This is a genomic window from Burkholderia sp. 572 (assembly GCF_040545135.1).
Classification (GTDB): Bacteria; Pseudomonadota; Gammaproteobacteria; order Burkholderiales; family Burkholderiaceae; genus Burkholderia; species Burkholderia cepacia.
In genome coordinates this window covers 56,751-103,270 of the sequence record NZ_JBEPLH010000026.1, presented here as the reverse complement: position 1 = coordinate 103,270, position 46,520 = coordinate 56,751, and the positions used below count along the sequence as shown (strand labels likewise).

General features: G+C 65.5%; 43 protein-coding genes and 1 pseudogene. 13 read left to right on the top strand and 31 right to left on the bottom strand.

Features of this window, described 5'->3' with window-relative positions; translation table 11 throughout:
* Positions 1-93: 93 nt before the first annotated feature.
* The 6 genes and pseudogenes from ABIC51_RS34590 to ABIC51_RS34565 all read right to left on the bottom strand — a co-directional run.
* Positions 94-255: pseudogene (locus ABIC51_RS34590) on the bottom strand (IS256 family transposase); the annotation flags it as partial.
* Between the two features lie 42 nt (positions 256-297).
* Positions 298-2,160 carry a methyl-accepting chemotaxis protein gene (locus ABIC51_RS34585; RefSeq protein ID WP_226129626.1) on the bottom strand — a complete coding sequence of 621 codons (1,863 nt, stop codon included), beginning with the start codon at positions 2,158-2,160 and terminating at the stop codon, positions 298-300.
* Between the two features lie 158 nt (positions 2,161-2,318).
* Positions 2,319-2,987 (bottom strand): OmpA/MotB family protein, encoded by a 669-nt coding sequence (locus ABIC51_RS34580; protein ID WP_175899453.1) that lies wholly within the window; start codon positions 2,985-2,987, stop codon positions 2,319-2,321.
* A gap of 39 nt (positions 2,988-3,026) precedes the next feature.
* Entirely contained in the window at positions 3,027-3,791 is a 765-nt protein-coding gene (locus tag ABIC51_RS34575) for a flagellar motor protein (RefSeq protein ID WP_027790960.1), read from the bottom strand.
* A 14-nt stretch (positions 3,792-3,805) separates the two neighbouring features.
* Positions 3,806-5,050, bottom strand: a complete 1,245-nt coding sequence (locus ABIC51_RS34570) for a Crp/Fnr family transcriptional regulator (protein ID WP_060083367.1) — start codon at positions 5,048-5,050, stop codon at positions 3,806-3,808.
* A 237-nt stretch (positions 5,051-5,287) separates the two neighbouring features.
* Positions 5,288-5,950 carry a glutathione S-transferase family protein gene (locus ABIC51_RS34565; protein ID WP_027790958.1) on the bottom strand — a complete coding sequence of 221 codons (663 nt, stop codon included), beginning with the start codon at positions 5,948-5,950 and terminating at the stop codon, positions 5,288-5,290.
* A 277-nt stretch (positions 5,951-6,227) separates the two neighbouring features.
* Between ABIC51_RS34565 and ABIC51_RS34560 the strand changes: the two genes are divergently transcribed.
* Positions 6,228-7,592, top strand: coding sequence for a polyhydroxyalkanoate depolymerase (locus ABIC51_RS34560; RefSeq protein WP_354006923.1), 1,365 nt, complete (start codon positions 6,228-6,230; stop codon positions 7,590-7,592).
* 106 nt (positions 7,593-7,698) lie between these two features.
* Here the strand turns inward: ABIC51_RS34560 and ABIC51_RS34555 are convergent, their stop codons facing one another.
* From ABIC51_RS34555 to kdpA, 12 genes are all read right to left on the bottom strand, one after another.
* Entirely contained in the window at positions 7,699-8,166 is a 468-nt protein-coding gene (locus tag ABIC51_RS34555; protein ID WP_059693867.1) for a DUF3761 domain-containing protein, read from the bottom strand.
* Between the two features lie 61 nt (positions 8,167-8,227).
* A complete protein-coding gene (locus tag ABIC51_RS34550; protein WP_021157327.1) occupies positions 8,228-8,365 on the bottom strand; it encodes an HHHH-motif protein in 138 nt (45 codons plus the stop codon).
* 334 nt (positions 8,366-8,699) lie between these two features.
* Positions 8,700-9,134, bottom strand: coding sequence for a cupin domain-containing protein (locus ABIC51_RS34545; RefSeq protein ID WP_060083365.1), 435 nt, complete (start codon positions 9,132-9,134; stop codon positions 8,700-8,702).
* Between the two features lie 74 nt (positions 9,135-9,208).
* Positions 9,209-9,976 (bottom strand): ABC transporter ATP-binding protein, encoded by a 768-nt coding sequence (locus ABIC51_RS34540; RefSeq protein WP_027790954.1) that lies wholly within the window; start codon positions 9,974-9,976, stop codon positions 9,209-9,211.
* A 33-nt stretch (positions 9,977-10,009) separates the two neighbouring features.
* On the bottom strand, positions 10,010-10,723 hold the full coding sequence (locus tag ABIC51_RS34535; RefSeq protein WP_011355969.1) for an ABC transporter permease: 714 nt from the start codon (positions 10,721-10,723) through the stop codon (positions 10,010-10,012).
* Positions 10,720-11,409, bottom strand: coding sequence for an ABC transporter permease (locus ABIC51_RS34530; protein ID WP_027790953.1), 690 nt, complete (start codon positions 11,407-11,409; stop codon positions 10,720-10,722). The genes ABIC51_RS34535 and ABIC51_RS34530 overlap by 4 nt, the downstream gene beginning before the upstream one ends.
* 175 nt (positions 11,410-11,584) lie before the next feature.
* Entirely contained in the window at positions 11,585-12,358 is a 774-nt protein-coding gene (locus ABIC51_RS34525) for an ABC transporter substrate-binding protein (RefSeq protein WP_027790952.1), read from the bottom strand.
* 300 nt (positions 12,359-12,658) lie between these two features.
* The gene (locus ABIC51_RS34520) at positions 12,659-13,411 is read right to left on the bottom strand and encodes a response regulator (RefSeq protein ID WP_027790951.1); all 753 of its coding nucleotides are present in this window, start codon (positions 13,409-13,411) and stop codon (positions 12,659-12,661) included.
* The gene (locus ABIC51_RS34515; RefSeq protein ID WP_027790950.1) at positions 13,408-15,114 is read right to left on the bottom strand and encodes a DUF4118 domain-containing protein; all 1,707 of its coding nucleotides are present in this window, start codon (positions 15,112-15,114) and stop codon (positions 13,408-13,410) included. The genes ABIC51_RS34520 and ABIC51_RS34515 overlap by 4 nt, the downstream gene beginning before the upstream one ends.
* 80 nt (positions 15,115-15,194) lie before the next feature.
* Positions 15,195-17,219, bottom strand: coding sequence for a potassium-transporting ATPase subunit KdpB (gene kdpB / locus ABIC51_RS34510; protein WP_060173224.1), 2,025 nt, complete (start codon positions 17,217-17,219; stop codon positions 15,195-15,197).
* Positions 17,220-17,302: 83 nt separating this feature from the next.
* Positions 17,303-18,001 carry a potassium-transporting ATPase subunit KdpC gene (gene kdpC / locus ABIC51_RS34505; RefSeq protein WP_027790948.1) on the bottom strand — a complete coding sequence of 233 codons (699 nt, stop codon included), beginning with the start codon at positions 17,999-18,001 and terminating at the stop codon, positions 17,303-17,305.
* 10 nt (positions 18,002-18,011) lie between these two features.
* Positions 18,012-19,715, bottom strand: coding sequence for a potassium-transporting ATPase subunit KdpA (gene kdpA / locus ABIC51_RS34500; RefSeq protein WP_354006922.1), 1,704 nt, complete (start codon positions 19,713-19,715; stop codon positions 18,012-18,014).
* Between kdpA and ABIC51_RS40940 the strand changes: the two genes are divergently transcribed.
* From ABIC51_RS40940 to hutC, 4 genes are all read left to right on the top strand, one after another.
* Positions 19,714-20,061, top strand: coding sequence for a hypothetical protein (locus ABIC51_RS40940; RefSeq protein WP_230952147.1), 348 nt, complete (start codon positions 19,714-19,716; stop codon positions 20,059-20,061). The two genes, kdpA and ABIC51_RS40940, sit on opposite strands and share 2 nt — an antisense overlap.
* A gap of 207 nt (positions 20,062-20,268) precedes the next feature.
* A complete protein-coding gene (locus ABIC51_RS34490) occupies positions 20,269-20,583 on the top strand; it encodes a hypothetical protein (protein ID WP_080981915.1) in 315 nt (104 codons plus the stop codon).
* Positions 20,584-20,735: 152 nt separating this feature from the next.
* Entirely contained in the window at positions 20,736-21,863 is a 1,128-nt protein-coding gene (locus ABIC51_RS34485) for a porin (RefSeq protein ID WP_146252565.1), read from the top strand.
* 182 nt (positions 21,864-22,045) lie between these two features.
* A complete protein-coding gene (gene hutC / locus ABIC51_RS34480) occupies positions 22,046-22,741 on the top strand; it encodes a histidine utilization transcriptional repressor HutC (protein WP_060065241.1) in 696 nt (231 codons plus the stop codon).
* Between the two features lie 15 nt (positions 22,742-22,756).
* Here hutC and ABIC51_RS34475 read toward each other — a convergent pair whose 3' ends face one another.
* A complete protein-coding gene (locus ABIC51_RS34475; RefSeq protein WP_175899445.1) occupies positions 22,757-23,998 on the bottom strand; it encodes a glycosyltransferase in 1,242 nt (413 codons plus the stop codon).
* Positions 23,999-24,092: 94 nt separating this feature from the next.
* Here ABIC51_RS34475 and ABIC51_RS34470 point away from each other — a divergent pair, with 94 nt between their 5' ends.
* On the top strand, positions 24,093-24,713 hold the full coding sequence (locus tag ABIC51_RS34470) for a TetR/AcrR family transcriptional regulator (RefSeq protein ID WP_027790942.1): 621 nt from the start codon (positions 24,093-24,095) through the stop codon (positions 24,711-24,713).
* Between the two features lie 250 nt (positions 24,714-24,963).
* Positions 24,964-25,317 (top strand): hypothetical protein, encoded by a 354-nt coding sequence (locus ABIC51_RS34465; RefSeq protein ID WP_059684601.1) that lies wholly within the window; start codon positions 24,964-24,966, stop codon positions 25,315-25,317.
* Positions 25,318-25,423: 106 nt separating this feature from the next.
* Here ABIC51_RS34465 and ABIC51_RS34460 read toward each other — a convergent pair whose 3' ends face one another.
* The 9 genes from ABIC51_RS34460 to ABIC51_RS34420 all read right to left on the bottom strand — a co-directional run bounded on the left by ABIC51_RS34460 (position 25,424) and on the right by ABIC51_RS34420 (position 35,942).
* Positions 25,424-26,395 (bottom strand): beta propeller repeat protein, encoded by a 972-nt coding sequence (locus ABIC51_RS34460; protein ID WP_175862967.1) that lies wholly within the window; start codon positions 26,393-26,395, stop codon positions 25,424-25,426.
* Positions 26,382-26,984 (bottom strand): hypothetical protein, encoded by a 603-nt coding sequence (locus tag ABIC51_RS34455; RefSeq protein ID WP_175862966.1) that lies wholly within the window; start codon positions 26,982-26,984, stop codon positions 26,382-26,384. The genes ABIC51_RS34460 and ABIC51_RS34455 overlap by 14 nt, the downstream gene beginning before the upstream one ends.
* Before the next feature lie 72 nt (positions 26,985-27,056).
* Complete coding sequence (locus ABIC51_RS34450) at positions 27,057-27,956, bottom strand: hypothetical protein (protein WP_175862965.1); 900 nt, start codon at positions 27,954-27,956, stop codon at positions 27,057-27,059.
* Positions 27,956-28,516, bottom strand: coding sequence for an NlpC/P60 family protein (locus tag ABIC51_RS34445; RefSeq protein WP_124534974.1), 561 nt, complete (start codon positions 28,514-28,516; stop codon positions 27,956-27,958). The genes ABIC51_RS34450 and ABIC51_RS34445 overlap by 1 nt, the downstream gene beginning before the upstream one ends.
* Entirely contained in the window at positions 28,516-31,410 is a 2,895-nt protein-coding gene (locus ABIC51_RS34440; protein ID WP_124534976.1) for a type VI secretion system Vgr family protein, read from the bottom strand. Before ABIC51_RS34440 ends, ABIC51_RS34445 begins: the two co-directional genes overlap by 1 nt.
* A gap of 443 nt (positions 31,411-31,853) precedes the next feature.
* Positions 31,854-32,684, bottom strand: a complete 831-nt coding sequence (locus tag ABIC51_RS34435) for an alpha/beta fold hydrolase (protein ID WP_175862964.1) — start codon at positions 32,682-32,684, stop codon at positions 31,854-31,856.
* A 109-nt stretch (positions 32,685-32,793) separates the two neighbouring features.
* A complete protein-coding gene (locus tag ABIC51_RS34430) occupies positions 32,794-33,711 on the bottom strand; it encodes a LysR family transcriptional regulator (protein WP_021157347.1) in 918 nt (305 codons plus the stop codon).
* A gap of 185 nt (positions 33,712-33,896) precedes the next feature.
* Positions 33,897-34,142, bottom strand: coding sequence for a DUF3717 domain-containing protein (locus ABIC51_RS34425; protein ID WP_042973317.1), 246 nt, complete (start codon positions 34,140-34,142; stop codon positions 33,897-33,899).
* Positions 34,143-34,406: 264 nt separating this feature from the next.
* Positions 34,407-35,942: an amino acid permease gene (locus ABIC51_RS34420; RefSeq protein WP_027790938.1), complete on the bottom strand. Its 1,536-nt coding sequence runs from the start codon at positions 35,940-35,942 to the stop codon at positions 34,407-34,409.
* A 600-nt stretch (positions 35,943-36,542) separates the two neighbouring features.
* On the opposite strand from ABIC51_RS34420, the gene ABIC51_RS34415 reads away from it, so the two are divergent.
* The 3 genes from ABIC51_RS34415 to argG all read left to right on the top strand — a co-directional run bounded on the left by ABIC51_RS34415 (position 36,543) and on the right by argG (position 40,972).
* A complete protein-coding gene (locus tag ABIC51_RS34415) occupies positions 36,543-38,075 on the top strand; it encodes a sensor domain-containing diguanylate cyclase (protein ID WP_354006921.1) in 1,533 nt (510 codons plus the stop codon).
* A 163-nt stretch (positions 38,076-38,238) separates the two neighbouring features.
* Positions 38,239-39,309: an FUSC family protein gene (locus tag ABIC51_RS34410; protein ID WP_060195005.1), complete on the top strand. Its 1,071-nt coding sequence runs from the start codon at positions 38,239-38,241 to the stop codon at positions 39,307-39,309.
* A 328-nt stretch (positions 39,310-39,637) separates the two neighbouring features.
* A complete protein-coding gene (gene argG, locus ABIC51_RS34405; RefSeq protein WP_021157353.1) occupies positions 39,638-40,972 on the top strand; it encodes an argininosuccinate synthase in 1,335 nt (444 codons plus the stop codon).
* 68 nt (positions 40,973-41,040) lie between these two features.
* On the opposite strand, the gene ABIC51_RS34400 is transcribed toward argG, so the two are convergent.
* Positions 41,041-41,694, bottom strand: a complete 654-nt coding sequence (locus ABIC51_RS34400) for an Imm5 family immunity protein (RefSeq protein ID WP_134257120.1) — start codon at positions 41,692-41,694, stop codon at positions 41,041-41,043.
* 219 nt (positions 41,695-41,913) lie between these two features.
* Here ABIC51_RS34400 and ABIC51_RS34395 point away from each other — a divergent pair, with 219 nt between their 5' ends.
* Positions 41,914-42,411, top strand: coding sequence for a nucleoside/nucleotide kinase family protein (locus ABIC51_RS34395; RefSeq protein WP_060373406.1), 498 nt, complete (start codon positions 41,914-41,916; stop codon positions 42,409-42,411).
* Between the two features lie 24 nt (positions 42,412-42,435).
* Entirely contained in the window at positions 42,436-42,570 is a 135-nt protein-coding gene (locus ABIC51_RS34390; RefSeq protein WP_226129628.1) for a polysaccharide lyase family 7 protein, read from the top strand.
* Between the two features lie 102 nt (positions 42,571-42,672).
* Here ABIC51_RS34390 and ABIC51_RS34385 read toward each other — a convergent pair whose 3' ends face one another.
* The gene (locus tag ABIC51_RS34385; protein WP_175899443.1) at positions 42,673-43,983 is read right to left on the bottom strand and encodes an MFS transporter; all 1,311 of its coding nucleotides are present in this window, start codon (positions 43,981-43,983) and stop codon (positions 42,673-42,675) included.
* Between the two features lie 218 nt (positions 43,984-44,201).
* Positions 44,202-45,284 (bottom strand): tartrate dehydrogenase, encoded by a 1,083-nt coding sequence (locus ABIC51_RS34380; protein WP_027790934.1) that lies wholly within the window; start codon positions 45,282-45,284, stop codon positions 44,202-44,204.
* Between the two features lie 108 nt (positions 45,285-45,392).
* Between ABIC51_RS34380 and ABIC51_RS34375 the strand changes: the two genes are divergently transcribed.
* Entirely contained in the window at positions 45,393-46,325 is a 933-nt protein-coding gene (locus tag ABIC51_RS34375; protein ID WP_027790933.1) for a LysR family transcriptional regulator, read from the top strand.
* Positions 46,326-46,520: the final 195 nt, after the last annotated feature.

Genomic DNA, 46,520 nt, shown 5'->3' with positions numbered 1-46,520 from the left:
CGCCATGACGCAGTTCGCACTGCTTTACCCGGAACGATTCAACATTGGAGTCTGAATCTCAACCCCGCCTCACACACGGAATTCCGGATACCTCCAGCCCAAGTGGTGGATCGCCCCCCCAGCACGCTCGAAGATCGCCTTCTTGAGCGCCGCGAGCTGCTCGTTGATCGTTGCCCGATCCAGCGTTCCGGGCACCAGTTGCTTGATCAGTTCCGAGTCCAGGTTCAAGCCTTTGCCCGGCTCAACCCACGGCAGCCGTCCCTCAGAAACGCTCCATTCTAAATCGCGAATCAGCCTTTACTCATCCACCTTGAAAGCCGACACGAGCCTCGTCAATTCCGCCGCCTGCTGCTTCAAACTCTCCGCCGCCGCTGCGCTTTCCTCGACCAAAGCCGCATTCTGCTGCGTCATCTGATCCAAAGACTGCACCGCCTCGCCGATCTGATCGATCCCCGCGCTCTGCTCCAGGCTGGCTTCGGCGATCTCGCTCATCATCGCGCTCACGCCCTGCACCTGCGACACGACATCGCTCATCACCTTCCCCGCCTCGCTGACCAGCCGCGATCCGGTATTCACCGTGCCCGCGCTATGCTCGATCAGCGCCTTGATCTCCTTGGCCGCCTGCGCGCTGCGCTGCGCCAGATTCCGCACTTCCGAAGCCACCACCGCAAACCCGCGCCCCTGCTCCCCCGCCCGCGCCGCCTCGACGGCCGCATTCAGCGCGAGAATGTTCGTCTGGAACGAAATGCTGTCGATCATCACGATGATCTCGGAGATCCGCTGCGACGCGTCGCTGATCTGTTCCATCGTCGTCACGACCTCCCCCACCACCTGGCCGCCGCGCGCCGCCGTATCCGACGCACCGTTGATCATCTTCGCGGCCGTCGTGGCCGTCTCGGTGTTGTTGCGCACCACGGCCGTGATCTCTTCCATCGACGAAGCCGTCCGCTCCAGGTTGCTCGACTGCCCTTCGGTACGTTCGCTCAGGTCAGCATTCCCCGACGCAATCTGCGCCGAACCCGTAGCAATCGACGCGGACGCCGCGCGAATGCTGTGCACCAGCGTCGACAGCGACGACACGAACCGGTTGAACGCATCCGACAACTGCCCGATTTCGTCCTGGCTCTCGACCGTCATCCGGCGCGTGAGGTCGCCCTGGCCGCTGGCGATCTCCGACAGCAGCGTCGCCGCGCGGCGGATCGGCGCGGCAATCGCGCGGCCCACCAGCCAGATCACGAGCAGCGCAACCGCGAGGCCCACCACCGCCGCGACCAGCGCCGCGCTGCGGATCGCGCGCGTCACCGGCCCGAGCAGTTCGGCCTGCGGCACCTCGACAACGACATACGCGTTCAGTTCCGGAATGAACGACGTCGCGATGAAGCGCGCGCCGCCGTCGCCGTCGTAGCTCAGGTACGCATACGGCTTGCCGGCCAGCAGCGTCGACGACGCATCGCCGGGCAACCCCTGCTGGTCCTTCATGAAATGCTTGCCGTCGATCAGCGACGAATCGCGATGCATCATGATCGCGCCGTCGGGACGCACGAGATACGCGAACCCGGTCTCGCCGATCCGGTAGGCGGCAATCCCCTTCGCGAGCGCATCGACGGACAGGCTCATGCTGGCCGCGCCGATCGGCACGCCGTCGAGCTCGACGCGGCTGTTGATGAACATCATGTAGCCGCCGACCGTCACCTCGCGGTCCATGTTCACGTCGAACGCCTTGCCGGACGACAGGAAGCCGGTCAGCCACTGATCCTTGTCGGTCACCTTCCGCTGCAAGCCGGATTCGTTGTAGTAGTTGCCGCTCTTCACGGACACCCACTGCACCGACGCGGCCTTCTGCTCGTCCTTCACGTTCTTCGCGAGCTGGATCCAGTTGCGCGTGCCGGCGTCGGGTTCGCCGTCGGCTTCCCATTGCAGCAGGAACGCGTCGCGCGCGAGAATCCGCGACGCGGCGATCGGCCCGGCCATCTGCCGCTGCACGTCGGCGCGGATGCCGTTCACGGCCGTCGGCAGCTCCTCGCGGACGACGCGATCGCGCACCGCGTTGCCGATCAGACGGATGCTGAGTCCGCTCGAGATCGCGACGAACACGAGCAGGCAACTCGTCATGCTGAGAATCAGCTTGTTCTGAATGGAAAGCTTGCGCCAGAAGTGCATGGGGAACCCTCGGTAACCGCTCGGTCTGAGCCAGTTTGGGTTATCGGCACGCACGCGCGGAACCGCATCGCGGATTTCAGATGTTCATCATGCGAGATTCGTTATGTTGTTATCAGGCGGACATGGCCGGCCGCCTGTCGACTCGCAATCAGCGCAAATCAGTATGCGACGAAGATCGTGACACGCCGGTTTCGCGCCCGCGAAGCCGCATCGTCGCCCGCCACGAGCGGCTGCGTATCGGCCCGCCCGATCGCCGCCAGGCGATGCGGCGCCACGCCGCGCTCGGTCAGGTAGCGCACGACGCTCCCCGCACGCGCCGACGACAGCTCCCAGTTCGATTCGTATTTCGCGTTCGCGATCGGCACGCTGTCGGTGTGCCCTTCGACGAGGATGTCGCCGGTCGCGTGCTCGCTCAGTGCCTGCGCGATCTGGTTCAGCACCGGCGACGAATCAGGCAGCAAGCGCGCATCGCCGACGTTGAACAGGATCTTCGCGTCGATGCCGATCTCGACACCATGCGGCGCCTTCACCAGCGAAATCCGGCCGTTCGACTTCAACGAATCGAGCAACGCGAGCCACGGCGGCGCATGGTCGGGCGTAGCCGCATCGGCAGCACTCGCGGCACCGCCAGCCTGCCGCGCAAGCGTCTGGTACCGCGCGTCGAGCGCGTTGTATTTCGCGAGCTGGAGCACGTACAACGCGAGAAACAGCACCATCAGCGTCGTGATGAGATCCGCGTACGAAATCAGCCAGCGGCCGGACTGCGCGCCTTCGACTTCGTGGTCGTCGCGATCGGCGGCGGAGGCACCGTCAGTTCGAGCAGTCATGCTGTTGGAAATCCCGGTTGGTCGTCCGACACACGCTCGTCACGCAAGCGATTCCACCGCGCGCCCGCGCACGTCGCCGGTCAGGCGCGTTTCGATCGTATGCGGCGATTCCTTGCGCGATATCGCCAGGAAACCGTCGAGATACAGCTTGCGAAACCGCAGCTCGCTGTCGATCTGCGCACGCAGCTTGCCGTAAAGCGGCAGGAACACGAGGTTCGCGAACGCCAGCCCGTACAGCGTCGCGATGAACGCGACCGCGATGCCCGGCCCGAGCTGCGCCGGTTCGAGCATGTGGCTCGTCACCTGCACGAGCCCGAGCACCGACCCGAGAATGCCGAACGTCGGCGCATATCCGCCCGCCTGCTGCCACACGCGCGCGGCCGCCAGGCGGCTGCGTTCGTAGGCATCGAGTTCGCGCTGCAACGCGTCCTCGAGCACGGCGGTCGACACGCCGTTCGCCAGCAGTTCGAGCCCGCGGCGCGCGAACGGATGGATGCCGCTCACGTCCATCGATTCGAACGCGAGCAGCCCGTCGAGCTTCGCGCGGTCGCCCCATTCGAGCAGGTCGGACAGGTTCTTGCGATCGACCTCGCGCGCCCGCACGAACGCGAGCCGCAACTGTTTCACCGCGTCGAAGAAGCGTGCCCAGGTGTTCTGGATCATCACCGCGCCGAGCGTGCCGCCGAGCACGATGACGAGGGCCTCGAACTGGAACAGCATCGGGAAATGCCCGCCCTCGAGCGCGAAGCCGAACACGATCGCCGCGCCGCCCAACACCACACCGGCCAGGGTCAACAGATCCATGCGCGCCCCCTTGGTCATGCATCCGATGCCGATGCGACGGGCGTGGTGCCCGCCGCCGGCGCCTTCGCCGCGCGAACGGCATCCAGCACGCGCCGCTCGATGTCCTCGATCTCGACCGGATCGAGCTTGAGCTCGCGACGCATCACCCACGACACCTCGTTGCGCCGCGCCTCGGTCATCACGGAGAACAGCTTGTCGGCCACCGCGCGATCGTCGAGATTCGCGATCAGCTTCGCGAGATCGTAGGTGTCGAACGCGCTGATGACGTCGAACAGCGTGCGCTGGTCGATCCACACGAGATCCTCCAGCGCGCGCACGTCGCCGCCGCGACGCGCGTTGCGCCGCGAGAAGTACGCGACGCCCTTCTGCTCGACGTAACTGAGCACCTTCGATTTGCGGAACGCGAACACTTCGTCGGCAATCTCGCCGTTCGACAGCTTGTTGAGCAGCATCGTCTTCTCGACGCCGATCAGCGATTCGAGATCGGCGAGCTCGATGAGCTCGAGTTCGCTGTTGATCGACAGGTCGAGATCGTGATCGGCAACCTGTTGCGCGCGATCGATCACGCGCGCGGCGTCGAACGTGACGACCTGGCGCGCATCCGACGACGCCGCGTAATCGGCCGCCCCGCCGGCGTGGTCCGCCTGCGCCGCCTCGATCGTGACGAGATTGAGCTTCTCCATGCGTCGCAGCATCGCGAGCACGTGCGGCCGCGAGTGGCCGGCGATCGCACGGCATTTGCGGATCACTTCGGCGAGCGGCACCGACGTTTCGGCCGCATGGGCCTGCATCGGCCGGCGCGTCCACGCGTCGCCGGCTTCGCGCGCATCGGCGCCCGCCATCAGCGCCAGCACATGCGCATACGACAGCACGCCCGGCATGAAGTCGGCATGCGTATAGGTCGCGAGCTGGTCGTCCTTGCGCTTCACGCGGCGGATCATCGTGCGCACGATATGACGCAGCAGCGCCGACACACGCTCGATTTCCTCGTCGAGCATGCCGGCCGGCACGACCGTCAGCTGACAGAATGAAAGCGCCTTCGCGGTATGGGCACGCGGCTCGGCCGCGAGCAACGCCGATTCACCGAAGAACTCGCCCCGACCGAGCGTCGCGACGACGACACGCTTGTCGTCGCATCGCGTGGACAGTTCGACCTTGCCGTCGGTGATCAGAAAGATGACGGGCTCGCCCGCAAAACCCTCGGAATAAATGATTTCCCCGGGCGCCGCCGTACGCGTCCACGATTGCTGACGATTCAAGTCGATTCCCCTGCTGCGCTGATTGTTGCGGACTGCGCGTCGCACGTCGGAAGCATGCGATCGCGAGTCGTCCCCGTGACTCGTTTACGTCATCGCGCTCAACATCCTTTAGGGCATTCGTCCTCGCTTCGAACCGAAATCAAGGTAAAACGTTTGCGCGTTACGCTGCCGGATCGAAACGTTCGTTTCGATGCCGGTGCGTGTAGTGCAATTGAAAGCGACGTGCGATCCCGCGCGTCAGAACTCCATGTCGAGTTCGTCGATGTCTTCGTGCTCCGCCTTCGCCGCATCGATCCACTCCGCCACGAACGGATGCGCGAGCACCTGCATGCAGTATTCGGCGATATCGGGCTCCAGCTTCACGTCGTAGGTCAGGAAGCGCGTGACGACCGGCGCATACATCGCGTCGGCGATCCCGATCTCCGCGCCGAACAGCCAGGGGCCGCCGTACGCGGCCAGGCACTCGCGCCAGATCGTCACGATCCGCTCGATGTCGTGCTGCGCGCGCGACCAGATCCGGAAGCCGGGGAAATGCGCGCGCAGGTTCATCGGCAACGCGGATCGCAATGCGCTGAAACCCGAATGCATCTCGCCGCAGATCGACCGGCAATGCGCGCGCGCTCGCCGGTCTTCGGGCAGCAGCCGCGCCTGCGGCCGGATCTCGTTCAGGTATTCGGCGATCGCGAGCGTGTCCCACACCGTGTTGCCGTCGTGCGTCAGGCACGGCACGAGAATCGACGGCGACAGCAGCAGCAACTCCGCGCGCGACGCGGCATCGATCGGCACGCTGACCGTCTCGAACACGAGCCCGCTCAGCTTCGCGAGCAGCCAGCCGCGCATCGACCACGACGAGTAATTGCGGCTGCTGATGGTCAGCGTCGTCTGTCCGGTGACTTCCATGTCGCTCCCCTGTCCAAAACCGTTCGTGCCCCTGCACCGAAAACGGACGCCACGCGGCTCACCCGCACCATGCCGGTGCCGCGGATTCGCCGAACCGGCGCGGCAACGCACGCTGTCGCGGCGCCAGACCGGCGCCGCAACGCATCGCACGCGCCTGCCGGTTCTCGCGTGCCGCCTGCGGCGCCGCGCTTCCGAACCGCGTGCAACGCGCGTGCCAGCCGCGGGCTGGCACATGGCTTGCCTCGTTCGATGCAACGCGGCACAACGAGCAAAGGCCATGAATCTGCTTGCCTATCCGTTCTATCAATGGTCTGCCGAATGCGTGCGCCCCGCGCGCGCATGGGCCGCGGCCGCCCGCGCGACGATGTCGCTGTGGCCGCCCTCCACCTCGACGCCGACCGGCCGCATGCTCGACGCGCTGTGCGAACTGCTCGAATGCTGCGCGTTCTCGCACCGGCGTCCGCCGTTCGGCATCGCGTCGGTCGTCGTCGACGGCAAAACGGTGCCGATCGTCGAGGAAGCCGCCGCAGCCAGCCCGTTCGGCACGCTGCTGCATTTCCGCAAGGCGCTGCCGGTCGCGCCCCAGCCGCGTGTGCTGATCGTCGCGCCGATGTCCGGGCATTTCGCGACGCTGTTGCGCGGCACCGTGCATACGATGCTGGCCGACCACGACGTGTACATCACCGACTGGCAAAACCCGCGCGACATCCCGCTGACGGCCGGACGGTTCGGCTTCGACGAATACGTCATGCACGTGATCGACTTCATCCACCAGATCGGCCCGGACGCGCACGTGCTCGCGGTCTGCCAGCCGACCGTCGCCGCGCTCGCGGCGGTCGCGCTGATGGCCGCCGGCGGCGATCCGGCGCAGCCCGCGAGCCTGACGCTGATGGCGGGGCCGATCGACTGCCGCGTGAACCCGACCAAGGTCAACGCGCTCGCGACGAGCCAGCCGATCGAATGGTTCGCGCGGAACCTGATCAGCGTCGTGCCGGCGGGCTTCGTCGGCGCGCAGCGATGCGTGTATCCGGGTTTCGTGCAGGTCGGCGCGTTCATGTCGATGAATCCCGATCGCCACGCGGCGTCGTTTGCCGACCTGTATTACGAGCGCGCGAAAGGCGACCCGGCGAAAGCCGACACGCTGCGGCACTTCTACGACGAATACTTCGCCACCGCCGATCTCACCGCGGAGTTCTATCTGGAAACGGTCGAGAAGGTGTTCCAGCAATATGCGCTCGCGCGCGGCGAGCTGACGGTCGGCGACCGGCTCGTCGAGCCGGCGGCGATTCATCGCACCGCGCTATTGACGATCGAAGGCGAGAAGGACGATATCTGCGCGGTCGGCCAGACGGTCGCCGCGCAGGAGCTGTGTTCGGGATTGCCGTCGTACCTGAAGACGCACCACGTGCAGACCGGGGCGGGCCACTACGGCGTGTTCAACGGCAGCCGCTGGGAAACGCAGATCTATCCGATCGTGCGCGCGACGATCCATGACAACGAGCCGTACGATCGCACCGCGGGCGCGGAAGGCGACGCGGACGGCACGCACTACGTGACGCTGCGCGCGCTGCTAGACGCGCGCGCAGCGGCGCACGACGGCGCGACCGATACGACCGCCGCGGCGTCGGATCAAGCCCGCTGAAACCGGACGGCGCTGAAAACGAATCGCCCCGCCGAGGTTGGCGGGGCGTGAGTGGCCGCAGCGTGCGGACGACGCGCGAGGAATCAGGCTCGCGCGTCGGCCTGCGTTACGAACAGGCCTTGCCGTGCGACGCGTGGTAGCCCTTCGCCTTGGCATCGGCTTCCGACATGTAGCTGCCGTGCTTCGTCTTGCCGTAATACTTGTCGGTCGAGCAGTGATAGACCTTCGTGCTGTCGTTGACCCACACCTTGCCCGGGCCGCCGCCCGGCGCTGCCGCCGCGGTCGTCGCGGCCGCGCTCTTCGCCGGCGCGGTGCCGGATGCGGCGGCAGCGGAGGCCGCCGTTGCCGGCGCCGCGGCCGGTGCGCTCGCGGCTGCCGCCGACGAGGCGCCGTACCAGGTCTTCACGCCCTTGTGGCCCGCGCATGCGCCCTTCTTCGACGCGCCCGAGTAGAACGAGCCGTCCTTGCACAGACCGGTCGTGCCGGCCGGCGCGCTGGCCGGCACCTGCGCGAACGCACCGATCGACAACCCCATGCCGGCGACCAGCGCGGCGATCAACATCGTTTTTTTCATGGTCCTCTCCTGATTTGCCTGACTGAAGAATGCGTTCCGGGTCGCCCCGGAAAATTCGCGCTTACCGCACCCAGCGGCACACGCGATGGTGGTGATGATCGACGTGGCACACACGATGCGAATGCGCTTCGGCAAGCGCCGGAACAAGAACCGCACATGCCACTGCGGTAGCCGTCAGGATCTTCGCGATGCGCTTCATGAAACTCTCCCGGGTAGGTCAACCGGCGATCCGGCTGGCACCTCCTTAACGCCGGTCGTCGGCAGGCCGTGCACCGCCGCCCCGCGCAATTGACGATCTTTGACATCGCGGCGCGGCCAGCGCGTCGAAGCTGACGAATGCCTTTCTTTTCTTTCCGGATCTTCAGCTTCCCGACCGTTCGGAATTCGAAAGAACGTTGCCGGGGAAGGGGAAACGTGCAGCAGGCGTGATCGGTACGCACGGAAGTTTCCAGGAAGCGCACAACGAAAAAACCGCCCGAAGGCGGTCTGATGCAAGCGTGCGCGTGATGCGCGCCCAGGGGGCAACCGGGCAGCTACGCGCCGGCCTCCCCCCACGGCGTCGGCGGCGGCACGGCGCACGGCCCGTCGACGTCGATCGACTTGAAATCGGCGGGCCCGACGATCTCCAGGTATTCCATGTCAGGCGAGTAGTCGAACAGATAGTGGACGATCCCCGGCGCCTGATGCACGCAGTCGCCGGCCGCCACCAGCGTCTCCCGTTCGCCGTACATGAAGCGCGCCCAGCCCTTCAGCATGATCACGATATGGAACTCGGCCTCGTGACGGTGCCAGCCGGTGCCCGCCTCCGGTGCATGATTCGCCCTGACGAGTTGCGCGACGACCTTGCCGTTCGTCGCGGCCGCGATGCCGAGATCGCGATACAGGAAGAAGTCGCGCAGGCCTTCGCCGCGATACGCGGTGTCCTGCGGCTTCACATGGGAAAAAGCGGTGGTGGTCTGCTCGCTCATCGCGGTGCTCCTTCATCGAAAGGATTCCGCGAGACAAGCATTTAGCGTTCCACCCTGCACCACCGCCCGCCTGCTTACTTCAGCCGCCCCGACAGGAACTGCCCGAGCCGTTCGCTCTTCGGATTCACGAGAATCTCCTGCGGATTCCCTTCCTCCTCGATCTTTCCCTGATGCAGGAAGATCACGTGATTCGACACGTTGCGCGCGAAGCCCATCTCGTGCGTGACGACGACCATCGTGCGGCCTTCCTCGGCGAGCTTCTGCATCACCTTCAGCACTTCGCCCACCAGCTCCGGATCGAGCGCCGACGTCGGCTCGTCGAACAGCATCACTTCCGGCTCCATCGCGAGCGCGCGCGCAATGGCCACGCGCTGCTGCTGGCCGCCCGACAGGTGCGACGGATACATGCCCTCGACGCGCGGCGCGAGGCCGACCTTCTCCAGGTACTTGCGCGCCCGCGCGATCGCCTCGTCCCTGCTCACCCCGAGCACGGCCATCGGCGCTTCGATCACGTTCTCGAGCACCGTCATGTGCGCCCACAGGTTGAAGTGCTGGAACACCATCGACAGCTTGGTGCGCATCCGCTGCAGCTGCTTCTGGTCGGCCACCCGCAGCGAGCCGTTGCGGTCGCGCGTGGTCTCGATCGGCTCGCTGCCGATCGTGATCTGCCCCGAGCACGGCTGCTCGAGGAAGTTGATGCAGCGCAGGAACGTGCTCTTGCCGGAGCCGCTCGAGCCGATGATGCTGATCACGTCGCCGGCCTTCGCCTTCATCGACACGCCCTTCAACACCTCGTTGTCGCCGAACTTCTTGTGCAGGTTGTCAACGGTAAGCTTGTACATGCTGGGTCCTTCCTTGCGAATCTTGCGAATGCGTTAATGGCCGCGCGGCGAGAGGTACGCGAGCCAGCGCGTCTCGAGCTTGCGGAACGCCCAGATGAGCGTGAACACGACGACGGCGTACAGCACGGCCGCGATGCCGTAGGCCTGGAACGACATGTACGTCGCCGAATTGACGTCGCGCGTGACCTTCAGGATGTCGGGCACGGTCGCGGTGAACGCGAGCGTCGTCGCGTGCAGCATCAGGATCACTTCGTTGCTGTAGCTCGGCAGCGAGCGGCGCAGCGCGGACGGCAGGATGATCCGCGTATAGAGCTTGAAGCGCGACATCCCGTAGGCCATGCCGGCCTCGATCTCGCCGGCCGACGTCGCCTTGATCGCGCCCGCGAAGATCTCCGTCGCATACGCGCATTCGTTCAGCACGAACGCGAGCAGCGTGCAGTTCATCGCGTTGCGGAAGAACGTGTCGAGCAGCACGTGGTTGTGCACGACCTGCAGGCTGTAGATGCCCGTGTAGCACATCAGCAGCTGCACGTAGAGCGGCGTGCCGCGGAACACGTACGTATAGAGCCACACCGGGCCCGAGATCCAGCGGTTCGACGACGCGCGCGCGATCGCGAGCGGCACGGCGAGCGCGAAGCCCAGCGCGATCGACACGACCAGCAACCACAGCGTGATCGCGAGGCCGCTGAAGCGGTAGCCGTCGGTGTAGAGATAGCTTTGCCAGTACTGGCTGACGAGTTCGATCACAGTGCGAGCCTCCGGACGCCGACGGAATAACGCTTCTCGAGGTGATGCAGCACGACGTTGGACACCGTCGTGATGGCGAGGTAGATCGCGCCTGCCGCAAGCGTGAAGAAGAAGAAATCGAGCGTGCTCTTGCCCGCGTCCTGCGACGCCTTGACGACGTCGGCGAGGCCGATGATCGACACGAGCGCGGTGGCCTTCACGAGCACCTGCCAGTTGTTGCCGATGCCGGGCAGCGCGAAGCGCATCATCTGCGGGAACAGGATGCGGCGGAACACGCGCCAGCCGCTCATCCCGTATGCGAAGCCCGCTTCGAGCTGGCCGCGCGGCACCGACAGGAACGCACCGCGGAACGTCTCGGTGAAGTACGCGCCGTAGATGAAGCCGAGCGTGATGACGCCCGCCACGAACGGGTCGATGTCGATCTGGTCCCAGCCGAGCATGTCGGTGAAGTTGTTCAGCAGGATCTGGATCCCGTAGAACAGCAGCAGCATCAGCACGAGATCCGGCACCGCGCGGATCAGCGTCGTGTAGAAGGTGCCGATCGACTTGAGCACGCGGTTCGTCGACAGCTTCGCGCTCGCACCGATGAGGCCCAGAACGAGCGACGCGGCCAGCGACAGCACCGCGAGCTTCACGGTCTCGACCGTGCCGGCCCACAGAAGCGGGCCAAATCCTTGGAAGATCATAGAAGGGATCCAGAACGAAGTGGCTGGATTGTCAATAGCCATTAACCGCGCATCAAACGATATCTGCGCACTACCTGATGCGACCCGCTCATCAAGCCGGACGCATCCCGTGAAGCGGATTGCACCCGGCAACGGATGCGGCGCGCGCCGCAAGCGATGCGCGCCGCACGGACGGTCAGCCGCCGTAGACGTCGAATGCGAAGTACTTCTTCTCGAGCTTCTTGTACGTGCCGTCCTTGATGATGTCGGCGATCGCGTGGTCGATCTTCGCCTTCAGGTCGGCGTCGTCCTTGCGCAGCCCGATGCCGGCGCCGTTGCCGAGCGTCTTCGGATCGTCGATGTCCTTGCCGGCGAAGTCGAAGCTCGCGCCGCGCGGCGTCTTCAGGAAACCGATGTCGGCCTGCACCGCGTCCTGCAGCGCCGCGTCGAGGCGGCCCGACATCAGGTCCTGGTAAACGCCGTCCTGGTTCTGGTAAGGCACGACCCGCACGCCCTTCGGCGCCCAGTACGTCTTCGCGTAGGTTTCCTGGATGGTCCCCTGCTCGACGCCGACCGACTTGCCCTTCAGCGATTCGGCCGTCGGCTGCAGGTTCGCGCCCTTCTTCGCGACGAGGCGCGTCGGCGTGTTGAACAGCTTGTCGGAGAACGCGATCTGCTCGGCACGCGCCGGCGTCATCGACATCGACGACAGCACGCCGTCGAACTTCTTCGCCTTCAGCGCGGGAATCATCCCGTCGAAGTCGTTCTCGATCCACACGCACTTCGCCTTCAGGCGGGCGCAGATCTCGTTGCCGAGATCGACGTCGAAGCCGACGACCTTGCCGCTTGCGTCCTTCGATTCGAACGGCGGATAGCTGGCGTCGACGCCGAACCGGATCGTCGACCAATCCTTGGCGTGGGCACCGACCGCGATGCAGGCGAGGGCAATACTGAGCGCGAGTTTCTTCATGACGTTCCTGTCGTGGACGAACTGGGCAAGGGTCCCGTCGGACAGCCCGCACCGGCGCGGCCGGCACGGCGCCCCGCCGTGAACCCTTCCAACCCGGGCATCGCCTCCTCCGGCGACCGCCCAAGTTGTACATACAACTTTGCCCGCGCAGGCGCACCACCAGCAATCCGTGTTTATCTCTAATTGTCGGCGGATTATGGTCGTGGGTCGTAAATTCCCTTCAATTTCAATTAATTACGAATTACATCGAGCTAAACGACAGCTTTCTCCGTGCGCAGGTTCGTGGCCGGGAGCGGGTTTTCACCTGTCTAGACCTGCCGACGCCGCATCACGCTGCCCGTCCGTCATGCCGACCGTTTCCAGACCGACCAGCCGGTAGCCGAACTGCAGTTCCGTCAACAGGTGCCGCGGGCGCGCCGGCACCGGTTCGAGCTTCTGCCGCAGGTTCGTCATGTACACGCGCACGTAGTGCGCGCGTTCCGCGTCGTGGATCCCCCACACCTCGGCCAGCAATTGCCGCGCGGCGACCACGCCGCCGCGCGCGCGAATCAGCGCGGCGAGCAGCCGGAATTCGAGGCGCGTCAGATGAACCGGCTCGCCGCCGCGGGCGACTTCGTGTTTGCCGAGATCGACGGTCACGTCGCCGAAGCGCACGATCGACGACGATTGCCCGTCGGCCGACACGAACGCCGCGCGCCGCAACTGCGCGCGCGCCCGCGCGAGCAGTTCGGGCACGCCGAACGGCTTCGGCAGGTAATCGTCCGCGCCCGCGTCGAGCGCCGCGACCTTCTCCACCTCCTGCTGCCGCGCCGACAGCACGATCACCGGCACCGTCGACCATTCGCGCAGTTCGCGGATGAACGTCTTGCCGTCGTCGTCCGGCAGCCCGAGATCGACGATCACGAGATCGGGCTTGCTGCTCGACGCGTACATCCGCGCCTCGCGGGCCGTCGACGCCTCGCAGGTGTCGAGCCCCTCCTGTTCCAGTGCCATCCGCACGAAACGGCGGATGTCCGATTCGTCCTCGACGATAAGTACGCGCGATCTGATCATGTCCGGCTCTCGTGTTCGATGTCGGGCGGCGCACCCAGTGGCAGGCGAATCTCGAACCGCGCGCCGTGCGGATCGAGCGGCACCGCGCGGATCGAGCCGCCGTGCGCGTTGACGATGCTGCGGCACAGCGCGAGCCCGAGCCCCACGCCGCTGATCGACGATTCCTTGCGCTCGCGCTCGAACGGCTCGAACAGCGGCTCGGTGTTGCGCGCGACGAAGCCGGGCCCGTCGTCCTCGACGAACACGTACAGCGTTTCGCCGAACACGCGTGCGCGCACCGCCACGGCCGCATCCGCGCCCGCGTACTTCGCCGCGTTGTCGAGCAGGTTCATCAGCACGCGCTCGATCAGCAGTGCGTCGACGTCGATCAGCGGCAGATCGGCCGGCAGGTCGGCGCTCACGTCGCGGCCGGCCAGCACGCCGGCCGAATGCGCGAGCGCGCTGCCGACGATCTCGTCGAGCATGTGCCACTCGCGATTCAGCCGCACGCCCTCGCTCTGCATCCGCGCGAGATCGAGCAGGTTCACGACGAGCCCGTGCAGCGCCTCGGCCTGGTTGCGGATGCCGTGCGCGAGCGCGGCCGGCTGCCCGTCGGCCAGCCGCTCGGGCCGCTCCAGCGTCTCGGCGAGCCCGCGGATCGCGGTCAGCGGCGTCTTCAGGTCGTGCGACACGGCGGCGAGCAGCGCGTTGCGCAGCCGCTCGCCTTCGATCCGGACGAGCGTGTGCTGCGCAACGCCGACGTAGTGCACGCGTTCGAGCGCCATCGCGATCGACGAACACAGCGCGTCGATCAGGCGGCGATCGTCGGGGTCCGTGGGTACCGGCTGCGCGTCGCCGAACAGCACGAGCACGCCGCGCACGCGCATCGGCGCCTTCAGCGGCAGGTATTGCGCGGCCGCGCGCTCGAACGGCGGCAGCCCGCACCCGGCGCCGCGCGCATGCTCGTAGGCCCAGCGCGCGATCGGCGCTTCGACGAACGCGGCGTGCGGCGCCGGCATCAGACGGTCGTCCGCATCGGGCAGCACGAGCGCGACGCGCACGCCGAGCAGCGGCGCGATCGTGCCGGTGCAGATCGACGCGATCTGTTCGGTTTCGATCGCCGCCGACAGGTCGTGCGCGACACGCGCGAGCGCGGCCGAGCGCTTCTCGTTCGCGCGCGCGGCCCGCGCCTCCGCGCGCAGGCGTGCCGCGAGCTGGCCGATCGCGAGCGCGACGGCGAGCATCAGAGCGAACGTGAACACGTACTGCGTATCGGACACCGCGAACGACAGCCTCGGCTCGACGAAGAAGAAGTCGAAGCAGCCGACGCAGACGAACGCGGCCCACGCACCGGCTAGCCGGCCGAGCCGCAGCGCGATCAGCACGACGGTCATCAGGAACAGCATCACGACGTTCGACAGGTCGAACACGCGCAGCAGCGCGCTCGCCGCCAGCGTCGCCAGCGCGCACACGAGCGTGGCGAGCAGCAGCGGCACCGCGTACTGCGACACCCACGCATGCGTGCGCGGGTGCGCCTCGCGCACGGCCAGCGCCGGCCGCGTATCGGGCCCCGCGCCCGCGATGCGGTCGGCCAGCGCCGCGCACGCGCGCAGCACGGCTCGCCAGCGGTCGCGGCGCGCGCCGGCCCCGCTGCGGCGGGCAGCGGTGTCCCGCCGCCCCGTTGCCCGTCGATGCGCATCCTTCACGTTCACATTCACATCCATGATCGCTTCCGGCAATTGAAACGCCGAACGGCCCCGCGCACGCCGCGAAGGCGTGAGCGGGGCCGCGACGGCGCGTTCGGTCAGATAAACGGCGTCAACAGCATGTCGATCAGCTTGATGCCGATGAACGGTGCGACGATTCCGCCCACGCCGTAGATCAGCAGGTTGCGCCCCAGCAGCTTCCCGGCCGGCTCCGCGCGATACTTCACGCCCTTCAGCGCGAGCGGGATCAGCGCGACGATGATCAGCGCATTGAAGATCACCGCCGACAGGATCGCCGACGTCGGGCTGTGCAGGCCCATCACGTTCAGCGCGCCGAGCGCCGGATAGGTCGCGACGAACGCGGCCGGGATGATCGCGAAATACTTCGCGAGATCGTTGGCGACGCTGAACGTGGTCAGCGCGCCGCGCGTCATGATCATCTGCTTGCCGACCTCGACCACCTGCATCAGCTTCGTCGGGTTGCTGTCGAGGTCGACCATGTTGGCCGCCTCCTTCGCCGCCTGCGTGCCGCTGTGCATCGCGACGGCCACGTCGGCCTGCGCGAGTGCGGGCGCGTCGTTGGTGCCGTCGCCCGTCATCGCGACGAGATGGCCCTTCGCCTGGTGCTCGCGGATCAGCCGCAGCTTGTCCTCGGGCGTCGCTTCGGCCAGGTAATCGTCGACGCCGGCTTCCGCCGCGATCGCCGCCGCGGTGAGGCGGTTGTCGCCGGTGATCATCACGGTCTTCACGCCGACCTTGCGCAACTCGGCGAAGCGCGCGGCGATCCCGTGCTTGACGATGTCCTTCAGCTCGATCGCGCCGAGCACGCGGGCGCCGTCGGCGACGACGAGCGGCGTGCCGCCGCGCCGCGCGATTTCGTTGACGGCCGTCTCGACCGCCTGCGGAAACGCGCCGCCGAGCGCATCGACGTGCGCGCGGATCGCCGACGCCGCGCCCTTGCGCACCTGCCGCCCGCCGATATCGAGGCCGCTCATCCGCGTGCGCGCGCTGAACGGCACGGCAAAACCGCCGTCGATCGTCTTGCCTTCCAGCGAGAACCGCTGTTTCGCGAGCGCGACGATCGAACGCCCCTCGGGCGTCTCGTCGGCAAGCGACGACAGCTGCGCGGCCTCGGCCAGCGCACGCTCGTCCACGCCCGGCGCCGGCCGGAACTGCACGGCCTCGCGGTTGCCGAGCGTGATCGTGCCGGTCTTGTCGAGCAGCAGCACGTCGACGTCGCCGGCCGCCTCGATCGCGCGGCCCGACGTCGCGAGCACGTTCGCGCGCATCATGCGGCTCATCCCCGCGATGCCGATCGCCGACAGCAGCGCGCCGATCGTCGTCGGGATCAGGCAGACGAGCAGCGCGATCAGCACGGTCAGGCTCACCGCCGAACCCGACGCGTTCAGCAGCACGCTGAACTGCGAGAACGGCAGCAGCGTCGCGCACACGAGCAGGAAGATGATCGTCAGCGCGACGAGCAGGATCGTCAGCGCGACTTCGTTCGGCGTCTTGCCGCGCTTCGCGCCCTCGACCATCGCGATCATCCGGTCGAGAAAGGCCTCGCCCGGCTGCGCGGTGATCTTCACGACGATCCAGTCGGACAGCACGCGCGTGCCGCCCGTCACCGACGAGAAATCGCCGCCCGACTCGCGGATCACGGGCGCGGATTCGCCGGTGATCGCCGATTCGTCGACCGACGCGACGCCGTCGATCACTTCGCCGTCGGCGGGAATCGTGTCGCCGGCCTCGACGAGCACGATGCTGCCGGCGGCGAGTTCGTCGCTCGGCACGCGATGGCTGGTGCTGCCGTACCGCTTCGGCTCGTCGAGCACCTTCGCATACACGCGCTTGCGCGCCGCACGCAGCGCGTCGGCCTGCGCCTTGCCACGCCCTTCGGCCAGCGCCTCGGCCGCGTTCGCGAACAGCACGGTGAACCACAGCCAGCACGCGACCGCGAAGATGAAGCCGGCCGGCGCATCGCCCGCGCCGGTCAGCGCCTGCAGCCACAGCACGGTCGTGACGATGCTGCCGAGATAGACGACGAACATCACGGGATTCTTCAACTGCACGCGCGGCGCGAGCTTGCGGAAGGCCTCGCGCAGCACGGCCGTCCGGCGCATCGGCGGCACGGCGCCGACCGGGAGCGCCGCCGGATTGATCGGGGTTTCGATATGGGACATGAGTGACTCCGTGGTTCCTGCCATTACTTCGCGCCGGCCGCCTGGCCGAATGCGCGATCCAGCGCGAGGTTCAGGTCGAGCACGCGCACGCGCGGTTCGCCGAGCACGCCGAGCTGGCGCGGCGATGCGATGCGTTCGACCAGCGCCGCGACCTGTGCGGCATCGACGCCGCGTGCCTGCGCGACGCGTGCCGCCTGCAGCCGCGCGTTCGCCACCGAGATCTCGGGATCGAGCCCCGATGCCGACGCGGTCACGGCATCCGCCGGTACCGGCGTGCCGGCGGCGAGCGCGTTCTCCTGCCGGTATGCGCGTACCCGCTGCGCGATATCCGCGAGCAGCTTCCTGCTGGTTGCCCCCTGGTTGCTGGCGCCGCTGCCGGCCGCGTTGTACGGCTGTTCGACCGTCTTCGACGGATCGGCCGGATCGGTGCCGGTCGTCGCGCTCGGCCGCCCGTGGAAGTAGCCCGCGCGCGTGAAGGACTGCCCGATCACCGTCGAGCCGATCGTCGTGCCGTTGCGCTCCACGAGACTGCCGCGCGCCTGCGACGGGAACAGCACGTTCGCGACGCCCGTGGTGAGCAGCGGATACGCGATGCCCGTGACGAGCATGAACAGCACCGACGACGCGATCACGGGCCGCACGAGGCCGCGCGTCGCCGCGCCGAACGAAGAACCGGGTGCCGGCGCGGCGGCGGCCGCTGCCTGGCGATTGCCTTGCATCATGATGTTTTCCTCAGAACAGTTGGCCGCCCGACATCAGCAGGTGCTCGACGACCGGGCCGAGCGCGAGCGCGGGCAGGAACGTGAGGCCGCCGACGACCAGGATCACGAAGACCAGCATGCCGGCGAACAGGCCCGTCGACGTCGACAGCGTGCCCGCGCTTTCCGGCACGCTCTTCTTCGCGGCGAGGCTGCCCGCGACCGCGAGCATCGGCAGCAGCGTCAGGTAGCGGCCGATCAGCATCGCGAAGCCGATCGTCGTGTTGAAGAACGGCGTGTTCGCGTTCAGGCCCGCGAACGCGGAGCCGTTGTTGGCGGTGCCCGACGTGTACGCGTACAGCACTTCGCTGAAGCCGTGCGGGCCGAGGTTCGCGAGGCTGTCCATCGTCGAGTGCAGCATCGCGGCCAGCGCGGTGAAGCCGAGGATGCTGAACGGATGCGCGAGCACCGCGAGCATCACGAGCTTCATCTCGCGCGCCTCGATCTTCTTGCCGAGGAATTCCGGCGTGCGCCCGATCATCATCCCGACCAGGAACACCGTGAGGATCGCGAACGTGAACAGGTTGATCAGCCCGACGCCGTCGCCGCCGAACACGTTGTTCAGCATCATCTGCACGATCGGCACGAGGCCGCCGAGCGGCGTCAGCGAGTCGTGCATCGCGTCGACCGAGCCGGTGGTCGCGGCGGTCGTGACGGTGGCGAACAGGCTCGTCTGCGCGATGCCGAAGCGCATCTCCTTGCCTTCCATGTTGCCGCCCGGCTGCGCGGCGCTCATCTGCTGGTCGACGCCGAGCCCGGCCACGAGCGGATTGCCGTGCTGCTCGGCCGAATAGATCACGGCGAGGAAGCCGACGAACATCACGACGAACGCACCGAGGATCACCCAGCCCTGGCGGCGCCGGCCGATCATCGTGCCGAGCGTGTATGTCAGCGCGGACGGAATCAGCAGCATCGACAGCATGTGCAGCGTGTTGGTGAGCGGCGTCGGGTTCTCGAACGGATGCGCGGCGTTCATGCTGAAGAAGCCGCCGCCGTTCGTGCCGATGTGCTTGATCGATTCGAGGCTGGCAACGGGCCCCGTCACGATCTGCTGGCGCGCGCCTTCGAGCGTGGTCGCCCACGCATCGGACGCGAGCGTCTGCGGCATGCCCTGCCACACGTACACGAGCGCCATCGCGAAGCTGAGCGGCAGCAGCACGCGATAGGTCACGCGCGTGAAGTCGACCCAGTAGTTGCCGATGTCCGCCGCGCTCTTGCGGCTCAGCCCGCGGATGAAGCCGCCCGCGGCCGCGATGCCGGTCGCCGCGCTGGCCACCATCAGGAACGTGATGACGGCCATCTGCGAGAAGTTCGACAGGCTGCTCTCGCCCGCGTACGCCTGCCAGTTCGTGTTCGTGATGAACGACGCGGCGGTGTTGAACGCGAGGTCCGGGCTTTGCGCGGCGCGCTGCAGTGCATCGAACGGCAGCGTGTCCTGGATGCGCAGCAGCAGATAACCGAGCAGCATCATCCCGGCATTGCCGAGCAGCAGCACCATGCCGTAGCGCTGCCACGACATCGCTTCGTCGGGATTCACGCCGAGCAGCGCATAGGTACGGCGTTCGACCCACGCGTGGCGCGGGCTCGTAAAGGCGTGCGCGAGCCATTTCCCGACGACGGGCACCAGCGCCAGCATGATCGCGAGAACGATCGCGAATTGAATGAGATTGTTGAACATGTCGACGCTCGCTCAGATCCGGTCAAGGCCGGTGATGAAACCGGCCGTCAAGGCAAAGAACGCGAGCGTGAACAGAATGAAAAGCAGATCGCTCATGACATCCACCGATATTTTTCGAATTCCTGTTGAATCGCGCCGATCAATACCGCTCGGGTTTGATCAATGCATGAAACAGATAGATAAAGAGCGCGAGCGACAGCGCGCCGGTGATCCACAACATGGCTTTCCCCTTTTTTCATATGCGCGGCGACACCGCGCGATCGTCGGCGTGGCGGGCCTTGCCTTGCCGGCGCAGGCCCGCGTGACGCCCCCATGCTCGTCTGGCGAATGGGATGCGACAGTGTAGAAATCCGCGTATCAAAGCGGTGTTCAATTTCTTTACAAGGAATAAAAAAGCTGTAAAGACGAAAGCCGGCCGACGGGCATTTTTATGCGTTCTTTTCAGGGCCCGCGCGAGTCTATACACCGTATCGTCACCGCGATTCCTAGAATGGGCGGCATGTCAAAGACGAGATCTCCGCGGTGCGGAGCACGATGCGACCGGGGTGCCAGCATGAAACCGACCAGAACCGAAACCGCCGCTTCACGCGCTCTGCCGCCCGTTCGTTCGCGGCGCCGGTACCCTGCCGACGAACGCGTGCTGCTGTCGATCCGCGTCGAATCCGACAACCTCGCCGTCGTGCGGCGCCTGCTGCACCAGGCGGTCGGCGCCGCGCTCAATTTCTACACGGCCGCTATCGACAAGCGCACCGGGCGCGCCTGCATCGAGCTCGAGGTCGCACGGTCGCAGGCATCGCCGGCCATCCTGTCGATCCTCCGCCTGCTGCCGGCCGCCGAGTTCGGCACGATCCGCCTGTTGCAGCACTAGCGGCGTTCGCCGCGGCCGCGCGTGACACGCGTCACGCGCCGCCTCCCCTTTTCAACGATTCATCGATTCATCGATTCGAACGCGTGTTCCGGCGCGAACGCGCGACGAATCGTCGTTCCCGTCGCGACGGGCCTTTCCAGGAAGCACTCACAATGAAAAAAGCAGTCGTCGGTACCCTTTCCCTCGCATTCTTCGGCGCCGCCGCGCATGCGCAAAGCAGCGTCACGCTCTACGGGATGCTGGATGCGGGCATCGCCTATACGAACAACCAGTCGGGTAAAAGCGCGTGGCAGCAAGGCAGCGGCCTGCTGTCGAATACGGTCTTCGGCCTGAGCGGCAACGAGGATCTCGGCGGCGGCCTGCATGCGCTGTTCCGCCTCGAGAACGGCTTCAACCTGAACAACGGCACGCAGTCCTACCGGAACACGATGTTCGGCCGCCGCGCGTACGTCGGCCTGCAGAGCGACCGGTACGGTGCGGTGACGCTCGGCCGCCAATACGATGCCGTGGTCGACTACCTCGGCCCGCTCGCGATGGCGAACAACGGCGACGGCAACAATCTCGCGTCGCATCCGTTCGACAACGACAACATCGACGATTCGTTCTACATCGACAACGCGGTGAAATACACGAGCCCGACGCTCGCCGGCTGGCAGTTCGGCGGCCTGTACGGGTTCAGCAACGCGGCCGGCGGCTTCGCGAACAACCGCACGTACAGTGCGGGCGTGTCGTATGCGAACGGGCCGGTCAGCCTCGGCGCCGCGTACCTGCAGCTCAACCGCGGCGGGCTGACGGCCGGCGGCGCGCTGTCGACGAACGACGGCCCGAACTTCCCGGCCGTGCGCCAGCGCGTGATGGGCGCGGGCGGCAGCTACGCCTTCGACCGGCTGACGGTCGGCGCGCTGTGGACGCACTCGATGTTCGACGAAACGGCCGCGTCGTCGCTGCCCGGCGCGCTGAACGCGCTGCGTTTCGACAACTTCGAGGTCAACGCGCGCTACACGCTGACACCGGCCGTCTCGTTCGCGGGCGCCTATACGTTCACCGATGGCCGCTACGACGACGCCACCGGCAGCCACCGGCCGAAATGGCACCAGGTGACGCTGATGGCCGACTACGCGCTCAGCAAGCGCACCGACGTGTATGCGGAGACGGTCTACCAGCACCAGTTCGGCGTGCCGTCGGGCGCGACGCTCGGCTTCGCGAACGTGACGGGGCTCGCGGCTTCGTCGACCAACACGCAGGTGGTCGCGACGGTCGGCATCCGGCATCGGTTCTGACCGCGCGCGGACTGCCGCGGGCCGGCCGCTCTGTGCAATCCCGCATGGACGCGCGCCGGCCGAACAGGGATCATTCGGGAAATCCGGGCCCGCACGCCCGCGAAACCGGTACACTCGGCGCCGGGCGCGCGCCGGATCGGCATTCGGCGGCGGGCCGCCGCCGACTCTGGAACCGTGATCCCATGACCACACCGATCTATCAGGAAATCAAGGACTTCATCCTCGCGCGCATTCATGCCGGCGAATGGGCGGAAGGCGACCAGGTGCCGTCGGAGAACGAACTCGCGCGCGAATTCAACGTCGCGCGGATGACCGTGAACCGCGCACTGCGCGAACTGACCGCCGAGCAGGTGCTCACGCGCACGCGCGGCTCCGGCACGTACGTCGCGTCGCCGAAGTACGAATCGACGCTCGTCGCGATCCGCAGCATCTCGGACGAAGTCGCCGCGCGCGGCCACGGCTATCGCGCGCAGGTGCTGCTGGTCGGCGCGGCCGTTGCCGACGCAAAGCTCGCCGACGAATTGCAGCTCGACACCGGCAGCCCGATCTTCCATTCGCGCGTGCTGCACTTCGAGAACGACACGCCCGTGCAGCTCGAGGAACGCTGGGTCAATCCGGCCTGCGCGCCCGAATACGCATTGCAGGACTTCACGACGACGACGCCGAACCAGTACCTGACGCGCGTCGCGCCGCTGCAGCGCGTCGAATACCGGATCGAGGCCGCGATGCCCGACGCCGAAACACGCCGCCACCTGACGATGGACGACCGCGAGCCGTGCCTGCTGCTGCATCGACGCACGTGGTCGCAAGGGATGGTCGCGTCGGTCGCCAACCTGTGGCACCCGGGCAGCCGCTATCGCTTCACCGGGCATTTCTGACGTCGACGCGCGGGCTCACCGCGCGCCCGGCCGTCCCCGGCGCTCGATCGCACTGACGGCCAGCGTCAGGCCTTCGTCCCGCGCGATGCGTGCGCCGAGTTCCGTTGCGCGCGCCTTCGTGTCGCCGCGCTCCGCGAACGCAATGGCCCGCGCAAGCGCGGCGGCGTCCACGCGCCGCCCCGCGACCGGCGCATCCGCGACGCCGAGCCGCTGCAGCCGGTTCGCCCAGAAGAACTGATCGCCCGCGAACGGCACGACGACGGACGGAATGCCGGCCCGCGCAGCCGAATGCGTGGTGCCCGACCCGCCATGATGGATCGCCATCGACACACGCGGGAACAGCCGGTCATGCGGCGTATCGCCGATCACATGAACGTGCGCGGGCAGCATCGACGCGTCGATACCGCTCCAGCCCGGATGGAACAGCGCACGCCGGCCGGCGAGCGCGCGCACGAGCGCATCGGCCATCCCGGCGCGATCGAAACCGGCCATGCTGCCGAAACCGATGTACACGGGGGGATCGCCCGCGTCGAGAAACGCCGCGAGATCAGGCGGCGGTTCCCATTCATGGGCATCGATTCGCCACTGGCCGCAAGCCAGCGCCTGCGACGGCCAGTCGGCCGGGCCCGACAGCAGTGCCGGCGACACGCCGTACAGCATCGGGTGATCGGTCCACACCCGCCTGCGCGGCGGCAACCCGCACACGCTCGCGCGCGCCGCGTTCGTCGACTGCCTGAACGCCTGCCACAACAGCGCGTTCACGAACCGGTGGCTCGCGCGGTTCAGCCAGCGCGGCACCTTCTGCGGCGGCAGGAACGGCGATGCGAATGCCGCGGTGGGCGTAATCGGGATCATGCCGGCGCCGATCGCCGGCACGCCGCGATACTCGGCAACCGACAAGCCGACGAACGATACGAGCCCCGACACGAGGATCGCATCGCACCCGGCCGACGCATCCGCGACCTGCCGCATCCACGCGGCCGTGTTCGCATTGGCGATCGCCGCGAGCGCCTTCGACGTGTCGTTGAAGCCGCCGCGCCCGCGCACTGCATCGGCCAATGCGCCCTCCGGCGCAATCGCGCGGCGGATATCGCCGGACAACGCCGCCGACGGCACGCCGAGCATGGCGGCCGAGCCGAGCGTTGCCGCGTCGGCCAGCAACCGGACGTCATGGCCGGCATCGATCAGCGCACGACCGAGCGCCGCGAGCGGGCGCGTGTCGCCCTCGGTGCCGTAGGTGGCGATGACGAGTTTCATGCGTGACTCCTTGCACCCGACGGTGGCAGGTGGATTCATAAAAGTGCACGTCGTATACTAATGCAATTCGTACACTTTCATCCGATCCCTCGCCATGCCGACTCCGACCGACGATCCGGGCCGCCGCGCGCGCAAGCGCATCCAGATGCTCGCGCACCTCGCCGCCACCGGCGCACGCCTGTTCGACGCGCACGGTTACGATGCCGTCACGATGGAGCAGATCGCCGCGCAGGCCGATGTCGCGAAGCGCACGCTGTACAACCACTTTGCGACGAAGGAAGCCGTGCTCGCGCACTGGCTCGAAGGTGAACTCGCGCGCGACCTCGCCCATCTGCAGCGCGATGTCGCGCGGCGCAAGACGTTCGTGTCGCGCATCGGCTGCGTGCTCGATGCATCGGCCGCGTGGTGCGAGCAGCATCCCGCGTACCTGCTCGCGTATCTGCGCCATCGCTTCCTGAGCATCGGCGTGGCCGAACCGGAAAGCGGCAACGAGAGCGGCAGCGATATCGCGCTCGTGTGGCAGCAGCTGATCGCAGCCGGGCAGCAATCAGGCGAACTGAACGGCACGCTGCGGGCCGACCAGCTCGCGACGTGGTTCCATCACCTGTATCTCGCGGCGATGCTGCGCTGGCTGACCGTGCCGGGCCTGTCGCTGAAACGGGAGTTCCAGGCGGTCGCGAAGCTGTTTGTCGAAGGCGCGGAAGCGAAACGCTGAACGGTACCGGTAAAGCATCGAGCGACGCAGAACCGGCCAGCGCAGCGCATCCGGTGAATACGGTGCGATAGCCGCGTCGCGCGGCGCATATGCATTTTTACGACGAACGCATGCATCGCATGCCAAATTTCCCGCGCGGCAGTATGCTGGCGACGTACGGCTGCGCACGACGCCTCGGGTAATCCCTGTATCGGCACATCGTCGCGCGGCCGTCGCGACCGCAATCATGCGTTGCAAGGAGGGATTCGTGATGGCAACCACGCATCAGCACTTCCACCTCGAACTACGGCACGCCACCGCGCCGACCTATTTCATCAGCTACCTGTTTCCCGCCTTGCTGTTCGTCTACGAACTGCTGCGCGTCGGCCAATGGATCCGCGATCACGGGATGCAGTTCGGCGCGTTCAAGCAGATGGGTTACGAGTATCTGCTGATGCTGCTGTTCGTCGGGCTGCAGATCCTCGTCGAGGCGATCTTCCTGCTCGGCGCCGCGATGCGCCGCGACAATCGCGACTTCGAGCACCGGCTGCCGAACGTGATCCTCGGGATCGGTCTCTCGATTGCGCTACTGGCGATCGATCTCGCGATCCAGCTCGCGTTCTGAATGCCCGCTGCCCGCTCGGGGGCTCAGGCGCCCGAGCGGTGCAGGAGTTCGCAGACCGCGGCGAGCACGTCGACCGTCCGCCTGCATCGTCGCTCGATGACTTGTGTCAGCGAGTCTTGGACTCGTTAATGACAGGCTTGCTTCTGGAACGCATTTGCCCTTCCAGCCAGTATGGCGGGATACGGGACATCAAGCTGCTCTGCCACGTGAGCGGCATCCATGTCTTGCCACCATCCTCCGAATACACGATCTCGGGATTGTCCTTGTCCGCCATATGCGCATAATTGGCTGCGAGCCAGACATGGTTCGGATCGGCAACGTACGCACTGACAGCCTGGGAAATCGTATCAGGCAATTGGGTCGTGACCCACGTGATGCCATCATCGGAACGGATCAACGTTCCCTCGGTCGTACCCGTTATCCACCAATGTCCGTTCGGTGTCCAACCCAGTTCAAACAGATAATCCGGGTTGCCGAGATCGGTCGATTTTACGGCGCATGTCTCGGGCGAAATACTGACGGCAAGATAACGGGTATCGCCGGCCTGATTGCCGCCCAACGTTACCAGGCCGACCAGCGGCCCGTCCGCATCAACGAAGCGGACGACACCGCGCAGAAACTCGCTGGCACTTCCGTCTGCCGGATCAAGGCCCAGTTTCCTGACATTGACTTCGCACTCGTGCCCACCACGCCGGACCTTCACCGAATGATGAACATCGTCAGCAGACACGGTGTAATGAGCGCCGAGGACGATGGCTCGTCGATCTGCGTCGGTTTTTACCACACGACCATTGGCGCTATCGATGACCCTGTTGCCGATGTAGAAGCGCCCCTGCGCGTCGGCGCTCACCAATGGCCAATAGAAGCCCGCCGTATCGGTCACGGCGATTTGCCTGTCATCAGCCAAGACGAACCGCAGGTACTCCGAGTACTTCTGGAAAATCGTCAGCCGACCGATCTCCAGCTTGTGTACCGGATTGTCTGCGCCTGAATTCGCCGCATCAGCGACGCTTGCCGCGCCCCCGAATGCAAACAAGGCTGCAGCGAGCGTAGTCTTGATCCATTTAGCGCACTGCATCGGATTCTTCCTTACCCAATTCCGAAAGCCAAAACTTTGAGTTTCCGATAATCGTGCCACTATGACGCGAGGAGCGGGATCTGAAGTTATCGTATATATATTTCGAGTTCGGTCCACCTGCAATGAAAGCCTTCACTGCGTCGATCGATTCCTGCAAATCAGAACACTCGTTCTTTCCCAACGCCTTATACTTCGGATTTCCGGAATTAATGAATTTCGGCCTCGGCTTCGGCTGCAACGAGTCAAATTGACCAGTAGCATTGCAAACCATGGAAAACGTCTTAGCAATGTAATCGTTTCTTGGATATCCCTTTCGATTCAATCTGAAATAGAAAACGTTCAACAGAGCCTCTTTCTCAATCCGGCGATCGCTTTCATCGGGCAGTATCCCTGCTCCGCTCGACTCCGCATACAACACCCGGGCCAGGTAATTAAGGTCTGCCCCAGAGAACGTCAGATTTGCAGTACGCGGAGGACTGTTGGCGATCTTGAACGTTTCTTGCTCATCGATCCATTGGGGTTGACAAATATTGACCTCAACGCCTGCCGAATCATTTTTAGGGGTGACCTTTCCTTGTGCCTGGGCCATTGCCTGTTTCTCCTGATGCACTTGCAGAACTGTAAGCCGTTCGTCGTACGATTTTTTGATTTGCAGCGATAGTTAACGGGCCGGGCTCGAAATAACCAGAATCGATAAATTCGCATCCGAATCGTCGATCCGGCCTGTTGCAGGAAGCGACGCACCGTCGCGCGGGGTCAAGCCGCACGTGAGCGACAACAACGGTCGTCCGCCCATCCAGTCGGAGCTTGGCTGCGACAGGCTCACTTTGACCGGCGCCCTGTTTATGAAGGAAACGGGCACCACGTATCGCTGAACCAGAATCTGTCCGGATCCCGCATCCATCGCGTGCAACCTTTGTGTCACTTGCGCGACGTCGCCGCAGTGCTGCTCGACGAGACGGGCAAAACGCGCACTCGTCACCTCATCGAGACTGAACTGCGGCAGCGCCTGATAGCGGATGGTCAATACGCCCGTCGAATCAGCCGGCACTGGAATGACCCAGGAGTACGACACGAAACCTTCCCAATCGCGGCCATCGCTCAGTTTCATTCCCAACTGAGGTTTAATTCGAGCAACTTTCGCGAGATCGCTCTCTTCACTCGGAAGCGGATCCAGGCCTGCCGCCCTTACCTCGCCGGTCACGTCCTTGCCGAGAAAAAACGCGCGCCGCCCGGTGACGAGCGGAATCGCTTTTCCGTTGAAGGTCACCTTCAAATCAGAAAAGCTTTTGTCATAATTCTCCTCACCAGCGCCAAGACGGTGAAACAGTGGTGTGTATGCGTAATACCCCCTCTTCACCAAAGCATGCGTTTCATTACTCAATCGTGCGGAAACGGTGACTGTTTTCCCATCCAGCGACACCTCGACGTCAGATGGCCGGGCGTTGCCCTGTATCGCGCCGATCGTCAGCGGCACCGCATCTTCGAACTCGAAGGCCTGTGTGCATGTGGCCGCCATCGTCATAACCGCCCCGATCAAAAATCGCTTCGCACTCTTCATCATTTGCAATCGTCGGCAGACGGTAGGATGTAGTATCGATACACCGTGTACGGATCGCTCCGAAATACTTCGATGTTGTACGGCCCGTATGGGTGGTGAGTCCGGCCATTGAACGCAGTGTACATGTTGTTGTACTTTTTCTGCCCGCGCTTGTACAGGTTTCCGTCATATTTCGGGTTGTCGGGCGTAAACGGCGCATAGATTGCCATATGGCCATCCCAGAGCAACACGTCTCCCGCCTGCAACTTCTGTTTCGCCGGATCAATTTTACGAAAGCGATTCGTGGTTCGCGCAAAAGCCGCAAATGACGCAGTCGTCTGATATGGATAGGGAAATCCGGCCTCCACATAAATCTTGTTCGTCGACCCCGAACAGTCTCCGAGAACGGACTTTTCCGACGCAGCGCCAACCATGCGATATGGCGTACCTTCCCATGTGGCCGCCACGTTCACGACCTTCCAACCTTCGTCTTCGGTGATGAATCTGCCGGCCGTGCAATCCTTGCCCGCTGTGATGGTCGTATCACTCGTCGCGGATGAGCTCAATGTAACTGGATCCATTAGTTCACTCCGGTATCTGCGGGATAGTCATCATGATTGCCAGGCCTATAGAGCAAATCCACTTTTACGATCTTTTCGCTGGTAAACAATGAGGTTTTGCCTTCGTCATCGGTCATGCCCTCGATGAGGCGACCGTCCTCCGCACGTATCTGATAGGGCATGTTCGCGATCGGCTCGCCAAAAGCATCTCGCACGACGAAATGCTCGTCGTAGACGTCATCCACGATTTCAAAGTGGACGGGCTGTCCGACGTAGCCTTCCACGACTTGCGTTTTTCCGCTCGCATCGGTCGTGCCTTCGATTACGTCATCGCCGATCGACATTCGGTATTTCTGATTCGGGACTGGCTTACCGTCATGCGATCGAAGCACAAAGTGCTGGTCGCCGGATTCCTGCTTCGTTATTGGCATGACGGGCAGGGGCACCGTTGCGCTTGCTGCGCCAGTCTTTTCCCACGATGCACACTTCTCCAGGATCTGCCCGGGCGTGCCGTTTTCGATCCCGCTACCGCTGATCTTGATGTATGAGCCGCCCGCTCCGACCCAGATCTCCTTTTCAGCTGACAGCACTACTCTTCCATTGCTGCTTGTGATTGTGACGTCCTTGAGGGCGGCGAGTGCCATGGCATTTCCTTGCGCCTGGAGTTCCACCTTCCCGTGGGCCGCAAACAGCTTCATGCCAGCGTTCTGAACAAAGATACTGAGCTTTTCACCGATGGTCGCAAGCAGGGATTTGCCGGCCACAACGTGCGTACTTTCGCCGCTGACGAGGTTAACGTGCTGATCTGCTGCAACTTGCGTTGACTGTTGAGTGGACAACGCAATGCCCGCCGGGCTCGCCATCAGCAATATCGGCTTCGAGAATCCATTTGCATTGCCCATTCCGCCACCCGCAGTTCGACCGCCCGTCGAAGCGCCGGCGGTATTCTGCTCCATCGCAGCACTGAAGGCCTTGAGCGCACCATACCCCTCTTTCGTGCCTTCCGCGCGAGCCTGGACACTGGCATCCGATAAAGTCTCCATCAGACTCTCGGCGTTCACGAGTTGTCCTCGCGATTCGCCTGCATCCAATGCCTGGCTGCTCATTTCCTTCGAGTGCGTGCTCACGTAAAGCCCACGATTCGCTCGCACAGCACCGTAATGGTCCGTCTTCAAGTCAAAGCCGCTGCCGAGATACGAGCCGCGCATATTGCCGCTCTGCTCAACTAGGTACCCGAGATGCAACAGGCTGTTGCCGGTGCTGCTCATCAGCCGAACACGGTTTTGTCCAGTAGCGTCGTCCAACGCTAGTTCGTTAAAGCCGGTCCCGGCGTATTCCTTAGTCCGGTAACCCGACAGAATGCCGTTGCTGTGCCACTGAGGCCGGACGGCGCCATTGAATACGCGATGCAAAACAATTGGGCGATCACAGTCCCCCCCGACATGCCCTACGATGACCTCTTCGCCGACACGCGGAACGTGAATACCGCCGTACCCTCCGCCCGTATCCGATTGCGCAACGCGCACCCAGCAAGAGGCCTTCTCGTCGCCAGGGTTGAGACGATCCCAAATGAACTGGATCTTGATTCGGTTGAGCGCATCCGTATAAACCTCTTCACCCTTTGGTCCAACCACCATCGCCGTCTCCAGATGCATCACCGGCTTCGTGTGCTCAAACGGACTGCGGTACGGGACCGTGACACGCTGCGCTTCGACCTGTACCAGGAAGAAACCTTCGCTGCCGTCGGAATGGCGAATCGTGAGCGACGCGTCGCCCGAGTAGCCGGCCATGGCTTCATCGACCCGCCCCTTCAGGCTATGCGGGAAGTTCTTTTCTTGTTCGGAAAGCGGCAGATTATTCTCGATATACCGGGAAACCTTGATCGCAACGAATTCCCGTTGGCTCTCCGAATCGCTGTCGTGCTCGGGGTGATTCTCCAGACGGAAACGAAGCCCGGCATCAATTCCACGGACACCGCCCGCGCCATGGAAGCGCTTTGCGCGCGATTCCCATTCTTCAAGATGGATTTGGGTCAAATGATCGCCACGATCCTGATCCGAATAGGTGTACGCGCCCGTGTACGAATAGATCTCGAGCTGGCTGGGCAAGTCCCCTTGATCCAGCCGCGACGGCAACGACGTGCCTTTCGGGCTGAACGACGACGCGGGGGCCTTGTAGTCGAATGTTCGGGTCGTGTAGGTCACGCTTTGCAGCGTGCGCGATCCGGACCACTGGGTGAACGCGTTGGCCTCGCTATTCGCGCCTGAGCGGTAGAACCGCACGGTCTCCGGCGACATCTTGTCCAGATTGTGGATATCGTCGACGATCACGAACGTATGCGACTTGCCGTCGTTCGCCTGTCGCCAGAAGCCGTACAACCCCTCGGACTCCAGCAGCCGATGCACGAAATTCCAGTCCGTTTCGCTTTGCCGGCAATATGAGCGCGATGGCAGCGGCTTGGACAACACGAACTGGAATTGCCCTTGCGCCTGAGGATGCGCGTTGAACACATCCGTGACGATCTCGTCGACCGGTTTGTCCTGCCAATGCCGCATATCACTGCGGAACTTCAGGAAATGCATCCACGACGCGAAACTCAACTGATAGGCAGTCAAGCCGCCATCGGCGCCCAATCGGCGGGCCGTATGGATATAGCCGTTGATCGGCAGATAAGATTTGTCCTCTTGCTGAATCCACAACGTCATCTGTTGTGCGATAAGCGTCTTCAGTTCGATGTCGCCAGCCGTTGATACCATGTCAAGCTCGACGGCGAAATCCCGGCCTAATTCGACATGGGTAACCGCCCTGCGGGGTAATAACGTATTGCTGGGTAGACTCGGAATTTCAGATTTCAGCAGCCGGTCTTGCTGAATCAGGCCACCGCGAATGGCCTGTGCCAGTTCGATCATGTTCATGCGTCACTCGTTCGACATTCTTATTGGATACGCCCGCGCCCATGCCCGCACTTTGCTGCGAACAAATGGTTCCCCGACCCCACGTGCCGCCACAGAACCACCCCGGAAAGACTGGGAATTTACTACATGTTGATTCTTAAAGAAACGCTCGAGCGACATCTCCGGCCCATTTCCATTAGAGATCTAGCCCTAACTGCTCACAGCCAGGTAAAAACACCATCCGCTCAATATCGATTCAGAAAAAATACCGACACAGTGCGGTCACATACTCAACTCGGCGTCCGTGAGGTCGCCATTTCTTGTTTCAACCCGATGGTTGTCGTCTTATGCAGTCCCCCTCGTCGGTCTCGCGCGGGTCAATATTCGCTGCGCAGGCGCGAACGATTCCTCTGTTTTCAGGCCAGAACGGCGGATCAACAACTCATCGCACGACCATCCTGCGCTCACACCCCATGCCGCGTCAGGAAATCCTTCACCGCGTCGAGCACGTCGTCGGTCCGCTCGCGGTGCGGCATGTGCCCGCATCGGCCGAGCAACAGATACGACGACGGCCCCGCGACGCGCGCGGCGATCCGCTTCGGATGCACGTCGGATCCGTATTCGTCGTCTTCGCCGTGAATCGCGAGCGTCGCGCATTGCACGCGCGGCAGATCGTCGTCGAGACTCCAGTGGCGAAACGCGGGCGACAGCCACGTGTCGACCCACGCGCGCAGCACCCATTCGGCCTTGTCGCCGTGATAACGCGCGAGCCGGTCGAGCTGGCCCGGCTCGTCGAACTGCCGCCCCGCGTCGCGAATGCCGGCCAGCGTGCGATCCTCGACGAACGCCTGCGCGGCGATCGTCACGAGCGCACGGCAATGCGCCGGATAGGCGGCGGCACACCCGACCGCCATCCCGCCGCCGACGCTGTGCCCCAACGCGACGAACGCATCGATATCGAGTTGGTCGAGCAATGCCGCGAACGCATGATCGGCCTCGTCGCGCACGAACGTCGTGCCGAGCTTCCCCTGGTGCCGATCCGAACGGCCGAAGCCGAGGCGGTCGTAGGCGATCACGTCGCGCTGCGTGGCGCTCGCGAGCTGCGCGGGGAAGTCGCGCCACAGGTCGACGCAGCCGAGCGAATCGTGCAGCAGCACGATCGGTGCGGCCGGCTCAGGTGCGGCCGGCTCGGGCGCACCCGCTGCCCGTTGCGCCGGGCCGCCGCGCCAGCGTTTCGCAAAGAGGCGCCCTTGCGGCGTCTCGACGGTTGTCTCCTCGATCGGAATGTCGGTCATGTGCCTGTCGTCTGCATGAAAGCGGCCGCACCTCGGCGGCCTTGCCGGATCCGGCGATGTTGGCCCGCGCCCGCGCCCAGCGTCAAGCAAGCCCCCACCGCCCGCGCGTTCATTCGGGCTGCGGCGGCAGATACTCCATCTGCGCCTCGTCGTACAGCCGGTAGATCAGCGCCTGCATCGCGCGGATGTCCTCCGATTCGTCGAGCATCCGCATGCTCATGATGATCGGCGACACGAGGTTCGGATCGTCGAGCGGCTTGTAGCTGATGTCGTCGCGCTTCAGCCCGTACACGCTGTGCGGCACCACCGACACGCCCTCGCCCATCGCGACGAGGCCGAGCGCGATCTGCAGTTCACGCGTCTCGTAGATCTTGCGCGGCTGCAGCGCGCGATCGTGAAAGGCCGCGAGCACCTGGTCCGCATAACTCGGGCGCGGCGCCTTCGGAAAGATGATCAGCGTGTCGTTCACGAGATCGTGCAGCGACAGCACGGGCTTCGCGCTGTCGAGCACATGGCCGACCGGCAGCGCGACGATCATCCGCTCCTCGCGCAGCACGACGCGCCGCACGCTCGGGTCCTCGTGGCGGATGCGCCCGAACCCGACGTCGATGCGCCCTTCCTTCAGCGCCTTGATCTGGTCCATCGTCGACATCTCGTGCAGGCTCAGCTCGACGGCCGGATACTCGCTGCGAAAGCGCCGGATGATCTTCGGCAGCATCCCGTACAGCGTCGAGCCGACGAAGCCGACCGACATGCTGCGTTCGATCTTGCCGACCCGCTTCGTCATCGATTCGAGCTCGGTCGTCTGTGCGAGCAGCTGCACCGCGTGCGAATAGAAGAAGCGCCCCGCGTCGGTCAGCTTCAGCGGCCGCGCGTTGCGCTCGAACAGCGGCACGCCGAGCGCTTCCTCGAGCTGCTGGATCTGCCGGCTCAGCGGCGGCTGCGCGATATGCAGCCGTTCGGCCGCCCGCGTGAAATTCCGCTCCTCGGCAACCGCGACGAAGTAGCGGAGGTGTCTCAACTCCATGTTCGATGTCTCCCGGACAGCGATCCGGCGGTCAACCCTGGCCGGACGATGTCGTCACGATACCGCAGGCGGCGCAATCCGCCACGCGCGGCCCCGGCGCCGTGCCGCCCAAAGCAAAACGGGAAGCCCGCGAGCTTCCCGTTGCCTGATCGGCGCCGCGGCATGGCGGCGTCACGCGCCGTCCGTCACACCTCGGTCGCGTAGAGCGCGTCGCGCTGCGCGTCGCTCAGCGAATCGAGCGGCACGTCCGGCAGCTGGTAGCAGATCATCGTGCCGTACAGCTCCGCGAGGCAATTGCTGCCGGCGTCGAGCGCGTAGCCGTCCTCGCCGTCAGGCGCCGGCGGGTACACTTCGCGCCACGCGTTGATCGCGGCTTCGATTCGCACGATGGAAACGGGTCCGGCCTTCCGCTCGGCGGGTGATGCGCTCATGGATTCCTCTGGGTTGCGCGCTCCGCGGGCCGTATCGGCCCGGATGGAACGATGAAAACGCCGGGCATCTCGCCGGCCGCCGCACCGCGCGCGCGCCGGATGCCGATCCGCGCTGCGCGCCTCGCGCCGGCCGGGCCGTGGCCCGGTAGGGTCGGGCAATATAACCGGCTTTGACCCCGTGCAGGCAAAAGCCGGGCAAAAAAAACGGGAAGCGCGCGGCTTCCCGTTTCATCGCATGCCGCGCGGCTGTACGCCGCGCCCGCGTCAGCCCGCGGTTTCGCGGTTCGCCACCGGCTGCCGCTGCGCGCCGCGGCTCGCGGCGATCCACGGCGCGATTTCCATGTCCTCGTAGCGCACGAAACGGCTCTTCTTCAGGAACCGGAAGCCGAGCCACACGACGAGGAACAGCGGAATGCCGATATAGGTCGCGGCCACGCCGGCCCAGTCGATCCGGTTCGCGAGGAACGCCTGATAGTCCTGCCCGAGCGCGATCACGAGGCACAGCACGAATGCGAACAGCGGGCCGAACGGGAACCACTTCGACTGGTACGGCAGCTGGTCGAGCGCGTAGCCCTGCTTCACGTACCCCTTGCGGAACCGGTAGTGGCTGACCGCGATGCCGAGCCATGCGATGAAGCCCGTCATCCCCGACGTGTTCAGCAGCCACAGGTACACGGTCTTGTCGCCGTACAGCGACGTGAAGAAGCACAGCGCGCCGACGGCCGTCGTCGCATACAGCGCGTTGCGCGGCACGCCGCCGCGCGACAGCTTCGCGAAGATCCTCGGCGCACGGCCTTCGGTCGCGAGGTTGTAGAGCATCCGCGTGGACGCGTACATGCCCGAGTTGCCGGCCGACAGCACGGCCGTCAGGATCACCGCGTTCATCACGCCGGCCGCGAATGCGAGGCCCGCGTGGCGGAACACGAGCGTGAACGGGCTCACGCCGATGTCGGTCACGTCCGTCTTCAGCAGGTTCGGGTCGGTATAGGGAATCAGCACGCCGATCACGAAGATCGCGAACACGTAGAACAGCAGGATCCGCCAGAACACCTGGCGCACCGCGCGCGGGATCGTCGTGCGCGGGTTTTCCGATTCGCCGGCCGCGACGCCGATCAGCTCGGTGCCCTGGAACGAGAAGCCGGCGATCATCGCGACGCCCATCAACGCCGGCAGGCCGCCCGCGAACGGCGCGTCGCCGATCGTCAGGTTGCCCCAGCCGTTGCCCGGCGCGCCCTTCAGAATGCCGAAGATCATCAGCAGGCCGACGCCGATGAACGCGACCACGGTGACGACCTTGATCAGCGCGAACCAGTATTCGGCCTCACCGAAGCCGCGCACGGTCAGCGCGTTGAGCAGGAACATCACGCCGAGGAACGCCGCGCTCCACCACACGCCCGGGACGTCCGGAAACCAGTAATGCATCACGAGCTGCGCGGCGACGAGCTCCACCGCGATCGTCACGGCCCAGTTGTACCAGTAGTTCCAGCCGAGCGCGAAACCGAAGCCCTCGTCCACGTATTTCGCGCCGTAGGTCGCGAACGAGCCCGACACCGGCATGAACGCGGCCATTTCGCCGAGGCTCGTCATCAGGAAATAGACCATCAGGCCGATCAGCATGTACGCGACCATCGCGCCGCCGGGGCCGGCCTGCGAGATCGACGCGCCGGACGCGACGAACAGGCCCGTGCCGATCGAGCCGCCGATGGCGATCATCGTCAGGTGGCGCGCCTTCAGCGCGCGATGAAGCTTGGGTGGGTTCGCGGACGAACCGGGTTGGTCGGATTTCGGAAGTGCGGACATAAACGAGACGAACGTTGAGCGGGCCGGCATCCGTAGCCGGCGCATGCGGAATCGGAGCGCGGGGCGCGTCCTGCGATGCATTCGATGCGGCCCCGATACGCGTTGCGCGGCGGGCGCCTGCGGCGAAGCGCGGATTCTACCTGATTCGTCACGGGGACAGCTCGGGTGCCGCCGCCCGCGGCCGCTCCGGAGATTTCGCAGAATCAAGGGGTTGGCCGCGTCGCGACCGGGTCAGGCCGGGCCGCCGCCGCGCGCCGGCGCAAAAAACCATGCGTACCGGGTGGTCATCCGGTTTTCCGCTGCCACGGAGTTTCTCCGTTGGCTTGTCGCAATCCGCCAGCTACCACGCCGGCAGACATAATCGCCGGGTAATTACGGGATTATTCAGACAAAATGACCGATATCGGCAATTGATTCAAATCAAATCACCCGCACCTAAAGCGGTAACGATGCGTAACCGTTTTGAATCACCGCCCCGGCATGCATGTTTTGCATGCGCACACGAATGTCTGAAATTCGCGAGATAATGCGGCCCGATTCGAAATCAACAGCGTGCGGAATCGCCAACGACGCGAAATCCGCCGCCCGCCACCCTCGAGGATGAAGTCATTCACGCTGCCCGCCACGCTGCGCCGCCATACGGCGTCGATCGTGGCACGCATTCTGTCGCCCCGCGGCGTACTCGTTGCGGGGATTTTGCTGCTGATGTTCAGCTGGGGGCTTTCCACGGCGCTTTTAATCGAGGCGCGGCGCGATGCATATGACCATGCGGTCGAAAATGCACGCAACCTGATGCTGCTGATCGAACGCGATATCGCGCGCAATATCGAGCTCTACGATTTGTCGCTGCAGAACGTCCTCGACGGCGTGGCCGATCCGGAACTGACGACATTGCCGCCCCGCCAGCGCCATCGGCTGCTGTTCGACCGCGCCGCCACCGGCGAATATCTCGGGTCGCTGTTCGTGATGGATGCGCACGGCAATATCGTGATCGATTCGAGCGCGTCGCCCGCGCGGCAAGGCAACTTTGCGGATCGCGACTATTTCACCGTGCACCGCAACGATGTCGCGCAGGGCCTCTACATCAGCCGGCCGTACGCATCCCGGCTGCGCGGCGGCGCGCTGACGATCGCGCTCAGCCGCCGGATCACGCTGCCCGACGGCTCGTTCGGCGGCATCGTCGTCGGCACGCTCAGCATCGACTACTTCCGCGCGCTGCTCGACGGCCTCGCGGTCGGCAAGCACGGCAGCGCGGCAATCGCCGAGCTCAACGGCACGCTCGTGAGCCGCCTGCCCTACGACGCGCGCGTGGTCGGCATTGACCTGCGCAGGTCGCCGCTGTTCATCGAGGCGCTGCGCAGGCGGGAAGGCGTGCTGTCGGGCGTCGGCAGCATCGACGGCGTGCGGCGCGTCTATGTTTACAAGCATCTCGCCGGCCTGCCGCTGATCGTCGACGTCGCACCCGCCGAGGTCGACATCTACGCGTCGTGGCACCACCGCGCGATCTGGACCGTCGTGCTGATGTGCCTGTTCACCGGGTTCATCGCGTGGGGATCGCTGGCGCTGTCGCGCGAACTGACGCGCCGGCAGGTCGCCGAATCGAAGCTGTACCGGCTCGCGCACACCGATGCGCTGACGGGCCTCGACAACCGCGGCACGTTCGACACGGTGCTCGCGAAGGAGGCGCAGCGTGCGTCACGCATCGGCCGCCCGCTGTCGGTGCTGTTCGTCGACGTCGATCACTTCAAGGCGTTCAACGACTACTACGGCCACCCGGCCGGCGACGACGTGCTGCGGCGCGTCGCGCAAACCGCGTCGCGCTGCCTGCGTCGCGACGGCGATCACGTCGCGCGCTACGGCGGCGAAGAATTCGTCGTCACGCTGCCCGACACCGATGCGCAAGGCGCGCTGACCGTCGCCGAAGGCATCCGGCGCGCGATCGCGGAGCTCGGCATCGAGCACGTGAAAAGCCCGTACGGGCGTGTCACGGCGAGCATCGGCGCGGCGACCGCCGCCGACGGCCGCCTGAACGCCGCGACGCTGCTGCGGCGTGCCGACGAGGCGCTGTACCGCGCGAAGTCCGGCGGACGCAACCGCGTGCTGGAAGCGCAGCCGGGCACCGCGGACGCATGACATCGCGCTGACGTGACGCGAAACCGCGCGGCGGCCGGCCCCGCCGGACGACCGCGCCGTGGACAGCCCTGCCGCGTTCGGCTAGCGTTACGTCTGCTGCGCATGCGGCGCGGCGCCGGCCCGCGCAGGCCGCGATGCGCGTTCCGGCCACTCCAGCTCCGTCATGACCACCCCGTTCCCTGCCCGGCTGCCTCCGCTCCTGCGCAACGCGCTCCGCCCGCTGCTCGACCCGTACCGCCGCTACCGGCACGCGAAGCTGATCCATGCGGCGCGCGTCGCGCTCGCGATTCTCGTGTCGATCGCGCTGTCCACCGGCCTGAACGTGCCGCACGGCGAGTGGTCGACGATTACCGTGCTGATCGTCGTCGGCGGGCTGCAGCATCACGGCAACATCCGCAAGAAGGCGGCCGAGCGCGCACTCGGCACGTCGATCGGCGCGCTCGCGGGGCTCGGGCTGATCCTGCTGTATTCCGCCGCGCACGCACCGATCGCGATCTACCTGCTGATGGCGCTCGCGTGCGGCATCTGCGCGTATCACGCGATCGGCAAGGCCGGCTATATCGCGCTGCTGTCGGCGATCACGATGGTGATCGTCGCCGGGCACGGCGACAACGAGATCGTCGACGGCCTGTGGCGCGCGGTGAACGTGCTGATCGGCATCGCGATCGCGCTGGCGTTCTCGTTCGCGCTGCCGCTCTATGCGACCTACTCGTGGCGCTACAAGCTCGCCGACGCGCTGCGCGCGTGCGCGGCCGTGCATGCGCGGGTCGCGGGCGACCGCCAGGTGAGCGACGACGCGCACCTGAAGGAAATGGCCGCGCTGAGCGCGCTGCTCGTGCAGTTGCGTTCGCTGATGCCGTCGGTGTCGAAGGAATGCGAGACGTCGATGACGCAGCTCGAGGCGATCCAGCGCAGCCTGCGCCTGTGCATCGGCTATCTGGAGATCCTGTCGAGCGCGGTGCCGGCCCGCGACGACGTCGCGGCCCGCGAATACATGCGCGTCGACATGAAGGCCGTGAACCGGCGCATCCGCGATACGCTGGTCGGCGCGAGCCGCGCGCTCAAGTTCGGCACGCCGAGCCGGCTTGCGCCGCGCCGCCGGCCGGCCGACCCACCGCACGGCGCACCGCCGCCGCAGTTGTCGGGCTACGTGTCGATCACGGCCAAGCTGGCCGTGGAAGTCGACCAGTTGCGCGAGAAGCTGCTCGACACCGCGCAGTCGTGGAACATCTGACGCTCGCGGGCATCCGGGCGTCACGCCGACGCCTTTCATATTCCTTTCGGATCGGCGCGCCGGCATCCTGACCGCTGCAGCCCCGCCATTCGGCCGATCCGGCCCCGGAAACACGGCCGGCGTCCGGGCTCATCGGCGCCTGATTTGCCGTGATTTCGCGCCGCCCCGGGCGGCGTTCTCCACCCGGTTAACCGCCCGTCAAGCCCGCCGCGACAGGCCCGGCGACGGTTCCGGACGAAAATCAACCCTTGCCCCAACCTCCCGGACAGCCGATACTCGCATATTCCGCGAAATACGATCCCACCGGCTTCAATCCACGGTAATTCCTATGAGCACGATTCTCGAAAGCCTCCCGACCGGCCAGAAGGTCGGTATCGCCTTCTCCGGCGGCCTGGACACCAGCGCAGCGCTGCACTGGATGAAACTCAAGGGCGCCGTCCCGTACGCATACACGGCGAACCTCGGCCAGCCCGACGAAGACGATTACGACGCGATCCCGAAACGCGCGATCGAATACGGCGCAGCCGGCGCCCGCCTGATCGACTGCCGCGCGCAGCTCGTCGCAGAAGGCATCGCGGCGCTGCAAAGCGGCGCGTTCCACATCACGACGGCCGGCGTCACGTACTTCAACACCACGCCGATCGGCCGCGCCGTGACGGGCACGATGCTCGTCGCCGCGATGAAGGAAGACGGCGTCAACATCTGGGGCGACGGCAGCACGTACAAGGGCAACGACATCGAGCGCTTCTACCGCTACGGCCTGCTCGTGAACCCGGATCTGAAGATCTACAAGCCGTGGCTCGACCAGACGTTCATCGACGAGCTCGGCGGCCGTGCCGAAATGTCCGAATTCATGAACCAGGCCGGCTTCGCGTACAAGATGTCGGCCGAAAAGGCCTACTCGACCGATTCGAACCTGCTCGGCGCAACGCACGAAGCGAAGGATCTCGAAAGCCTCGAGAGCGGCATCAAGATCGTGAACCCGATCATGGGCGTCGCGTTCTGGCGCGACGACGTGAAGATCGCCGCGGAAGAAGTGACGGTGCGCTTCGAAGCCGGCCAGCCGGTCGCGCTGAACGGCGTCGAGTTCACCGACCCGGTCGAGCTGCTGCTGGAAGCGAACCGCATCGGCGGCCGTCACGGCCTCGGCATGAGCGACCAGATCGAAAACCGGATCATCGAGGCGAAGAGCCGCGGCATCTACGAAGCCCCGGGCCTCGCGCTGCTGTACATCGCGTACGAGCGTCTGGTCACCGGCATCCACAACGAAGACACGATCGAGCAGTATCGCGAGAACGGCCGCCGTCTCGGCCGCCTGCTGTACCAGGGCCGCTGGTTCGACCCGCAGGCGATCATGCTGCGTGAAACGGCCCAGCGCTGGGTCGCGCGCGCGATCACCGGCGAAGTGAAGATCGAACTGCGCCGCGGCAACGACTACTCGATCCTGAGCACGAAGTCGCCGAACCTCACGTACCAGCCGGAACGCCTGTCGATGGAGAAGGTGGCATCGACGTTCTCGCCGCGCGACCGGATCGGCCAGCTGACGATGCGCAACCTCGACATCACCGATACGCGCGACAAGCTGCGCGTGTATTCGCAAGTCGGGCTGCTGACGCCGGGCGAAGCATCGGCGCTGCCGCAGATCAAGGGCGACGACAAGTAAGTCGCCTGACGCCGCTCGCGGGCCGGTCGATTTCCGACACACCCGTGAGCGGCCGGCTTGGTCACCGGTCAGACGCTCTGCTCCGGGTTCGGCTGTACCCGTTTGACCGGCAACGGCGCGAGAACATCCCACGCCCGAGGGATCGCGCTCTCCAGATACCATCGCCAATACGATCGGCGACTTGCATCACCTCCCTTCTCCTCCCACACGGCACTGCCGGAAAGCGCCAGCGCCCCGTAATAGCCGACATCCCAATCGTCCGGAAACACGCTTTTTTCGTTTTCGCCGACCACATCGAAATTCGTGTCGTACAAGATCGTATTGATCGCCGCGAAAACGGTCATGCCGGCATAAACCGGGACAAACGCCGCTTCGCCATGCCCAAACAGATCGATGACCTGGGTGTGGTACGCGCCATTGTCTCTTTCCAGACAGACCAGGTCATACTTCCCGGCCAGCGCATCAGCGCCGTTCGCCAACATGGCCCGTGCTGCCGTCAGCACGCTCGCGTACGGATTCAGCCAGTCGATCGCCTCTTCGGCGCACAGCATCGCCAACCGCGCGCGGCGCAAGTATCCGGCGTCGACATGTTCGTCAGACGACAATGCCTCGATCAACCGAAGCAGTTCCCTTCGCACAGCTGCCGGTAGTTCCCCGTCGGGCGTAATTGCCGACAGGGCCGCCGACAACGCATCTGTCAACGCTTGCGGAATATTCGTCATCTACTCAGATTCACAATAAGGACAATACGGCGCACGTCACTTTCGGCACGCCCGCCTTGAACGACACCCGTGCGAATTCCCGCACGCGGCCCACCCAGCGCGACACGCATCTTACTGACCAAACGCGCGCCGATCCATCGCGATCACCGGCGCCGTTCGGCACTGCACCGCCGCGCCAGTCATGGCAAGCTGAGAGTCGTTCGATTTCTTCGTTGACCCATGACCACCCTGACCGTCATCCACCTGAACGGCCCGATCAACAGCGGCAAGACGACGATCGGTCTCGCGCTGGCTCGCGTGCTGCCCGACGCGCGCTTCATCGACGGCGACGATCACGATGCGCCCGAAGACGCACCGTTCGACGTGCAGTGGGCAATCGCGCTCGAGCGTCTCGTCACGCAGATCGCGAACGCGCGCGAGCGTCATCTGGTCATCGCCTATCCGATCGGCGACACGGAATTCGGGCGGCTGCGCGCCGCCTGCGAGGCGCGCGATGCACGGTTGTTCGTCGTGACGCTTGCGCCGCCCGAAGCGATCGCGTCGTCGAATCGCGGCTCGCGCGCGCTGACGGACTGGGAGCGGAGCCGGATCGCCGAGATGTATCGCGAAGGCTATGCGTCGCGGCCATTCAGCCAGATGGTGCTCGATACGTCGGACGCGACGCCCGACGCCTGTGCGGTGCGTATCGCGCGGAACGTCGCAGCGACGGAGTCGTAGAACGGCACGACCAGGACCTTCACGATGGATTCGAGCTTCGACGGCGAGCGCTCCTACTTCAAGGCTGGCGACTACGACCAGACGTCCGTGTCCGGCACGCCGCTGACGGCGCCCGGCACGGTCGTGAAGTTCCATGCGCCGACGCTCACGCACAGCTGATCGTGCCTCTCGATGCATGAAGCCACGTTGCGCAACGCGCAACATGAAGCCGGGCGTGCTCGCGATACGCACCTGCCCGGCGTCCCGGCGCACCGGCCGCGCCTACGAGTGATGCCGCACGCCCGGCACGGCCGCTTCCCTCGCACCCTTGCGGCTCAGCATCAGCGTGACGACCGCCGACACCGCAAGCGTGCCCGCCACCACGTAGAGCCCCGCGGCATAACCACCCGTCACGTGCTTCAGCCAGCCGATCGCGAACGGCCCGACGAACCCGCCGAGGTTGCCGATCGAGTTGATCATCGCGATGCCGGCCGCCGCGCCGGCGCCCGACAGGAACGCGCTCGGCATCGCCCACAGCGGCGCCTTCGCGGCACTGATCCCGATGTTGACGACGACCAGCGCGAGCACGGTGAGCAGCGCGGTGCCCGCCTGCCCCGCAAACACGAAGCCGATACACGCGAGCACGCACGGAATCACGACGTGCCAGGTGCGCTCGCCGCTGCGATCCGAATGCCACGCCCAGGCGATCATCGCGACGACCGCGGCGATGCTCGGGATGCCGGTGAGCAGACCCGTCTGCAGCGCGGTGAAGCCGAACTGCTTGACCATCAACGGCGCCCACAGGCCGAGCGTATACAGCCCCGCCGACGTGCCGAAGTAGATCAGCGCAAGCGCCAGCACGCGCGGATCGCGCAGCGCCTGCCACGCGCCGGCGGTATGTCCGGCATGCGTGTGGCGCGCATCGGCTTCGGCTTTCAGCTTCGCGACCAGCCAGTCGCGCTCGTCCGCCCGCAGCCATGCGGCCTTCGACGGCGAATCGGTCAGGCACCTGAGCACGACGAAGCCGAGCACGACCGCCGGCAGCGCTTCGACGATGTACAGCATCTGCCAGTCGGCGAGCCCGAACATCGGCGGCATCTGCATGATCGCGCCCGACAGCGGCGAACCGATCGCGGTCGAGATCGGCGCGGCCGCCATGAACCACGCGGCGGCCACCGCGCGCTGCTTCGCGGGAAACCACAGGCTCAGGTACAGGATGATGCCGGGGAAGAATCCGGCCTCGGCCATGCCGAGCAGGAAGCGCAGCACGTAGAAGCTCGTCGGCCCGGCCGCGAATGCGGACACCGCCGACACGATCCCCCACGTGATCATCACGCGTGCGATCCAGATGCGCGCGCCGACGCGATGAAGAATCAGGTTGGACGGCACTTCGAACAGGAAGTAGCCGATGAAGAACAGGCCGCCGCCGAACCCGAACGCGGTCGGCGACAGGCCGATCGCCTTGTTCATCGTCATTGCGGCAAAGCCGACGTTGACGCGATCGAGAAAGCTGACGAAATAAAGCAGCATCACGAACGGAATGATGCGCCACATCAGTTTCCGCGCGACGCGGGTTTCCAGATCCGCTTGCATGTGTCTCCTCCTTCGAGGTCGAGCCGTGCTCTGTCCGTGAATGCTCGCCGGCGCCGCCGCGAAACGGGCGCCGGGGCGCCCGGGTGCCCGGCTCGCGTCGGATGCGCGAGTCGCGGGCAGGAAAACGGGGGGACGATGAACGGGCGACAGCCGGTGACCGGTTGCGCACGCGCGCCGCCGCTAAGTCGCGGCCCGCCCGCCCATCGCCGCCCGTGTCATCAGGCGGCGATCGCCGCGTTCGCGACACGCTCGCAGACAGCCGCCGTCACCTGCGCGGTCGTCGCGCTGCCGCCGAGATCGCGCGTGTGCAGCGACGGGTCGGACGTCACCGCCTCGATCGCCTGCATCACGCGCGCGGCGGCTTCCGCTTCGCCGAGGTGGTCGAGCAGCATCACGACCGACCAGAACGTGCCGACCGGATTCGCGAGCCCCTTGCCCATGATGTCGAACGCGGAGCCATGGATCGGCTCGAACATCGACGGATAACGGCGCTCGGGATCGATGTTGCCGGTCGGCGCGATGCCGAGGCTGCCGGCGAGCGCGGCCGCGAGATCGCTGAGGATGTCCGCGTGCAGGTTGGTCGCGACGATCGTGTCGAGCGACGCCGGCCGGTTGACCATGCGCGCGGTCGCCGCGTCAACAAGCTCCTTGTCCCACGTCACGTCGGGAAACTCCTGCGCGACCTGCTTCGCGATCTCGTCCCACATCACCATCGCGTGCCGCTGCGCGTTGCTCTTCGTGATCACGGTCAGCAGCTTGCGCGGGCGCGACTGTGCGAGCCGGAACGCGAAGCGCATGATGCGTTCGACGCCGGCGCGCGTGAGGATCGACACGTCGGTCGCGGCCTCGATCGGATGGCCCTGGTGCACACGGCCGCCGACGCCCGCATATTCGCCCTCGGAGTTCTCGCGGACGATCACCCAGTTCAGGTCGCCGGGCCCGCAGCGCTTCAGCGGCGCGTCGATACCGGGCAGGATGCGCGTCGGTCGCACGTTCGCATACTGGTCGAAGCCCTGGCAGATCTTCAGACGCAGCCCCCACAGCGTCACGTGGTCGGGCACCTCGGGGTCACCCGCCGAGCCGAACAGGATCGCGTCCTTGCCGCGCAGCGCGTCGAGGCCGTCGGCCGGCATCATCGCGCCGTGCTCGCGGTAGTAATCGGCGCCCCAGTCGAAATCCTCGAACTCGAACGCGAAGCGGTCGCTGCCGCGGGCCAACGCCTCCAGCACCTGCTTGCCGGCCGGCACCACCTCCTTGCCGATCCCGTCGCCGGGAATCGTTGCGATTCGGTAGGTCTTCATGCGCACATCCTCGATTGATCGTCAGCGTGGAGGCACTTTACCGAACCAGGAGTGCAGGAACCGGTGCTAGACTCAAAGCTTCTTTAACTTGAATTCATGAATCCCGTCATGGCGGATACCGTCCAGCCGGCCGATCTCGGCTTCTTCTCGACGCTCGCCGCCTCCGGCAGCCTCAGCGCGGCCGCGCGCGAACTCGGGCTGACCGCGGCGGCCGTCAGCAAGCGGCTCACGCAGATGGAACGGCGCGCGGGCGTCACGCTGGTGAACCGCACGACGCGGCGGATGATGCTGACGCCGGAAGGCGACGTGTATCTCGACTACGCGCGCCGGATCCTCGACCAGATGGACGAACTCGGCGAGTTGCTCGGCAGCGCGAAGCAGCGCCCGAAGGGGTTGCTGCGCGTGAATGCGACGCTCGGTTTCGGCCGCAGCCACGTCGGCCCGGCGATTTCACGCTTCGTCGCGCGGTATCCGGAAGTGTCGGTGCAACTGCAGTTGTCGGTGATGCCGCCGCCGCTCACCGACGACGCGTTCGACGTGTGCATCCGCTTCGGCGAGCCACCCGATTCGCGCGTCGTCGCGCGGCGGCTCGCGCCGAACCGCCGGCTGCTGTGCGCGGCGCCCGCGTATCTCGCGCGGCACGGCACCCCGGGCACGCCGCACGACCTGACGCGGCACAACTGCATCGGCATCCGCCAGGGGGACGAGGGTTACGGCGTCTGGCGCCTGACGAGCGGGCGCGGCACGGCGCGTTATACGGAAGCCGTGCGGATCAACGGCAACCTGACGACGAATGACGGCGAGATCGCCGTGAAGTGGGCGCTCGACGGGCACGGGATCCTGATGCGCGCGGAATGGGATTTGCGCGACTACCTCGCCGACGGGCGCCTGGTCGTCGTGCTGCCCGATCACGAAACGCCGGGCGCCGACATTTATGCGGTGTATGCGCAGCGTCACCAGATGTCCGCGCGGATTCGGGCGTTCGTGGATTTTCTGGCGGAGGAGCTGGGGCGGTTGAGGACGGTGCAGGAAAAACCGTAAGGCCGGATCAAGCCGCCGTCGCCATATGCGTGCGGCACCGACGACGCTCGACAGCCGAATCGCCCCGCACGTGGCCACGGTTCGCTCCGCATGCGCACGGGCTTGTCTCGCCAGGGTGGGCATCAAAAGGCAAATATTCTGGCGAAACACGGCGCACGATCGCCAGAATATTTGCGTCTCGATGCACCGCCCCCG

Excerpts from the sequence above, each read along its gene's own strand:
- ABIC51_RS34585 (WP_226129626.1), bottom strand. The coding sequence starts at position 2,160 with ATGCACTTCTGGCGCAAGCTTTCCATTCAGAACAAGCTGATTCTCAGC.
- ABIC51_RS34580 (WP_175899453.1), bottom strand. The coding sequence starts at position 2,987 with ATGACTGCTCGAACTGACGGTGCCTCCGCCGCCGATCGCGACGACCAC.
- ABIC51_RS34575 (WP_027790960.1), bottom strand. The coding sequence starts at position 3,791 with ATGGATCTGTTGACCCTGGCCGGTGTGGTGTTGGGCGGCGCGGCGATC.
- ABIC51_RS34565 (WP_027790958.1), bottom strand. The coding sequence starts at position 5,950 with ATGGAAGTCACCGGACAGACGACGCTGACCATCAGCAGCCGCAATTAC.
- ABIC51_RS34560 (WP_354006923.1), top strand. The coding sequence starts at position 6,228 with ATGAATCTGCTTGCCTATCCGTTCTATCAATGGTCTGCCGAATGCGTG.
- ABIC51_RS34555 (WP_059693867.1), bottom strand. The coding sequence starts at position 8,166 with ATGAAAAAAACGATGTTGATCGCCGCGCTGGTCGCCGGCATGGGGTTG.
- ABIC51_RS34550 (WP_021157327.1), bottom strand. The coding sequence starts at position 8,365 with ATGAAGCGCATCGCGAAGATCCTGACGGCTACCGCAGTGGCATGTGCG.
- ABIC51_RS34545 (WP_060083365.1), bottom strand. The coding sequence starts at position 9,134 with ATGAGCGAGCAGACCACCACCGCTTTTTCCCATGTGAAGCCGCAGGAC.
- ABIC51_RS34540 (WP_027790954.1), bottom strand. The coding sequence starts at position 9,976 with ATGTACAAGCTTACCGTTGACAACCTGCACAAGAAGTTCGGCGACAAC.
- ABIC51_RS34530 (WP_027790953.1), bottom strand. The coding sequence starts at position 11,409 with ATGATCTTCCAAGGATTTGGCCCGCTTCTGTGGGCCGGCACGGTCGAG.
- ABIC51_RS34525 (WP_027790952.1), bottom strand. The coding sequence starts at position 12,358 with ATGAAGAAACTCGCGCTCAGTATTGCCCTCGCCTGCATCGCGGTCGGT.
- ABIC51_RS34520 (WP_027790951.1), bottom strand. The coding sequence starts at position 13,411 with ATGATCAGATCGCGCGTACTTATCGTCGAGGACGAATCGGACATCCGC.
- ABIC51_RS34515 (WP_027790950.1), bottom strand. The coding sequence starts at position 15,114 with ATGGATGTGAATGTGAACGTGAAGGATGCGCATCGACGGGCAACGGGG.
- kdpB (WP_060173224.1), bottom strand. The coding sequence starts at position 17,219 with ATGCGCCGGACGGCCGTGCTGCGCGAGGCCTTCCGCAAGCTCGCGCCG.
- kdpC (WP_027790948.1), bottom strand. The coding sequence starts at position 18,001 with ATGATGCAAGGCAATCGCCAGGCAGCGGCCGCCGCCGCGCCGGCACCC.
- ABIC51_RS40940 (WP_230952147.1), top strand. The coding sequence starts at position 19,714 with ATGTCGACGCTCGCTCAGATCCGGTCAAGGCCGGTGATGAAACCGGCC.
- kdpA (WP_354006922.1), bottom strand. The coding sequence starts at position 19,715 with ATGTTCAACAATCTCATTCAATTCGCGATCGTTCTCGCGATCATGCTG.
- ABIC51_RS34490 (WP_080981915.1), top strand. The coding sequence starts at position 20,269 with ATGAAACCGACCAGAACCGAAACCGCCGCTTCACGCGCTCTGCCGCCC.
- ABIC51_RS34485 (WP_146252565.1), top strand. The coding sequence starts at position 20,736 with ATGAAAAAAGCAGTCGTCGGTACCCTTTCCCTCGCATTCTTCGGCGCC.
- hutC (WP_060065241.1), top strand. The coding sequence starts at position 22,046 with ATGACCACACCGATCTATCAGGAAATCAAGGACTTCATCCTCGCGCGC.
- ABIC51_RS34475 (WP_175899445.1), bottom strand. The coding sequence starts at position 23,998 with ATGAAACTCGTCATCGCCACCTACGGCACCGAGGGCGACACGCGCCCG.
- ABIC51_RS34470 (WP_027790942.1), top strand. The coding sequence starts at position 24,093 with ATGCCGACTCCGACCGACGATCCGGGCCGCCGCGCGCGCAAGCGCATC.
- ABIC51_RS34465 (WP_059684601.1), top strand. The coding sequence starts at position 24,964 with ATGGCAACCACGCATCAGCACTTCCACCTCGAACTACGGCACGCCACC.
- ABIC51_RS34460 (WP_175862967.1), bottom strand. The coding sequence starts at position 26,395 with ATGCAGTGCGCTAAATGGATCAAGACTACGCTCGCTGCAGCCTTGTTT.
- ABIC51_RS34455 (WP_175862966.1), bottom strand. The coding sequence starts at position 26,984 with ATGGCCCAGGCACAAGGAAAGGTCACCCCTAAAAATGATTCGGCAGGC.
- ABIC51_RS34450 (WP_175862965.1), bottom strand. The coding sequence starts at position 27,956 with ATGAAGAGTGCGAAGCGATTTTTGATCGGGGCGGTTATGACGATGGCG.
- ABIC51_RS34445 (WP_124534974.1), bottom strand. The coding sequence starts at position 28,516 with ATGGATCCAGTTACATTGAGCTCATCCGCGACGAGTGATACGACCATC.
- ABIC51_RS34440 (WP_124534976.1), bottom strand. The coding sequence starts at position 31,410 with ATGAACATGATCGAACTGGCACAGGCCATTCGCGGTGGCCTGATTCAG.
- ABIC51_RS34435 (WP_175862964.1), bottom strand. The coding sequence starts at position 32,684 with ATGACCGACATTCCGATCGAGGAGACAACCGTCGAGACGCCGCAAGGG.
- ABIC51_RS34430 (WP_021157347.1), bottom strand. The coding sequence starts at position 33,711 with ATGGAGTTGAGACACCTCCGCTACTTCGTCGCGGTTGCCGAGGAGCGG.
- ABIC51_RS34425 (WP_042973317.1), bottom strand. The coding sequence starts at position 34,142 with ATGAGCGCATCACCCGCCGAGCGGAAGGCCGGACCCGTTTCCATCGTG.
- ABIC51_RS34420 (WP_027790938.1), bottom strand. The coding sequence starts at position 35,942 with ATGTCCGCACTTCCGAAATCCGACCAACCCGGTTCGTCCGCGAACCCA.
- ABIC51_RS34415 (WP_354006921.1), top strand. The coding sequence starts at position 36,543 with ATGAAGTCATTCACGCTGCCCGCCACGCTGCGCCGCCATACGGCGTCG.
- ABIC51_RS34410 (WP_060195005.1), top strand. The coding sequence starts at position 38,239 with ATGACCACCCCGTTCCCTGCCCGGCTGCCTCCGCTCCTGCGCAACGCG.
- argG (WP_021157353.1), top strand. The coding sequence starts at position 39,638 with ATGAGCACGATTCTCGAAAGCCTCCCGACCGGCCAGAAGGTCGGTATC.
- ABIC51_RS34400 (WP_134257120.1), bottom strand. The coding sequence starts at position 41,694 with ATGACGAATATTCCGCAAGCGTTGACAGATGCGTTGTCGGCGGCCCTG.
- ABIC51_RS34395 (WP_060373406.1), top strand. The coding sequence starts at position 41,914 with ATGACCACCCTGACCGTCATCCACCTGAACGGCCCGATCAACAGCGGC.
- ABIC51_RS34390 (WP_226129628.1), top strand. The coding sequence starts at position 42,436 with ATGGATTCGAGCTTCGACGGCGAGCGCTCCTACTTCAAGGCTGGCGAC.
- ABIC51_RS34385 (WP_175899443.1), bottom strand. The coding sequence starts at position 43,983 with ATGCAAGCGGATCTGGAAACCCGCGTCGCGCGGAAACTGATGTGGCGC.
- ABIC51_RS34380 (WP_027790934.1), bottom strand. The coding sequence starts at position 45,284 with ATGAAGACCTACCGAATCGCAACGATTCCCGGCGACGGGATCGGCAAG.
- ABIC51_RS34375 (WP_027790933.1), top strand. The coding sequence starts at position 45,393 with ATGGCGGATACCGTCCAGCCGGCCGATCTCGGCTTCTTCTCGACGCTC.